The 56,664-nt window shown below is 63.9% G+C and carries 50 protein-coding genes and 3 pseudogenes (2 of these 53 only partly in view); 33 read left to right on the top strand and 20 right to left on the bottom strand.

Annotation, left to right across the window (positions count from 1 at the left end; genetic code table 11):
- Positions 1-109, top strand: the end of a protein-coding gene (gene yghU, locus ACP691_RS08075; protein ID WP_426199251.1) for a glutathione-dependent disulfide-bond oxidoreductase. 737 nt of this gene lie to the left of the window's left edge; 109 of the gene's 846 nt are visible here — the last part of the coding sequence; its start codon lies off the left edge, out of view; the stop codon is at positions 107-109.
- Positions 110-279: 170 nt separating this feature from the next.
- Here the strand turns inward: yghU and ACP691_RS08070 are convergent, their stop codons facing one another.
- The 3 genes from ACP691_RS08070 to ACP691_RS08060 form a co-directional block, all read right to left on the bottom strand.
- A complete protein-coding gene (locus ACP691_RS08070) occupies positions 280-1,053 on the bottom strand; it encodes an ABC transporter ATP-binding protein (protein WP_426199249.1) in 774 nt (257 codons plus the stop codon).
- Between the two features lie 78 nt (positions 1,054-1,131).
- Entirely contained in the window at positions 1,132-1,551 is a 420-nt protein-coding gene (locus tag ACP691_RS08065; RefSeq protein ID WP_426199247.1) for a type II toxin-antitoxin system VapC family toxin, read from the bottom strand.
- The gene (locus ACP691_RS08060; RefSeq protein WP_426199246.1) at positions 1,551-1,802 is read right to left on the bottom strand and encodes a type II toxin-antitoxin system Phd/YefM family antitoxin; all 252 of its coding nucleotides are present in this window, start codon (positions 1,800-1,802) and stop codon (positions 1,551-1,553) included. The genes ACP691_RS08065 and ACP691_RS08060 overlap by 1 nt, the downstream gene beginning before the upstream one ends.
- A gap of 256 nt (positions 1,803-2,058) precedes the next feature.
- Between ACP691_RS08060 and ACP691_RS08055 the strand changes: the two genes are divergently transcribed.
- Positions 2,059-2,472, top strand: coding sequence for a YybH family protein (locus ACP691_RS08055; protein ID WP_426199245.1), 414 nt, complete (start codon positions 2,059-2,061; stop codon positions 2,470-2,472).
- Positions 2,473-2,556: 84 nt separating this feature from the next.
- Here ACP691_RS08055 and ACP691_RS08050 read toward each other — a convergent pair whose 3' ends face one another.
- Positions 2,557-4,617, bottom strand: coding sequence for a M10 family metallopeptidase C-terminal domain-containing protein (locus tag ACP691_RS08050; RefSeq protein ID WP_426199243.1), 2,061 nt, complete (start codon positions 4,615-4,617; stop codon positions 2,557-2,559).
- Positions 4,618-4,804: 187 nt separating this feature from the next.
- Here ACP691_RS08050 and ACP691_RS08045 point away from each other — a divergent pair.
- Positions 4,805-5,572: pseudogene (locus tag ACP691_RS08045) on the top strand (MCP four helix bundle domain-containing protein); the annotation flags it as partial.
- Entirely contained in the window at positions 5,567-6,430 is an 864-nt protein-coding gene (locus tag ACP691_RS08040; RefSeq protein ID WP_426199640.1) for a methyl-accepting chemotaxis protein, read from the top strand. The pseudogene ACP691_RS08045 and the gene ACP691_RS08040, both read left to right, overlap by 6 nt.
- A gap of 12 nt (positions 6,431-6,442) precedes the next feature.
- Here ACP691_RS08040 and ACP691_RS08035 read toward each other — a convergent pair whose 3' ends face one another.
- The 4 genes from ACP691_RS08035 to ACP691_RS08020 all read right to left on the bottom strand — a co-directional run bounded on the left by ACP691_RS08035 (position 6,443) and on the right by ACP691_RS08020 (position 9,873).
- Entirely contained in the window at positions 6,443-7,168 is a 726-nt protein-coding gene (locus ACP691_RS08035) for a YetF domain-containing protein (protein ID WP_426199242.1), read from the bottom strand.
- Positions 7,165-7,833, bottom strand: a complete 669-nt coding sequence (locus ACP691_RS08030) for a DUF421 domain-containing protein (RefSeq protein WP_426199241.1) — start codon at positions 7,831-7,833, stop codon at positions 7,165-7,167. The genes ACP691_RS08035 and ACP691_RS08030 overlap by 4 nt, the downstream gene beginning before the upstream one ends.
- A 93-nt stretch (positions 7,834-7,926) precedes the next feature.
- Positions 7,927-8,544: an antibiotic biosynthesis monooxygenase gene (locus ACP691_RS08025; RefSeq protein WP_426199240.1), complete on the bottom strand. Its 618-nt coding sequence runs from the start codon at positions 8,542-8,544 to the stop codon at positions 7,927-7,929.
- A 129-nt stretch (positions 8,545-8,673) separates the two neighbouring features.
- The gene (locus ACP691_RS08020; RefSeq protein WP_426199638.1) at positions 8,674-9,873 is read right to left on the bottom strand and encodes a glycoside hydrolase family 5 protein; all 1,200 of its coding nucleotides are present in this window, start codon (positions 9,871-9,873) and stop codon (positions 8,674-8,676) included.
- 211 nt (positions 9,874-10,084) lie between these two features.
- Between ACP691_RS08020 and ACP691_RS08015 the strand changes: the two genes are divergently transcribed.
- The 6 genes from ACP691_RS08015 to ACP691_RS07990 all read left to right on the top strand — a co-directional run bounded on the left by ACP691_RS08015 (position 10,085) and on the right by ACP691_RS07990 (position 15,705).
- Entirely contained in the window at positions 10,085-11,110 is a 1,026-nt protein-coding gene (locus ACP691_RS08015; RefSeq protein WP_426199237.1) for a LacI family DNA-binding transcriptional regulator, read from the top strand.
- A gap of 73 nt (positions 11,111-11,183) precedes the next feature.
- Positions 11,184-11,957, top strand: coding sequence for a sugar phosphate isomerase/epimerase family protein (locus ACP691_RS08010; protein WP_426199236.1), 774 nt, complete (start codon positions 11,184-11,186; stop codon positions 11,955-11,957).
- Positions 11,950-12,900, top strand: coding sequence for a sugar kinase (locus ACP691_RS08005; protein WP_426199233.1), 951 nt, complete (start codon positions 11,950-11,952; stop codon positions 12,898-12,900). The genes ACP691_RS08010 and ACP691_RS08005 overlap by 8 nt, the downstream gene beginning before the upstream one ends.
- A 75-nt stretch (positions 12,901-12,975) precedes the next feature.
- Positions 12,976-14,265 carry an MFS transporter gene (locus ACP691_RS08000; protein ID WP_426199232.1) on the top strand — a complete coding sequence of 430 codons (1,290 nt, stop codon included), beginning with the start codon at positions 12,976-12,978 and terminating at the stop codon, positions 14,263-14,265.
- Positions 14,266-14,322: 57 nt separating this feature from the next.
- Complete coding sequence (locus ACP691_RS07995; protein ID WP_426199230.1) at positions 14,323-15,213, top strand: copper homeostasis membrane protein CopD; 891 nt, start codon at positions 14,323-14,325, stop codon at positions 15,211-15,213.
- 36 nt (positions 15,214-15,249) lie between these two features.
- A complete protein-coding gene (locus tag ACP691_RS07990; RefSeq protein WP_426199228.1) occupies positions 15,250-15,705 on the top strand; it encodes a metallophosphoesterase family protein in 456 nt (151 codons plus the stop codon).
- On the opposite strand, the gene ACP691_RS07985 is transcribed toward ACP691_RS07990, so the two are convergent.
- Together ACP691_RS07985 and ACP691_RS07980 are read right to left on the bottom strand one after the other, a co-directional pair.
- On the bottom strand, positions 15,629-19,309 hold the full coding sequence (locus ACP691_RS07985) for a transporter substrate-binding domain-containing protein (RefSeq protein ID WP_426199227.1): 3,681 nt from the start codon (positions 19,307-19,309) through the stop codon (positions 15,629-15,631). The genes ACP691_RS07990 and ACP691_RS07985 overlap by 77 nt on opposite strands.
- Complete coding sequence (locus ACP691_RS07980) at positions 19,303-19,929, bottom strand: response regulator transcription factor (protein ID WP_040263158.1); 627 nt, start codon at positions 19,927-19,929, stop codon at positions 19,303-19,305. Before ACP691_RS07980 ends, ACP691_RS07985 begins: the two co-directional genes overlap by 7 nt.
- Before the next feature lie 178 nt (positions 19,930-20,107).
- Between ACP691_RS07980 and ACP691_RS07975 the strand changes: the two genes are divergently transcribed.
- The 7 genes from ACP691_RS07975 (at position 20,108) to ACP691_RS07945 (ending at position 25,463) form a co-directional block, all read left to right on the top strand.
- Positions 20,108-21,163: a DNA topoisomerase IB gene (locus tag ACP691_RS07975; RefSeq protein WP_426199225.1), complete on the top strand. Its 1,056-nt coding sequence runs from the start codon at positions 20,108-20,110 to the stop codon at positions 21,161-21,163.
- A 189-nt stretch (positions 21,164-21,352) separates the two neighbouring features.
- The gene (locus ACP691_RS07970; protein WP_426199677.1) at positions 21,353-21,535 is read left to right on the top strand and encodes a hypothetical protein; all 183 of its coding nucleotides are present in this window, start codon (positions 21,353-21,355) and stop codon (positions 21,533-21,535) included.
- A gap of 26 nt (positions 21,536-21,561) precedes the next feature.
- Positions 21,562-22,362 carry a glucose 1-dehydrogenase gene (locus ACP691_RS07965; RefSeq protein WP_426199223.1) on the top strand — a complete coding sequence of 267 codons (801 nt, stop codon included), beginning with the start codon at positions 21,562-21,564 and terminating at the stop codon, positions 22,360-22,362.
- Complete coding sequence (locus tag ACP691_RS07960; RefSeq protein ID WP_426199221.1) at positions 22,355-24,178, top strand: glycoside hydrolase family 15 protein; 1,824 nt, start codon at positions 22,355-22,357, stop codon at positions 24,176-24,178. Before ACP691_RS07965 ends, ACP691_RS07960 begins: the two co-directional genes overlap by 8 nt.
- A 14-nt stretch (positions 24,179-24,192) precedes the next feature.
- Positions 24,193-24,429 (top strand): hypothetical protein, encoded by a 237-nt coding sequence (locus tag ACP691_RS07955; RefSeq protein WP_040263149.1) that lies wholly within the window; start codon positions 24,193-24,195, stop codon positions 24,427-24,429.
- A gap of 301 nt (positions 24,430-24,730) precedes the next feature.
- Positions 24,731-24,922, top strand: coding sequence for a carbon storage regulator CsrA (csrA, locus tag ACP691_RS07950; protein ID WP_426199219.1), 192 nt, complete (start codon positions 24,731-24,733; stop codon positions 24,920-24,922).
- A 67-nt stretch (positions 24,923-24,989) separates the two neighbouring features.
- On the top strand, positions 24,990-25,463 hold the full coding sequence (locus ACP691_RS07945; protein WP_426199218.1) for an FAD/FMN-containing dehydrogenase: 474 nt from the start codon (positions 24,990-24,992) through the stop codon (positions 25,461-25,463).
- A 31-nt stretch (positions 25,464-25,494) separates the two neighbouring features.
- Here the strand turns inward: ACP691_RS07945 and ACP691_RS07940 are convergent, their stop codons facing one another.
- Positions 25,495-26,397, bottom strand: coding sequence for a polyprenyl synthetase family protein (locus ACP691_RS07940; RefSeq protein ID WP_426199216.1), 903 nt, complete (start codon positions 26,395-26,397; stop codon positions 25,495-25,497).
- Positions 26,398-26,608: 211 nt separating this feature from the next.
- Here ACP691_RS07940 and fni point away from each other — a divergent pair, with 211 nt between their 5' ends.
- Genes fni through ACP691_RS07915 form a run of 5 tightly spaced genes read left to right on the top strand, consistent with a single transcriptional unit; the run spans position 26,609 to position 32,514 of the window.
- Positions 26,609-27,649 carry a type 2 isopentenyl-diphosphate Delta-isomerase gene (gene fni, locus ACP691_RS07935; protein ID WP_426199214.1) on the top strand — a complete coding sequence of 347 codons (1,041 nt, stop codon included), beginning with the start codon at positions 26,609-26,611 and terminating at the stop codon, positions 27,647-27,649.
- Positions 27,646-28,929 carry a glycosyltransferase gene (locus ACP691_RS07930; protein WP_426199212.1) on the top strand — a complete coding sequence of 428 codons (1,284 nt, stop codon included), beginning with the start codon at positions 27,646-27,648 and terminating at the stop codon, positions 28,927-28,929. The genes fni and ACP691_RS07930 overlap by 4 nt, the downstream gene beginning before the upstream one ends.
- Entirely contained in the window at positions 28,926-30,095 is a 1,170-nt protein-coding gene (crtY, locus tag ACP691_RS07925; RefSeq protein WP_426199210.1) for a lycopene beta-cyclase CrtY, read from the top strand. Before ACP691_RS07930 ends, crtY begins: the two co-directional genes overlap by 4 nt.
- A complete protein-coding gene (locus ACP691_RS07920) occupies positions 30,092-31,582 on the top strand; it encodes a phytoene desaturase (protein ID WP_426199208.1) in 1,491 nt (496 codons plus the stop codon). The genes crtY and ACP691_RS07920 overlap by 4 nt, the downstream gene beginning before the upstream one ends.
- Complete coding sequence (locus ACP691_RS07915) at positions 31,579-32,514, top strand: phytoene/squalene synthase family protein (protein ID WP_426199206.1); 936 nt, start codon at positions 31,579-31,581, stop codon at positions 32,512-32,514. Before ACP691_RS07920 ends, ACP691_RS07915 begins: the two co-directional genes overlap by 4 nt.
- Here the strand turns inward: ACP691_RS07915 and ACP691_RS07910 are convergent.
- From ACP691_RS07910 to ACP691_RS07895, 4 genes are all read right to left on the bottom strand, one after another.
- Positions 32,511-32,993: a sterol desaturase family protein gene (locus ACP691_RS07910; RefSeq protein ID WP_426199204.1), complete on the bottom strand. Its 483-nt coding sequence runs from the start codon at positions 32,991-32,993 to the stop codon at positions 32,511-32,513. The genes ACP691_RS07915 and ACP691_RS07910 overlap by 4 nt on opposite strands.
- Positions 32,994-33,203: 210 nt before the next feature.
- Positions 33,204-36,008, bottom strand: a complete 2,805-nt coding sequence (locus tag ACP691_RS07905; protein ID WP_426199203.1) for an EAL domain-containing protein — start codon at positions 36,006-36,008, stop codon at positions 33,204-33,206.
- 234 nt (positions 36,009-36,242) lie between these two features.
- Complete coding sequence (locus ACP691_RS07900; RefSeq protein ID WP_426199636.1) at positions 36,243-36,977, bottom strand: FadR/GntR family transcriptional regulator; 735 nt, start codon at positions 36,975-36,977, stop codon at positions 36,243-36,245.
- A 104-nt stretch (positions 36,978-37,081) separates the two neighbouring features.
- Entirely contained in the window at positions 37,082-38,878 is a 1,797-nt protein-coding gene (locus ACP691_RS07895) for a thiamine pyrophosphate-requiring protein (RefSeq protein ID WP_426199201.1), read from the bottom strand.
- A gap of 129 nt (positions 38,879-39,007) precedes the next feature.
- On the opposite strand from ACP691_RS07895, the gene ACP691_RS07890 reads away from it, so the two are divergent.
- The 11 genes from ACP691_RS07890 to gloA all read left to right on the top strand — a co-directional run bounded on the left by ACP691_RS07890 (position 39,008) and on the right by gloA (position 51,944).
- Positions 39,008-39,949: a class I SAM-dependent methyltransferase gene (locus ACP691_RS07890; RefSeq protein ID WP_426199199.1), complete on the top strand. Its 942-nt coding sequence runs from the start codon at positions 39,008-39,010 to the stop codon at positions 39,947-39,949.
- An 88-nt stretch (positions 39,950-40,037) separates the two neighbouring features.
- Entirely contained in the window at positions 40,038-42,299 is a 2,262-nt protein-coding gene (locus ACP691_RS07885; RefSeq protein WP_426199197.1) for a putative bifunctional diguanylate cyclase/phosphodiesterase, read from the top strand.
- A 187-nt stretch (positions 42,300-42,486) separates the two neighbouring features.
- A complete protein-coding gene (locus ACP691_RS07880) occupies positions 42,487-43,791 on the top strand; it encodes an ABC transporter substrate-binding protein (RefSeq protein WP_426199195.1) in 1,305 nt (434 codons plus the stop codon).
- Between the two features lie 65 nt (positions 43,792-43,856).
- The gene (locus ACP691_RS07875) at positions 43,857-44,786 is read left to right on the top strand and encodes a carbohydrate ABC transporter permease (RefSeq protein ID WP_426199192.1); all 930 of its coding nucleotides are present in this window, start codon (positions 43,857-43,859) and stop codon (positions 44,784-44,786) included.
- A gap of 10 nt (positions 44,787-44,796) precedes the next feature.
- Positions 44,797-45,630 carry a carbohydrate ABC transporter permease gene (locus ACP691_RS07870; RefSeq protein WP_426199191.1) on the top strand — a complete coding sequence of 278 codons (834 nt, stop codon included), beginning with the start codon at positions 44,797-44,799 and terminating at the stop codon, positions 45,628-45,630.
- A 62-nt stretch (positions 45,631-45,692) separates the two neighbouring features.
- The gene (locus ACP691_RS07865) at positions 45,693-46,796 is read left to right on the top strand and encodes an ABC transporter ATP-binding protein (protein WP_426199189.1); all 1,104 of its coding nucleotides are present in this window, start codon (positions 45,693-45,695) and stop codon (positions 46,794-46,796) included.
- 14 nt (positions 46,797-46,810) lie between these two features.
- Positions 46,811-48,313, top strand: a complete 1,503-nt coding sequence (locus tag ACP691_RS07860; protein WP_426199187.1) for a mannitol dehydrogenase family protein — start codon at positions 46,811-46,813, stop codon at positions 48,311-48,313.
- A gap of 10 nt (positions 48,314-48,323) precedes the next feature.
- The gene (gene xylB, locus ACP691_RS07855) at positions 48,324-49,805 is read left to right on the top strand and encodes a xylulokinase (protein ID WP_426199186.1); all 1,482 of its coding nucleotides are present in this window, start codon (positions 48,324-48,326) and stop codon (positions 49,803-49,805) included.
- Positions 49,806-49,817: 12 nt separating this feature from the next.
- Positions 49,818-50,759, top strand: coding sequence for a carbohydrate kinase family protein (locus ACP691_RS07850; protein ID WP_426199184.1), 942 nt, complete (start codon positions 49,818-49,820; stop codon positions 50,757-50,759).
- 99 nt (positions 50,760-50,858) lie between these two features.
- Positions 50,859-51,221: a histone-like nucleoid-structuring protein, MvaT/MvaU family gene (locus ACP691_RS07845; protein WP_426199182.1), complete on the top strand. Its 363-nt coding sequence runs from the start codon at positions 50,859-50,861 to the stop codon at positions 51,219-51,221.
- A 192-nt stretch (positions 51,222-51,413) separates the two neighbouring features.
- Positions 51,414-51,944, top strand: a complete 531-nt coding sequence (gloA, locus tag ACP691_RS07840; RefSeq protein WP_426199180.1) for a lactoylglutathione lyase — start codon at positions 51,414-51,416, stop codon at positions 51,942-51,944.
- Between the two features lie 185 nt (positions 51,945-52,129).
- Here the strand turns inward: gloA and ACP691_RS07835 are convergent, their stop codons facing one another.
- The 5 genes and pseudogenes from ACP691_RS07835 to ACP691_RS07815 form a co-directional block, all read right to left on the bottom strand.
- Positions 52,130-54,511 (bottom strand): DNA polymerase II, encoded by a 2,382-nt coding sequence (locus tag ACP691_RS07835; protein ID WP_426199178.1) that lies wholly within the window; start codon positions 54,509-54,511, stop codon positions 52,130-52,132.
- A 31-nt stretch (positions 54,512-54,542) separates the two neighbouring features.
- Complete coding sequence (locus ACP691_RS07830) at positions 54,543-54,794, bottom strand: metallothionein (RefSeq protein ID WP_426199176.1); 252 nt, start codon at positions 54,792-54,794, stop codon at positions 54,543-54,545.
- A 120-nt stretch (positions 54,795-54,914) separates the two neighbouring features.
- Complete coding sequence (locus ACP691_RS07825; RefSeq protein ID WP_426199173.1) at positions 54,915-55,124, bottom strand: hypothetical protein; 210 nt, start codon at positions 55,122-55,124, stop codon at positions 54,915-54,917.
- A 137-nt stretch (positions 55,125-55,261) separates the two neighbouring features.
- Positions 55,262-55,855: pseudogene (locus ACP691_RS07820) on the bottom strand (methyl-accepting chemotaxis protein); the annotation flags it as partial.
- Positions 55,856-56,116: 261 nt separating this feature from the next.
- Positions 56,117-56,664 (bottom strand): annotated as a pseudogene (locus ACP691_RS07815) (CHASE3 domain-containing protein) (its annotated part continues 229 nt past the right edge of the window); the annotation flags it as partial.

Below are 56,664 nucleotides of genomic sequence, written 5' to 3'. Positions count from 1 at the left end.
CGCCAGGCGCCCCGCCGTGGCACGCGGCCGGCGGGTCAATCGGGTATGGGGTGACGAAGCCGAGCAATTGGCCGAGCGACATCAGGCCAGTGATCTGGATGCGAAGTGAGCGGCCATGACGCTGGCCAATAGTTGATTCGCCAGCTGCGCTGGCTCCCACTGACTGACTGGTTGAACTGAAATCTTCGATCTCCCTTGCCCGGCAGTCCGGTAGGAGCTAGCAGCGGCTAGCGAACGGGGCATCGATGCCTTGCAGGTGTTCGCCAGCCCTACCCACTCTTACATATGCCAGCAGCGGTACCAGCCGTCCTGCTCGCTGACGCGCAGGTCGATCTGGTACAGGTCGGACAAGCGCTCGCTGGTCAGCACGTCGGCCTTGGGGCCGTCGGCAACGATACGGCCCTTGGCCAGCAGTACCACGCGTTCGATTTCCGGGATGATCTCGTCCAGGTGGTGGGTGGTAATGAGCATGGCGTGTTCCGGCCCACAGAAACGGCGCAACAGCCGGAGCATGCCCAGGCTTGCGCCCATGTCCAGGCCATTGGCGGGCTCGTCAAGGATCAGCGCGGCTGGCCGGTGCACCAGGGCGCGCGCCAGCAGCAACCGGCGCCTTTGCCCCGTGGAGAGCCGCTGGAACATGGTGTCTTCGTGTCCGGCCATTTCCACTTCGGCCAACATGGCCCTGGCCTGGGCAAGCTGCTTCGCGCTCGGCTGCAGATGCCCATGGGTGCCGATGGCGCCGAAAAAGCCCGAAGTGATCACCTCAAGGGCGGTGGTATAGGGCGTGTAGTCGTCCTGCAGGTCCTGGGATACCAGGCCCAGGCGGCTGCGCAGGTCCCAGAGGTTCACGTTCTGTCGGCCGAACAGCTTGAGATGGCTGCCCTCCCGGTCCAGTGGGTAGAGCTCCCGGGTGATCAGCTTGAGCAGGGTGCTTTTGCCGGCACCGTTGGGCCCCAGAATAGCGACCTTCTCGCCGGTTTCGATCTTTAGGGAAAAGCCGTCCAGGACACGGGTCTGCTGCTGGTAGGCGGTGACGTTGTGGAATTCGATCATCTAGAGCTCTGGCGGCCGGTACAGGGTCCTAGACCATAGGTGCGGGACGCGACACGCTCAAGTAACTTTTCATCTAAATCAGACAGACCAGGGGTTGTAGGTGGTCGCCCCGGTGTCCTGGAAGTCTCTGATATTGCGAGTGACCACGATCAGACCGTGGGCCAACGCGGTTGCCGCGATCAGCGCGTCGCGCTCGGGGCGCGGATCAGGCACATGCAAACCCGCGCATTTGAGCGCAACGCCGAGGTCGATAGGCAAGATCCGCTCGCGGAAGCCCGGCAATACCTGGGTTTCGAACCACCGACTCAAGGCTGTCGCCTGTTCGGGGTCGCGACGCGCAACCAGGCCTACGCCGATACGCAGCTCCATGAGCGACACAACGGAAATGAACAGCGTATTGACCGGCACCTTGCGTGCCCACTCCAGCACGCCGGGATCGGCTCGTCGCGATGACGCCTTGCGTAGCTCGGAAACGACATTCGTATCCAGCAGGAACATCAGTCGAAGCTTGCCGGGGTCAGAGCCAGACTCAGGGGCGATGGATCGAACTCGATGGTATCGTCTTCGGACATTGCCAAAAGCTGATCGATACTGATAGAAGGGCCGGACAGGCGCTCATAGTCCTCCATGCTGAGCAATACATGGGCCGGCCGGCCTCGGTCCGTGATGAATACCGGGCCCTGGGCCGTGGCTTTCTTGGCCCTGGTGGTGTCCTGATTGAAGGCACGACTGGAGACGGTAGTAGGCATGGCTATCTCCCAATTTAGGGTAGCAACGTTACTACATCTGAAGCCTATGCTCCAGGCATTCGCCCAGCGGCAGGACCGTTGAATCCATGCCAGCGCCCGCGCGGCTACCAGGGGTGGTGCCGCCAAAGCCAGACGACTCTGTTTGGCATCGACTGAAGTGATTATTTGCCGGGGCGTATGTGACGTTCCCAGGCCAGGCGGCAAAATCGAGCCATCATAAAAGCCAAGGCCGACCGCCATGCACCAGGACATGCTTATGCCTTTACCTACCGATACTTGCCACGACGAGGTATTACAAGCGGCCCGGCGGCTGGTGGAGGCGTTCGCCAGCAATGACACCGAGCGCTATTTTGCCGCTTTCAGCCCACAGGCGACATTCGTGTTCCATACCACCGGCCAGGTTCTGAGCGACCGGGCGGCCTATAGGGCCTTGTGGGACAGCTGGCAAGAGGACGGCCTGCGAGTGCTGGCCTGTGAGTCCCGGGAACCGCGGGTGAGCGTTCTTGGGGACGTAGCGATCTTCATTCATGAAGTGGCCACACGCGTAAGCCTGGCCGGAACCCTCAGCGACAGCCTGGAACGCGAAACCATCGTATTCCATCGCCAGCCCGGAGCCGACTGGCTGGCGGTGCATGAGCACCTTTCGCCAAGGCCGGTCGGTCAGGCATAGGTCCTGCCGCGCAATGCCCGTCACCCCATCGCTCGCCGGTAACGGGCCGCGCGACGGGGGATGGGTAAGACCGCCTGGATGAGGTCAGCCGATCGAGTGCTGCTCGTCGGCCACTGTAGTTACGCCCACCAGGGTGACGCGCTCCTGCGAGGCAAAGATCATGTTGCTGTCGTAGAGGCTTTCTCGCCAGTCGCCCTCCAGGGCGATCTGGAATTTATGGCCCTGAGTATCGGCCTCCGTGTTCTGCAGATAGGTACGCTCCAGCTGGGCGTTGTACACCATCTTGAGGGTGTCGCCGGTACCATCGCCAAACCCCGTATAGCCTAGGGCCGACACGTCGATCTTGTCCCTTACGGTCATATTGACGATCAGGTCGACCAAACTCCGGGTATCGGTCCGGTAGCTGTCCTCGACCGAGGTGTAGCGGAATATATCGGCATTTTCCGCGTTGTCGAAAAGAATGTCGATGTCCGCCCGGTCACCGCCCTCCAGCCGATCCGCCCCCCGGCCGCCGATGATCACATCCGCGCCGGCGCCAGCGTTGATGCGGTCGTTGCCGTCCAGCCCGAGGATGGTTTCCGACAGGGCCGAGCCTGTGAGCACATCCTTCGCGGAGGTGCCTTCCAAGGTAGGCGCGGTAAAGACCAGGTTGGTTTCATTCAGCCGCCCCAGCAGGTTGCCGTTCAGGGCCAATTCGAAGCGGTGCCCTGCTCCGTCGACATCGTAGCTTTTCAGGTAGGTGCGGCTGCCGTCGGCACTGGCCAGGATAGCCAGGGTGCCGTCATGGCCGTTGCCAATGCCCGAGAAACCCAGCGCGGTGAGGTCGATACGATCCTCGCTGGCGTCGAAGTCGGAGATTCGATCGCTGTTGTTCTGAGTAGCGGTGCGGTAGCTATCGCTCAGTTCGGCGAAGCGGAAGATATCCGCCCCCGCGCCACCCTGTAGCAGGTCTCGCCCACCGTTTCCTTGCAATACATCATCGCCGGCATGGCCATCGACCACCTCGGCCACGCCCGTGCCCTGGAGCACTTCGTCGCCCAGGTAGCCGTCTATGTGATGCTTGCCGTCCTGGCTGCCGAAGCCGCTATCCAGGGTGCCGTCTTCATTCAAGCGCACGAGGTTCAGATCCCGGTCGTCGGAGCCCGCCAACAGAATCTTGCCGTCCTGTTGCACGGCCAGGGACATGGCCTGCTCGAATTCAAGTACAACCTGCCCGTCCCCTCCACCGAAGCTGGTGTCGAAGGTGCCGTCCGCGTTCAGGCGGAACACGCTCGTCAGCGCATCATCCGCTGTCTGGCCCGCAACGATGATCTTGCCATCAGTCTGGACGGCCATTTGGACTTCGCCTTCCAGGCCCAGGGCAACGTCGAAGGACACAACGCCGTCATTGCCAAAACCGGTATCGAGCTTGCCCTCCGAGGTGAAGCGCTGCAGCACGTAAAGCGGGGCATTGGAGGCTTCATGGTTCCATGAGCCGATGACGACACTGCCGTCGTCTGCCACGCCTACCGTGCCGACGCGATAGTACGGGTCATCCACGGTGTTCAATAGCAGCTTGCCCTGATCGCCGAAGCTGTCCAAGAGGCTGCCATCATTGTTCAGTCGGTAGACGGAAGTCGTTTCCGGCCCTCGCGCGCTGAAGACCAGGGTACCGTCTGAAAGCACCTTGAGGTCCGGATCCTTGAAGTCATGAGAAATCTGGAAGGTGGCGACGCCCTCGTCACCGAAGCCGGTATCGATACTGCCGTCGCTGTTGAAGCGCTTGAGCTGGACACTGTCGTCCAGGGTCAGGGCCAACAGCACCTTGCCATCAGCCTGCACCAGCGTTCTCTCGCCGAGCACCTCCGGTGCGTAGGCCGCCGGTACGATGTTCACCCCACCGTCGCCGAAACCGCTGTCCACACTGCCGTCGGTATTGAGCCGCACCGCTGAGTAATTCTGCTCGTAGCCGTAGCTTTCCTCTCCAGGGGCGCCGGGATATCCCCAGGCCAGGTACTGAGTAAGGCCGCCGACTATTATTTTGCCATCTTGGTCGATAGCGATGCTGCGATTGGCATCGGCGTAGCCGCTCACGTCGATCCGGATGCTGCCAGGCGCGGTCGTGACGGTATGGGTGGCTAGCGCAGTACTATCCTTGATGTTCATGAAGAATCCTTCAGGCAAAGGTATGGATCCCTTACTCTAGCCTTCTTCTCGAACTGTGCATCCGAAGCAGGCGGCATCCTGACTTCAGCGCGGCAACTGATTGCTTTATGCAGGTTGCCTACGCCCGGACTTCAGATTTCGTTTCGCTCGGCCGACAACCTTCCATACCTCTTCTGGAGTGCGTCGCATGTCGCTTCGAAACATCGGGATCGCCGCCCGGGCAACCTTCGGGTTCGCGATCATTGCCCTGTTCATGGCGGTATTGGGCATGAACAGCCTACGGCAAATGTCCCAGCTCAATGACAACACCCGCGAGTTGGCTGAAAATTCACTGACGTCCACACGACTGCTTGGCGAGCTCACCGACATTGTGGGTCGGTATCGAACCATGTCGTATTTTGTATTGGTCAACCGCGAGAAAGCGGATGTGGACAAGTCCAGCGCTCGGCTGCAAGAGCTCACCAGTGCCGGGCAAAAGCGCATCGACGCCTACGCGCCCCTGGTCGGCGATGGTGAGGAAGCCCAGGCCTTCAACCAGCTCAAAGCCCTTCATGGCCAGTACCTGGAGGCACTGGATCGCCTGCGTCAGGCCTCGCTCGCCAACCGTGAAGAAGCCCTGGCGCCGCTGATCAGTGGCGACCTGAAACGGATTTCCGATGCTATCGCGCCTGTACTCAAGCAACTCACCGACATCAATCAGCGTAACGGCGATGACAGTGCGGCCTTGGCCCAGGCCAAATATGAAGATGCCCGTCTGCTGGTATCTGTGATGCTTTGCGCGGCGTTCGTGCTGACGGTCGTCCTGGCCTGGCTGTTGACGCGCAGTATCGTGCGCCCCTTGCATAGCGCCGTAGCCCTGGCCGAGAAGGTCGCCAGCGGTGATTTGACTCAACGCATCGAGCCCCAGGGACGCGATGAGGTGACTCGCTTACAGGTAGCCCTGGCCGGTATGCAGGAGCACTTGCGCACTACGCTGTCGCGCATCAGCGGTTCGGCGACGCAGTTGGCGTCGGCCGCCGAAGAGCTCAATGCGGTGACAGAGGAAGGCGCACGTGGCCTCCATCAGCAGAACGACGAAATCGAGCAGGCCGCCACCGCGGTCAATGAGATGACCGCCGCTGTGGAAGAAGTGGCCGGCAACGCTGTATCCACTTCCACCGCCTCGCAAGCGTCCAGCACTGCCGCGATGGACGGACAGCAACGGGTCAGACAGACGGTATTGGCCATCGAACACATGAACGAAGAAGTGGAAGCCACTTCCGAGCAAGTTCGCGGGCTCGCCGAGCGTACTCGTGAAATCGGCAAGGTGCTGGATGTGATCCGCGCCATTGCCGAGCAGACCAACCTGTTGGCGCTCAATGCGGCCATCGAAGCGGCCCGTGCCGGTGAAGCGGGCCGTGGTTTCGCCGTAGTGGCTGACGAGGTACGAGCGTTGGCCCATCGCACTCAGGAATCGACCCGCGAGATCGAGGCGATGGTCAGCGGTATACAGCAAGGCAGTGGCCAGGCCGTAGCTTCCATGCAGACCAGCAGCGAACGCGCCCGTACGACGCTGGAAGCCGCGCGCCGGGCGGGTGCTGCCCTGGAGGACATCACTCGGGGTATCAGCGAAATCTCCGAGCGCAACCTGGTCATCGCCAGCGCGGCCGAAGAACAGGCCCAGGTGGCCCGGGAAGTGGACCGCAACCTGGTCAATATTCGCGACCTGTCCTTGCAATCCGCCGCCGGCGCCAACCAGACCACCGCCGCCAGTCACGAACTTACCCGTCTAGCGGCGGAGCTGAACGAGCTGGTAGGTCATTTCAAGGTCTGATCCGCACTCTGATCAGGCGCTGCGGGCCGGGGCGGTCGACTTCTCGGCTTCAGGTCTGCCCAGGGGGGTGGCGGGTTGCCAGTGGTCGTGTTCGCAGTACGGACAGCGTGGCCAACCTTCGGCATCAGCGGTAGCTGTGTAGCCACAGCAGGCACAGCTCAAGGCCCCGTCACCCAACGGCTGCTCACTGCCTGGCGCGGCAGGGATCAGGGACAGGCCCGGGCGAGGCTGCCGGTAGGTCAGCAGGGTGAAACGGCCAGTGGACTCCAAGTACACCCGGCGCAGCTGACCCAGCTGAACGATGCCCTGCCCGCGCAGTTCGGAGTGGACACGGTCCAGGGTGAGCCCGGCGCCGCGCACATCGTCCATCAGCAGCCTGCCGTCCTTGAGCAGCAGGGTGACATCCCCTTGCACTGCCACTTCGACCCGGCGCCAACGAAAGGACAAGGCGGACAGCCCCCGCTGGAACACCAGGGCGCAACCCAGCAGTACCACGGCCGGCAGCACTCCCTGGCTCGGGGTTTGCAGGGGCGCGCCTATGGCCGCGCCCAGGGTGAGCATCACTGCCATCTCCGAAATGCTCAACTGGGCTGCCATGCGTTTGCCCAGCAAACGCATCACAATGAACAGGGCCGCATAGACCACCAGCGCGCGGCAGCCCACCTCCAGCAGAAACACCCAAGGCGCCTCGCCCACAAGCAAGCGATGCAGCGTCGTCACGCCACCCTGCCCGCTCATTCGTCCAGCTCCCGAGCCGCTGGTTGCCAACGATCGGCGCCACAGCCAGGGCAAGGTTTGGTGGCGGATCCGGGCTCGACATGCCCGCATGAGGCACAGCAGCAAGCGCCGTCGATACAGGCCGCGCGGCGCAGCTCTTCGTCGATTTCCGGAAGAATGCACAGCCCAGGCCGCGGGCGCTCGGCGCGCACCAGGGTAAGCTGGCCGGAAGGCTCCAACCAGGCACGGCCCACCTGCCCGAGATGTTGGATGCGCATGCCGCGCAACAGGCCGTAGAGTTTTTCCCGCGACAAGCCGGCATGCTTGAGGGCGGCCAGCTCCAGCGTGCCTTCGTTGACCACCAGTTCCGGAGCGCCAGCTACCGCGACCGCGAACCGTGGATTCCGGCTGCTCAACGCCACCACCACACGCTGGATCGAAATGAGCACCACAAGAATGATCAACGGTGGCAGCAAGCCCCGTTCCTGAGCCTGAAGCGGAATGCCCACCGCGCCGGCCAGGGTGACGACAATGGATAACTCGAACAAGGTGTACTGGGAAACCACGCGGCGGCCCAGCAGGCGCATGCCATACATCAGCATCCAGTACAGCAAGGCCGCCCGGCCGCAGATTTCCAACAACATCCAGGGGCTGGCTTCGCCCAGCAGAAATCGATGCCACTCCACGGTACATCCCCTTTCGCTACAACAACTCACTTACGAGCGAGGCGCCCGCGACGGGGTTCGGTTTTTCAGTCCGGTCTTCCGGCGAACGGCAGTCTAGAGCGGGGCCAGCCATCGGGCGAACAGTCGGGTGACCCTTGGCATGATCACGAATACAACACTGATGACGATGCACGCCGTGATCAGCATATTGCTCGGAATCAAACCGCCCAGCGCCGGATAGCGAGCGAAAACCGGCTGCCAGAGCAGAGGAATCACAATGGACAGCGGCAAGATGACTGCATAGCTGAGCACCGCCTGTTTCCATTTGGGCGGCTGGGCCGCGCCCTGGTCGTTGGGAGTGAACCAGAACTCAGGGCCGGCATGGATCTGCGGATGATCCCCATCCTCCAGCAGAGGCAGCACTTCGTCGACCAAGGCCCGGCGTTCGCTGGACTCTATCCAGCCTTGCAGAAGTCGCGCGCTGGAAAAGCGCAGCACCGAGGTGAAGACCTGGCCATCTTCGCCTGGCCGTATCACGTTCACCCCCAGATGTCCGGGATGCCGCCGGGCGGCCGTCACGGTGCGCTTGAGCCAGGCCTCATAGCGCTGGCACTGCCCACGACGGACCTTGTGCTGGATGACCAGGGTCACCACGCTGTTGGGCGCTGCCTGCCCAGGGCCCGAAGCGTTGTTCGGCAGGGCCGAGTGAACGACGGTGGTGGGCTTCTCCATGGCTGCGCTTGCTCCGGTAAAAGCATAGCTTGCCTACGCTCAATGGAAGCGAATTGGACGGGTGTGCTGGTTTGCGTCAATGCCAGGCACAAGCGCTTCGGTCGAGCCCGAACCGGGACGAAGGAATGGTCAGGGGGGTGACTGCGCCGGCTTGAACGAGCCCTGGAGGTAGCGGCCAATGACATCGAATAGCGCACTGCCATCGCGCTGGACAGGATCGGGCCTTCCGGCTTCCGCGGCTTGCCAGTATTTCCAAGGCACCGGCGCGCTGCCCAGTTCGTAGTCCATGCCATCCCAGGCGTCTTCCCGAAACGCATAGAAGGCCCAGTGCACGCCGCTGCGCTCGGCGACGTCCAGGACGTCTTCCAGGTAGCTCGCGCACCCGGGCCAGCGGCGCAGGCAGCCGAACTCGCCGAAGACCAGGCGCGACGCCGGCAGCCCGGCCTGCTCCGCCCAGCGGGTGAAGTTGCCCAGGTAAGCGGCTACGCGCTCTCGATTCCAGTACTCCTGGCTTGCGCCGAACGGTGCCATGCCGGGGTACGCGAGGGCGGGCCTTTTCAATGAGGCTGGGTCGCTGGTCATCTGGTAGGGCTCGTACATGTGCACGCTGTACAGGATTCGCCCATCCCCGAGCGCACCCGGCCAATAGGCGAAGCCATCGGCTGCCGCGTACCAGCCCGCGTCCAGCATGATCGGCATCCGAACATCCTGGCTGCGCACCGCGCTGATCAACGTCTGATAGAAAGCCCTGAGATCCCGCCCGCTACCCTGCTGCTCTTGATACCAGGCCCTCATTTCGGCTGCCGACGCGTGTTCGGCCAGGCCACCGTCACGCTCGGGCGCCGGTTCGTTGATCAGGTTATAGGCCGCCACCGCGGGATGACCTTTCAAAGCCCTGGCCAGGTCCCGCCAGAAACGCGTGGCCGCTTCCCAGTTGGCGGGGGCCTGCCACAGGCGATCATCGAATCGGCCATCATTGTTCTGTGCCCAGCGCATCAGTGGCAGCGACAAGGGCGTCAGCACTACCTTCAATCCTGCCTTGTGTGCCCGGTCGAGCACCGCCCTGAGGCGGGCCAGGTCAGCCTGGACCAGCCCCTGGTAATGATCGGCATTGCCTATGAGAAAATCGCGACCACGACTGGGCCACTTGTCGTAGGCCAGGCGAACCCAGGTCGCGCCGGTGGCGGCCAGGGCGTCGAAGTAAGCCTGGCTGGGAGGCAGCCTGTTGAAACTGTTCGCCCCTCGCTGCGGATCGGCCCAAAAACCCAGCGGATCTGTCGCGGTGGCCGGGCTCGCCAGGCCAAGCAGGGCCAGCCATAACACGAGCATCTTGGACATGGGGTCGCCTCTTTGCAGAAAGGCGACAGGCTAAAGAGACCATGAGACCAAAGCTGCCAGTGATTTCCGTAACTTCTGTAGGAAAGAGAGAAATTCGAGGCGTGATCGGGCTGACCAATGGCAGCTTGACCCCGGACGGGAAGTAGGGTTTCCTGAAACCGGTTTCAACCTGTCCAGACAACTACCACAAGGACGACAGGCCATGAGTCGATTCTCCCTCGGCCACCGGGTCACCATGCAGGATGTCGCGCGCCAGGCAGGAGTGTCCAAGGCCAGCGTGTCGCGTTTCATCGGTGAAGACCGTGGTCTGCTATCCGAAGCCATCGCCGGGCGAATCGAACAGGCGATCACGACCCTCGGCTATCGCCCCAATCAAATGGCACGAGGCCTCAAGCGCGGGCGCACCCGGCTGATCGGGATGCTGGTGGCCGATATTCGAAACCCCTACTCCGTCGCCGTGATGCATGGTGTCGAGACGGCATGCCGACAACACGGGTACACGCTGGTGCTATGCAACACCGACCGCGATCCAGGGCGCGAGGTCGAACAGCTGGATGCACTTCGCGCCTATAACATCGAGGGGCTGATACTCATCACGCTTGGCGGGCATGCCGAGCAATTGAAGGCGCTGCGCGGTGAGCTGCCCGTGGTGCTCATCGACCGCAAGCTTGAAAGCTTCGGCACTGATCTGGTAGGCCTGGACAACGGCGCGGCCGTGACGCTAGCCCTGGATCACCTCCTTGAGCGAGGTTACCGAGACATAGCGCTGGTCATGGAACCGGTGGAGGGCGCCAGTTCCCGCGCGGAACGGCGCGCGGCTTTCGAGACGGGCATTTCCGCCAGGCCCGGCATCAAGGGCCGCGTGCTCTACACCGGGGAGGCGCTGGCCGACGATCTCACAGATTTTCGCGGGCGCCTCGATAACGGCCCCAAAGCGCTTTTCTGCGCCAATGGCGTGGCCACCCTGGCCGCTACCCTGGTCTTGGCCGAGGCGGGTGTGCAGGCGTTCGATACCCTGGGCTTGATCGCACTCGACGACTTGGACTGGTACCCCTTGGTCGGCGGCGGAATTACCGCGTTGGCCCAGCCCACCGACGCCATTGGCCGGGTCGCGTTCGAATGCCTGTTGCGACGGCTGCAGGGCGATACCGGGCCGAGCCGACAGATAGACGTACCGGCTCGCCTGATTGTGCGCGGTTCCACCCCGCGCAGAACGCACTACGCTTAACTAGCTGGGGCCAGCGATGGCAAAGAGTGCCGAGCTCGACTGGGCCTGTAACCGGTTTCAGAGGACAACCACAATGCGAATACCCGTTTCCATCAGCCTTTCCAGCTTCGGTGCGCAGCTTGTGCGTGCCCAAGGTCAAGCCTGCTTCCTGCCGCTAGTCGCCCAAGCGGGCGCCAGCCACGTGGAGTTGCGTGAAGAGTTGCTTGAGCCAGGCGCAGACCTCGCCGCCTACCGCCGCCAGGCCTCAGCCCTGGGACTGACCCTGGTATACAGTGCTCCGCTGGAGCTGTGGCACCTCGACGGCAACCGTCCGCAACCCCAGTTGGCAACGGCCCTGGCGGCAGCCTCCGAGGCAGGTGCCTGCTGGCTCAAGGTCTCTCTCGGCCATTTCACGCCTAACGCTGATTTCAAGGCCCTCGCCGATCAACTGAAGGGCTCGCCTGTAAGGCTGCTGGTGGAAAACGACCAGACCGTCCAGGGTGGTCGTATCGAGCCCCTTGTACAGTTCTTCGCGGGCGCGCGGGCCCGCCAGGTTCCAGTGGGCATGACCTTCGACATAGGCAACTGGCAGTGGCAAGGCCAGTCTGCCCTGGGCGCTGCCGGCCAGCTGGGGCAATACGTGGACTATCTCCACTGCAAGGCCGTACGGATGAACCCGGAAAGCAAGCTGGTGGCGGTGCCCCCCGAACGTCATGACCTGGCAGACTGGGCGCGTCTGCTTCGCCGCTTCCCTGAAGGCATTGTACGGGCCATCGAGTACCCTCTCGAGGGCGCGGATACTGGCAAGGTAGCGGCTGAGCGCGTGGCAGAACTGGCCACCCTGGGGCAGGAGGTCGCTCATGCCTGAGTTCGATATTCTCAGCTTCGGTGAAACCATGGCGATGTTCGTGGCCGACGAATACGGCGAACTGGCCAGGGTGAAACGCTTTCACAAACGCATCGCCGGGGCTGACAGCAACGTAGCCATCGGCCTGGCCCGCCTGGGGTTGAACGTGGCCTGGCTGAGCCGGGTCGGCAAGGATTCACTGGGCCGCTTCGTCACCGATACCCTGGTGGATGAAGGCCTGGATTGCCGCTTCGTGCGCACCGATCCCACCCGGCCCACGGGTTTCCAGCTTAAAAGCAGCGAGGCGGACGGGCGCGACCCGGCGGTAGAATACTTCCGCCAGGGCTCGGCCGCCAGCGTGCTGAGCGTCGCCGACCTGGACCCCAGCCTCCTGCGCGCGCGCCATCTGCATGCCACTGGTATTCCCCCGGCGTTGTCCCCTCAAGCACTGGAGCTCTCGACCAGCCTCATCCGGCAGATGCGCGAAGCCGGACACAGCATCTCCTTCGACCCCAACCTACGCCCTGCCCTCTGGGCTGATCAGCGCACCATGGTCGATACCGTCAATCGGCTCGCCTGCCAGGCCCACTGGGTGCTGCCCGGGCTGGCCGAAGGCCAGATGCTCACGGGGCTGGAAGCGCCTCGTGACATTGCCGGCTGGTACCTGGAACGAGGGGTGGAAGCCGTAGCCATCAAGCTTGGTCCGCAAGGTGCCTACTACCGGACCGCTCAGGATGAAGGCGTGGTGGAAGGCTTCGCGGTGGCTCGGGTGATCGACACCGTTGGCGCCGGCGACGGTTTCGCGGTGGGGGTCATTAGCGCGCTGCTCGAGGGCCAGGGCTTCGCCCAGGCGGTCCGGCGTGGCAACTGGATCGGTAGCCTGGCGGTACAGAGCCAGGGCGATATGGAAGGTCTGCCAAGGCGTGAGCAACTGGAAGCGGCGAGGCTGGCGCTGAGCTTGTAGCACCGGGCCGCAAGGCCACCGACGCCTGGCCGGCTTGCAGCCGGGCCCACCTACAACAATACGCGGAGAGCGATCATGAGTACGTTGAAACTGGCCAGCCGTCGCTGGTGGTATCTGATGCCGGTGGTATTCATCACCTACAGCCTGGCCTACCTTGACCGCGCCAACTACGGCTTCGCTGCGGCTTCGGGCATGGCTGAGGATCTGCACATCACGCCCCAGCTGTCTTCATTGCTGGGCGCCCTCTTCTTCCTTGGCTATTTCTTTTTCCAGGTGCCTGGCGCCCTCTACGCAGAAAAGCGCAGCGTCAAGAAGCTCATCTTCGCCAGCCTTATCCTCTGGGGCGGTCTGGCCAGCCTGACCGGTGTAGTCACCAATGCCTATTGGCTCATCGCCATACGCTTTTTCCTCGGTGTGGTCGAGGCGGTCGTGATGCCCGCCATGCTGGTGTACCTGTGTCACTGGTTCACCCGCGCGGAGCGCTCAAGGGCCAATACCTTCCTCATCCTGGGAAACCCGGTGACCATGCTGTGGATGTCAGTGGTCAGTGGCTATCTGGTGCAGCATTACTCGTGGCGCTGGATGTTCATCATCGAGGGCCTGCCTGCGGTACTCTGGGCCTTTGTCTGGTGGCGCCTGGCCGATGAGCGCCCTGCCCAGGCCAAATGGTTGAGCGCGCAGCAACGCCAGGCCCTGGAGAGCGCCCTGGACGCCGAGCAGCAGGGTTTCAAACCGGTCAAGAACTATGCCCAGGCCTTCCGCTCACCCAAGGTCATCCTGCTATCAGCGCAGTATTTCTGCTGGAGCATCGGGGTCTATGGGTTCGTTATCTGGCTGCCCTCGATCCTGAAGAAAGGGCAGGACATGGACATGGTGCAGGCCGGCTGGTTGTCGGCGCTGCCCTACCTGGCCGCGGTAGTGGCGATGATACTGTGCTCCTGGAGCTCGGACAGACTGCAACGCCGCAAGGCGTTCGTCTGGCCACCGCTATTGCTGGCCGCGCTGGCTTTCTACGGCTCCTATGCGCTGGGAAGCACGCATTTCTGGTGGTCCTATGCATTGCTGACCTTCGCCGGAGCCTGCATGTATGCACCCTACGGCCCGTTCTTCGCCATCGTCCCTGAAATCCTTCCGGTCAATGTAGCCGGCGGCGCCATGGCGCTGATCAACAGCATGGGCGCGCTGGGATCCTTCGCTGGCGCCTGGGTGGTCGGCTACCTCAATGGCAGCACGGGCGGGCCAGGCGCTTCCTACCTGCTCATGAGCGCGGCCCTGGCGATGTCGGCGGTGCTCACGCTTTGCCTGACGAAGCGGGATGCGGCGGCCCCAGTCACGCCAGTCGCGCCCCGTACCGCCCATGTCTGACACGTCCGGCAGGGCGACATCGGTGCGCCCGCGGGACCTGATTTGGCCGGTGGGATCATGGCTGCTAAAGTAGCCCGCCCCACTGGCCAGACCACCCTACCCATGACTGCCCTGGTTGTATTCCGCTTCGTTCACTACGCCGCCATTCTGAGCCTGTTCGGGATCAGCCTGTTTCGCCCGCTGTTGCTCAAGGGCGCGCCTCAACTGCCTGCCCTGCGCCAGCGTATGGACCCGATCCTTTGTGTCGTGGCCCTGCTGGGTTTTCTGAGCGCAATCGGCTGGCTCCTGGCAACCAGTGCCGAAATGACCGGAAGCTGGCGTACCGGCATCGCGGCACCAACCCTGCGTACGCTTTTGTCTGATACCAGCTTCGGTCGGGTATGGGCCGCTCACGTGGCCATCTGCCTGGTCCAGCTGGTCTGGTGGCGCCTGCCCGGCCAACGCTCGCCGGTGCCGGCGCTGGCGCTGAGCGCACTGGCCGTGGCGACCTTGGCGCCGGTTGGCCATACCGGTGTCAGCCAAGGGCTGCTAGGCACCTTGGTGGCCTTGAACCAAATGGTGCACCTGGCCGCCGTCGGTGGCTGGTTCGGCGCCCTGGGGCTGCTCGCCTGGATAGCGGCCCAACCACGGGGGCTACAGCCGGCACGCCTGGCCCTTGCCTTCGGCCGCTACTGGATCGGCCTGGTATGGGCGATGGCCCTCAGCGGGCTGATCAACCTCTGGCTGGTGACAGGCGTCTTGATCCCGAGCCCCGGTGCCTACACCGGGGTACTGGCGCTCAAGCTGTTGGCCGTGGCGGGCATGCTGGCGCTGGCCCTGTGGCACCGCAGGCATGCCGCGACGGCAGCGTCGGCGAACTTGCGACTGACCCTGGGGCTCGAATGGGGCTGCGGCTTGCTGGCGCTGATGGCGGTGGCGTTCCTGGGCACGCTGTCACCCGTGGCTTGAGCCTCGAGCCATTGTCTACAGGAGAGGATCTCGATCATGAGAATCGGGCTTATCGCCGACACCCATGGCCTGCTTCGCCCCGAGGCTATCGTAGCCCTGCGGGAGTGCGAGCAGTTGATCCACGCCGGGGACATCGGCAAACCCGAGATTCTCTACGACCTCCGCAAACTGGCCCCGCTGCACGTAGTGCGGGGGAACAATGACCGTGGCTTGCCCTGGGCCGATGACCTGCCTGACCACCTGCTGATACCCTTCGGCGACTGGGCGGTCTATCTCACCCATGAAATGGCCCATGTGCCCAAGGAACTGCCCGATTCGGTTCGGGTTGTGGTAACCGGGCATTCTCATAAGCCATTGGTCCAGGCCAAGGACGGCGTGCTTTTCGTCAACCCCGGTAGCGCCGGGCCTCGACGTTTCAAGCTGCCGGTTTCGGTTGCGTTGTTGGAGGCAAGCCCGGCTGGGCCTGAGGTTCGCTTGCTGACGCTTGGCTGAAGCGCATCTGGCGCAGCTCCCGCTGCAAGGCCTCCATCTCCATCAACAGCGCCTCCACCGGGCGCTCGTCTCGCTCCACCGCTTCGCAGCACTTCACCAAGGCCACCGCCCCCACGATGCGCGCGCCCCCCTTGATCCGATGCACCACATCGTCGATCTCCGGGCAGGCGGCGGGAAGGGTGCGCAAGCGTTGCTCGTCCTGTTGCAGAGCCTTGAGCAGGCTTTCCCGCAGGCGGCGGGCCGAAGCCGCGCAACCACCCGCCAGGGCCAGCAAGGCCTCGGCCCCCCGGGCCGCTGCCGGAGCCTGAGGATCGGCCCTGGAATCATCGGAGCGAGGCGCCAGGGCCGCCGCCAGGCTGTCCAGGCCCAGGGGCTTGGTCAGGCAGTCATCGAAGCCGACTTCGCGGCAACGGGCGCGCGGGGCGCCGCCCACGTCAGCGGTGTACGCCAGCAGGCGGCACCTGGTCAGGCCCTTGCGGTGCTCCTCGAGGCGGATCGCGCGAGCCAGATCGTAGCCGTCCAGCCCTGGCATTTCACAATCGCAGATGACCGCGTCGAAGCCGCCTCGCCCGCACCATTCTCGCAAGCCCTGCGCGCCGTCCCCGGCGACCACCACCCGGTGCCCAAGGTAACTGAGCTGCTGTGCCAGCAAAAGCCGGTTGGGCTCATGGTCGTCCACCACCAGTATGCTCAGGCTGGCCTGTGCAACGCTGGGTGAGGCCATTGCCGGCTCCGGGGCGATCACCCCGCAGATCGGCAGGCGCATCAGGGCCTCCACCCGGGTGCCCTCGCCTTCGCGGCTGTGCAGCGATAACTGGCCACCCATGATGCGACACAGGTGATGGGTGATGGACAGGCCCAGCCCGGCGCCCGCCCGCCCGGAGAGCTGATGATTGCCCGCCTGTTGATAGGGCTGACAGAGACGCTGCAGATCGCCTTGTGGTATGCCTATGCCGGTGTCCTCGACCACTAGCCGAACCATCAGCTCGCTCGCGGTCGCCTCGCCGACCAGGCGAACCCGAACGCCTCCTTCCCGGGTGAACTTGATGGCGTTGCTGAGCAGGTTGCCAAGCACCTGCTGAAACCGCAGCGGATCGAGCAGCACGCCCCAGGCGATGTCGCTCTGCGCCTCCAGCCGCAAGGCCAGTTTCTTCTCGCGCGCACGCACCTGGTAGAGCTGGACTACCTGCCGCGCCAAGGCATCCACCTGTACCGGACGTGGGTTCAGGGTCAGGTGGCCCGCTTCGATACGGCTGATGTCGAGGATATCGCTGAGCAGTTCGAGCAGGCTGCTCGCCGATTCCGACGCCACTCGCAGCGCCAGGGTATCCAGCTCGCCGGTCTCGGCCTTGCGCAAGGCCAGCTCCAGCATGCCCAGCACGGCGTTCATGGGCGTGCGGATTTCGTGGCTGGCGGCAGCGAGGAAGCGGGACTTGGCGCGGTTGGCGCTGTCGGCTTCCTCCTTGGCTGCTTCCAGGGCGTCGTACAGGCGCTGCCGCTCCGTGATGTCGATCCAGCCGCCGATAAGCCCGACGATGCTGCCATTGCTGGCCCGGTAGGGGAGCATCCAGTGCAGCACCGTCATCCGCCTGCCGCTTTGCAGATGAAGATGACGATCCTCCACGATCGGCTCGCCGTCGCGGATCACCTTCTGGTACAGGGTCTCGTATTCCCGGGCTTGCGCCTCGGTCAAGGGAATGCGCGTGACCGCCTGGCCGACCACCTCCTCGTAACTCACGCCAAGGGCTTGCAGGTAGCTGGCATTGCAATTGAGCAAGCGACCCTCCCGGTCACGTACATAGACCGGATGCGGGGTGCCATCGATCATGACCCGCATGAATTCCAGTTGATCCTTCAAGGCTTGCTCGGCCCGCCGTCGTCGATGGACCTGGCGCTTGAGCAGACGGATCCAGATCACTGCCAGGCCGAGCATGATGGCGGCGATTCCGAAGGCCGGCGTCACCCACCGGGCTTCGCTGGACCCCAACCAGGCCGGATGGACCTCACTACGCCACCTTCGGCTCATATCCGCGAGGCTGGTCGGCCCGATATCGGACAGCGCATCATCGAGAATGGCCAGCAAGGGTGCGCGCCCGCCCGATACCGCGAAACCATAACGGCGGGGAGGCAATGCCAGAGGCGAACCTATTTTCAATGACTCGCCGGCTACACCGGCAAGGGCCGCCCGGGCGTGCAGGTAAGGCACCACCGCGCCGCTGACGTCGCCAGACATGACGCGACCCAGGGCCTGCCCGGCCGTGTCGCTTTCCTCCCATCGCACCCCAGGCCAGCGCTGCGCCAACGCCGTGGCCAGGCCGAGGGAGGCCGGCACGGCGACTCTTCGCCCAACCAGGGCATCAAGCTGGGCTTGCGGGGCATCCGCGGCGACGATCAGCACCGGCACTGTGGTCAGCCAGCTTTGACTCGACTGCAGCCCCGCCTGTTCGGCGGCGTCCCGGGCCATGCTGGCGGCCAGATCCACCTGGCCGCCTTCCAGGCCGGCCAGGAGTGCCACATGGCTGTCATAGCCGATCGGACGTAGGCGCAGGCCGGTGCGCTGCGCGATCCGAGCGAGCAGATCGGCCGCCAGCCCCTGGAATTCCCCCTTGTCGGTCTCGAAACTCAGCGGCGCGAAGTCACGCAGGTAGCCCACCCGGATTTCGGGATGCGCCCTCACCCAGGCTTGCTGCGTGGGCTCGAGCGGCACGGTCGCGGCTTCGCCAAGCCGCGCCGCGCCCTGGGCCCAGTTCGCTCGTACCTGGGCCAGCCAGGACGGGGGAGCCGCGGCGAGTGCACCGTTGATCAGGGCGAGCAGGCGCGGTTCCTGTTCGCGCAGGAGAAAGCCCAGGCCTTCCGGCCGCGGGGCCAGGAAGCCGACCTGTTCATGACCCTCGAGTGGGCTCTGACCAAGCTGGGCGGCCACGGCATCGCCATTGGCCAGGACGGCGTCGACCTCACCCAGGGCAAGTGCCGCCATGGCGGTGAGCAGCGAGGGTTGGGTAGCCAAGCGGTAATGGCCAGCGGCCCCCAGGTCGCTGGCTTCAGGGGCATATCCATCCGGTATGGCCAGGGTCATGGCCGATTCAACACCCGCCGTTGCCGGCCCCGCTCGCCGGACCAGCACCGGTTGGTCCTGGGCATAGGGCCGGCTACGGGTCAGCCCTGGCAGACGTCCTTCCTGCCCCGTGGCGCTGGTGAGCAGATCCACCTCGCCCTGGCGCAATGCCTTCAGGGCACTGGCGCGATCCGGATACGAGAACACGCGGATGTCCAGGCGTAGCCAATCGGCCAGCAGTGCAAGGTATTCCGCGCTCACGCCCTCGAAGCGCCGCGCGTTGACGAGGAAGTCGAAAGGCGGATTATCCGGGCCAGCCACGCCTACGCGCAGATTCCGGTGGCGCCAGAGCCAGCGACGGTCCTCATCGGGCATTTCCAATCTCGCGGAATGGTTTCGGGAACCGTTTGCCGAGGAAACGTCCAGGGGGACCCGAGCGTACACCATCGCTGCCTGGCCGGAGGCGCTTGGCGTGGCGCCCAGCCCCGCGAACAGGATGAGTAGCAGCAGAAGGATGCGCCAGCCTTGACGCCCCGGGGGTTTCAACACAATTGGTGCCTCCTCGCGATTTCCGCCAGGCCTACCACCGAGGGCACGCCCAGCTTTTCCATCAAGCGGTACTTGTAGCTGCTCACCGTCTTGGCGCTGAGGGCCAGGTGCTCGCCAATCAGTCGATTGGTGTAGCCCTTGGCGAGGTGATGCAGCACCAGAATCTCCCGGTCGCTGAGTTCAGCCAGGCATTCGCGCTCCGATCGTCGGCCATCGGCCTTGCGCACGCTGCTGAGGGTGACGCTGGGGAAATAGCTGTAGCCCGAACGCACCGCGCGCACGGCCTTGCGCAGTTCGCCCAGTTCGTTGTTCTTGGCCACGAAACCGCAGGCGCCCGCCTTCATGCAGCGCAGCGAATAGAATTCGGCCGGAAGCGAGCTGAGCACCAGCACCTTGGTGGGTAGCGCCAGGCTACGCAGGCGCTGCATCACCGTGAGGCCGTCCAGCAAGGGCATGGAGATATCGACGATGGCCAGGTCCGGCTGCAGATCACGGGCCAGCTGCAATGCCTGGCGGCCGTTGTCGGCCTCGCCGGCGATCTCGATGTCGTCCTGGGCCAGAAGCAGGGCGACACTGGCGCGAATGAAGGGGTGATCGTCCACGATCAAAGCCCGGTACATGATGACCTCCTTGGCAATGCCGCCTATCACCTGACGGTGCGGTGATTATTCGGTTTGCGCCTGGCGGAGTCTGTAGGACCGGTCCCAGCTGCTTGTAGGAAAGGTGGAAGAGTTCTATCAGGGAGCAATAACGACACCGTTGCGGTCCATAGCACAGCCCTGGAAGGACATGACAACCATGCCGGATACCGCCGCACCCGCCATTCCCGATCTGCCCCCCGACCTGCATTACGTCGACGACAGCCAGCCTGGCATCCGCCGACGCAAGCTGCGCGGAAAGTTCGCCTACTTCACCCCGGACGGCGAGCGGATCAAGGACGCGGACCAGATCCAGCGCATCAACGCCCTGGCCATTCCGCCGGCCTACCAGGATGTATGGATATGCCCGGACCCTCGTGGCCACCTCCAGGCCACAGGCCGTGACGCCAGGGGCCGTAAGCAGTATCGCTACCACGCGCGCTGGCGGGAGGTGCGCGACGAAAACAAATATGCGCGAATGCTGGCCTTCGGACGCTCGCTGCCCAAGGTGCGGCGCCAGCTCGAGGAGCACCTTGCCACCCCGGGGCTGTCTCGGAACAAGGTCATGGCGGTGGTGATCTCGCTCCTGGACGCGACCCTCATTCGCGTCGGCAATAGCCAGTACGCCCGGGATAATCAGTCCTACGGCCTGACTACCCTTCTCAATGAGCATGTGGAGGTAAAGGGCAGCGCTATCGCCTTCCAGTTCCGTGGCAAGAGCGGCGTCGAACACCAGGTCAGCCTGAAGGACAAGCGCCTGGCTCGGATCATCAAGCGCTGCATGGACTTGCCAGGCCAGCATCTGTTCCAGTATCTGGACGAAGATGGCGAGCGTCACCATGTAAGCTCCCACGACGTGAATGAATACCTGCGCGGCCTGCATGGCAGCGATTTCACCGCCAAGGACTACCGCACCTGGGCGGGCTCGGCACTGGCACTGTCGATGCTGCGCGAGTTGCACTGGCAGCCGGAGCCGGAAGCCAAGCGCCATATCGTGGAAATGGTCAAGCAGGTAGCCAGGCAGTTGGGCAATACGCCAGCAGTCTGTCGGCGATGCTATATACACCCGGCGGTGCTCGAGCGTTTCGCCCTGGGAGAGCTCGCCAAGCTACCCAAGCCCCGGCAACGCAAGGGCTTGCGACTGGAAGAAGTCGCCCTGGCCACCTTCCTGGAACGCCTGTTGGAAGTCGCGGAGGACACTAAGGCCGGAGCATGAACGTGAAGGCCGATGGCGGCTCACGGCGCCGCCATGCTTTCCATCCCGCCAGTGGTCAAGCCCCTGGGCTCCCGCGAGCGCAGGCCCACGGGGCTGGAGTAAACCACATCAGCCGCCGGTGGGCGGTCATTGGTCAGGCCTGGCCCCCCTGCCATTTTCCTTTTCGGTCCTGGGCCGAGGGGCTTCCCCTTGCTGATTCAACTGCTTATGGGTTTCTCCCACCTTGCCGGCATTGCCTGGCGAGTGGTCAAGGTCTTCGCGTTGAGATTGCTTGGTCATGGTCGTGCCTCCGGACGGTTCACGACGTTAGGCAACGGCAAGGCGCTGAATGTTTCCGCTGAACTCATCACCCTGTGGGCCAGTCCCCTTTAGGAGTACTGGCGATGAGGCTCAACCCGATGCACATTTCACTTGAGAAACAAGTTGCGCTGGTCACCGGCGCCAGCTCCGGCCTTGGATACGCTTCGGCCAAAGCGCTGGCCGCCGCAGGGGCAGCGGTGGTGGTGAACTACCGGAGCCAGGCCGAACCCGCCGAAGCGCTGGTCAATGAGATTCGTGAAGCGGGCGGGCAAGCCGTGGCGATCGAGGCTGACGTCAGCCAGGAAGACGCGGTCGAAGCCATGTTCGCCGAGGCCATCGACACCTTCGGCGCCCTGGACATCCTGGTCGCCAACTCTGGGCTGCAAAAGGATGCCGCCATCGCTGACATGACCCTGGACGACTGGCGCACCGTGCTGGATGTCAATCTTACGGGTCAGTTTCTGTGCGCCCGCGCCGCGCTGCGGCAATTCGCTCGCCAGGGCCCGCGGCCTTGGGTTTCCCGGGCCAATGGCAAGATCATCCATATGAGCTCGGTCCATCAGTTGATTCCCTGGGCCGGGCACGTCAATTACGCTGCCTCCAAGGGGGGCGTGGACCTGCTCATGCGCAGCATTGCCCAGGAAGTCGGTGAGCAGCGCATACGGGTCAATGGCATCGCCCCAGGTGCCATCCGTACGGCCATCAACGAACAGGCGACCCAGGGCGAGGCCGCGCGAGACTTGCTTCGGCTGATCCCCTACGGCCGTATCGGGGACCCGCAGGACGTGGCCAACGCGGTTGTATGGCTGGCCTCCGACCTGTCCGATTACGTGCATGGCACTACGCTGTTCATTGATGGGGGCATGAGCCTGTATCCGGAGTTCCGGGACAATGGCTGAAGACCAGAAGATCGCCCAGGTACCGATCCAGCGCCATGGGGTGATAGGCAATATGCGCGCCCTGGCCCTGGTCGCAGACACCGGCAGCATCGACTACATGTGCTGGCCCGAGTTCGACAGCCCTTCGCTCTTCGCGGCCTTGCTGGACACTCCCGCGGCCGGCATGTTCGAGGTCGCGCCACGCCTGCCCGACGCCCGTCGCTTACAGATCTACCTACCCGGCAGCAATGTACTGCAAACGCGCTGGCTGAGCCGCGATGCCGTGGTGGAGGTCACCGACTTCATGCCTGTGGTCGCTGATGCCGGCCTGCCACCGCTTCTGATTCGTCAGGTCACTGTGGTCCAGGGGCATGCCCGGATCCGTATGCGTTGCAGGGTTCGTCACGATTACAGCCGCGCCGATACCCAAGCCCGGCTGGCGGACGGATGCGTGCTGTTCAGCGCGCCGGATCAGACCGAAGTCAGTCTGTCGGCCTCGGTGCCCCTGTCGTTGCAGGAGCACACCGCCACCGCTGACTTCGACCTTGACGCCGGCGAGCATGCGCAGTTCGTCTTTGGCGATGCGCGCGATGCACGGGTCAACCCAGGCCGGGTCGAGGAACTGCTCAAGCAGACCCTGGCTTTCTGGCGCCAGTGGTTGCGCAAGAGCGACTACCGTGGGCGCTGGCGCGAGTCGGTAGAGCGTTCGGCCCTGGTGTTGAAGCTGCTCACGTCCCGCCAGCACGGCGGAATACTGGCCGCCGGTACGTTCGGCCTGCCCGAGCTGGCCGGCGGGGAGCGGAACTGGGATTACCGCTATTGCTGGATCCGCGACGCCTCCTTCACGGTTTATGCGTTCATGCGCCTAGGCTTCAGCGACGAGGCCAATGCCTTCATGCGTTGGGTTCGCGCACGGGTGAGCGCCTGCAGTGAGGACCCTTCCCCGCTACGCATCGTCTACAGTATCGCCGGGCAGAAGCACCTGCCGGAAGCGCAGCTGGATCACCTCGCCGGCCACCTGGCCTCCCGTCCGGTACGTATCGGCAATCAGGCATATGAACAGAAGCAGCTCGACATCTACGGCGAGCTGCTCGACGCCGTGTACCTGGCCAACAAATACGGAGAGGCGATTTCCCATGAAGGCTGGGAAAACTGCCAGCGTGTCGTTGACCGATTGTGCGAGCAGTGGCACGAAAGCGATGTAGGCATCTGGGAAATGCGCGGCGCCCCGCAACATTTCCTGCATTCGCGCCTGATGTGCTGGGTCGCCCTGGATCGAGCCATTCGCCTGGCCTACAAACGCTCACTGCCGGCCCCGTTCGAACGGTGGGACCGTGCTCGTCAAGCCATTCACCACGATATATGGACCCACTTCTGGGACGACGAAGCTGGCCATTTCGTGCAACGACTCGGCAGCCGGGAGGTAGATGCCGCCATGCTGCTCATGCCCTTGTTCCGCTTCGTAGGCGCCACGGATCCCCGCTGGATCGCGACCCTGAGAGTCATCGAGCGGGACCTGGTACGCGACGGCATGGTGTATCGCTATCGCACCCGCGAGGGGACCGATGGATTGGTGGGTGATGAGGGTGCGTTCACCGCCTGCTCGTTCTGGTACATCGAATGTCTGGCACGCGCGGGTGAACTGGACAAGGCTCATCTTGAATTCGAACAACTGCTGCGCTACGCCAATCCCCTGGGCCTGTACGCCGAAGAGTTCGACCGTAACGGCCGACACCTTGGCAATACGCCCCAGGCCCTCAGCCATCTGGCGTTGATCAGCGCGGCGACCTTTCTGGACCGCAAGCTCAGCGGTGACAGCAGTTTCTGGCAACCCTGAAAGAGGAAGCAACCATGCAAAGCGAATTGGAAAAAGAAGTGCTCACCCGCCTGCTCAATGCCCATCCCAAGGGCCTGGGTTCGGAGATCCTCCAGGACTTCCACGGCGCAGAGCAAGTGGAACTGTGCATCAAGGACCTGCGTAGCCGTGGGCTCATTCATAGCCCCGAAGAAGGTAGCGGCAAGCTGGTGTTTCCAGTGAAGCTCAGTGCCGCCGGCGTGGAAGCCGCCAACGCCAGGACAGACGCCTGAAGCCGCCGACACGCCGGACAGCCATGCCTGGCCGGCGTGTCGGATCCCATGAATCACGGGCCGTCAGGAGGTACCGTCATGCGATTTTATCGACTTTTTCATGCTTTCAAGCCCTTGACACGCTAGGCGCAGCGGTCGTTACAGGCGATACTTCGCTTCCCGATTTCTCAATCACTTGTAGTCCATTTCTTATACAGGCGAAGGATAGAACGGAATTAATAGGGCCAAACCGCGTCTCTAGTGTAGGACGTCCGTTGTGCATTTTCAGACCGGATATTTTGCAAGAATCAAGGAGCATTAAATGCTGATACTCACCCGCAAGGTCGGCGAAAGCATCGTTATCAATGACGATATCAAGATCACCATCCTTGGCGTGAAGGGAATGCAGGTCCGCATCGGCATCGACGCGCCCAAGGATGTGCAGGTTCATCGCGAGGAAATCTTCAAGCGCATCCAGGAAGGCACCCCTGCCCCCAAGAAACCTGAAATCTGATAAAGGCGCGCTTGCTTCCATGTGCCGGGTTGCGCCCGGCCGGTTTTTCCCCCGCATCGGCTTGCCCATGTTCAACCCTCGCTACCTGCTCGCCTTGCTGCTTTCATCCAGCAGCCTGCCTGCCCTGGCCATGCAACCGGGCGACGCCGTACACCCCTGGACCCTGCTCGATCAGTTCGACCAGCCCTTCACCCTTGGCCCGGATACCCGGGTTCTAGTGGTAGCGCGCAGCGTGGGTTCGGCACGATTGTTCAACCAAGCCCTGGAGGACGCACCCAAAGGGTTTCTCGAGGCTCGGCACGCGGCTTATATCGCCGATGTGGAAAGGATGCCCTCGGTAGCCCGGGCCTTGGCCATTCCCGCCATGCGCTCGGCGTCTTACCGGATCCTTCTGGATATTGAAGGACGAGTGGCGCCGCGCTACGAGGGAGCGCGCGAAGGCATCCAGTGGCTGGAGGTCGACAACGGCCGCTTGAAGGCAGAGCGCCGTTTCGACGACGCGGTCCAGCTCCGGCAGGCACTTGACCGTCTTGGGCCTTGAGCCCGCCTCCTGGATCCCGGGGCGCCCATGGCTAGCCGAATCGGGAAAAGAGTTCATCCACGAAGACACGGATCGGCTGCTCCGGTGGATAGACCCGAGCCAGGTGGTACTCGGCGCTTCGCAAGTGCTGGCGCAACCGGTGCCTGACGCCTGAACTGCCCAGGACGGCCACCAGGGTCGCCTTGCCTTCATCCTTGCCCACATCCTTGCCCGTGGCCGTGGTGGAAGGACTGCGGTCATGAAGGTCGTCCATCAGCTGGAAGGCCTGGCCCAGATCCAGCCCAAAGCCGGCAAGGGATTGCCGCACCTCAGGTGTCGCACCCGCGGCAATGGCGGCCATCTGCAGGGCGGCGTCGAACAGCACACCGGTCTTCAGCTCATTGGTTTTGGCAATGGCTTCGACGCTGCGGGCTTTGCGCCCTTCTCTCAGGTCTTCATACTGGCCCTTGACCAAACCCTGACTGCCGACGGCCCGAGACAGCTCGGCGACCAGGGCGGCACGCCGGCTGGGCTCGATATCGGCGCTGGCCAGAAGGCCGAACGCCTGGCTCAGCAGGCCAATGGCCGCGAGGATGGCCACGTCATCTCCGTAGCTCAGGTGCAGCGTGGGTCGTCCTCGCCGCAGGCGAGCATCGTCCATGCAGGGCAGGTCATCCAGCACCAGTGAGGCGGCATGCACCATCTCCACGGCGCAAGCCAGGTCCAGCATGGCCGGTCGGGTTTCCCCCAGGCCTTCGGCCGCCAGTAACAGTAGCAGTGGCCGCACCCGCTTGCCGGGCGCCACGGCGCTTTCGCGCATGGCCAGGCTGAGCAGTTCCTGCTGCTGGTTCGGTAGCGGCAACAAGGCATCGAGGCGAGCATCCACGGCGCGGCGCCTTGATTCCCAGGCGCAAGTGGGGCTGGCTTGAACGAGTGCAAGAGGCTTGGCGGTCATCCGTGGCGATCCTTCTGGCTATCAACGGCTGTATTTACACGGCAAAGGCTTCGCCCACGCCGAGATCAATTTCAAGGTCATTGCAGGTTCCGGGGAACGCCTCGCTCGCTACGCTGCCTTAACACCGCACGGACGCTGTACCAACCCTCTACAAGGTAGCCGACCCTGCATAACAGACAGTGAATCTGCTCGAATACTCCCCGGAGCCTCGATGAATCCTGTGGAACTGCTCAACCGCAAGAATGACCATCTGGAAATCGTGCTGGACCCGGCTCGTGCCCTTAGCAATGGCCGCACGGGTTTCGACCGCTGGCGCTTCGTTCACTGCGCACTGCCTGAGCTGGCCCTGGACAGCATCGACCTGGGCATCGGCTTCCTCGGCAGGCGCCTGGCCGCGCCCCTGTTGATCAGCTCGATGACCGGCGGTGCGCAGCGCGCCGGGGAAATCAATCTGCACCTGGCCGAAGCCGCACAAGCCCTGGGCCTGGCCATGGCGGTGGGTTCCCAGCGGGTAGCGCTGGAAACCGGCGTCGATCACGGCCTGACCCGTGACCTTCGTCGACAGGCTCCGGATGTGCTGTTGCTGGCCAACCTTGGCGCCGCGCAGCTGCGTACCGCCAACGGTCTGGACATGGCTCGCCGGGCCGTGGACATGATCGATGCCGATGCGCTGATCGTACACCTCAACCCATTGCAGGAAGCCGTGCAGCCCGGCGGGGATTGGGACTGGCGCGGGGTTCTCGCGGCCATCACCGAAGCCGTGCGTCGGCTCGACGTGCCCGTGGTGGTCAAGGAGGTCGGCTGCGGCCTTAGCCCCGAGGTCGGCCAGCGCCTGGCGCAGGTCGGCGTCGCTGCCCTGGACGTCGCTGGCCTGGGAGGCACTCATTGGGCCGCGGTGGAAGCCGAGCGCGCGGCTACGCTAGCGCAGCGGCGCATTGCCGAGGCCTTCAGTGCCTGGGGCATCCCTACCGCCGAGGCGCTGCGGGGGCTGCGCGAGCGGCTTCCCGACACGCCCTTGATCGCCTCGGGCGGAATCCGCGATGGGATCGACATGGCCAAGGCCGTGGCGCTGGGTGCTGACCTGGTGGGCCAGGCGGCGGCGGTGCTGGCCAGCGCCACACTCTCGTCCGAGGCGGTCATCGAGCACTTCCAAGTCATGTTGCAACAACTGCGCATCGCCTGTTTCTGCACCGGTTCGGCCAATCTCCGACAACTGCGCCAGGCGCGGCTCGCCCAGGTAGCCGCTACGTGAGCCATTTCGGGGTCGTGGCACCGCCTCTTTTCAGCCATTTCCAGGCCTTGCAGGCCCTGGCAGGCCGTCTCGTGGACCTGGGCCACCGGGTAACCTTCTTCCAGCAACTGGAAGCGGGCGCCCTGATGCGGGACAACCGCCTGGCCTTCCACCCCCTGGGCCTGGCCAGTCACCCGCCCGGCAGCCTGGGTGAAGTGCTGCGCCACGCGGCGCGCCCGAGCGGACTTTCAGTACGCCGGGTGATCAAGGACATGGCTGCCAGCACCGACATGCTTTGCGCCGAGCTGCCCGAAGCGGTCACGGCGTTGCATGTGGATGCCTTGATCTGCGACCAGATGGAAGCCGCTGGTGGCCTGGTGGCCGAAGCCTTGGGCATCCCTTTCGTATCCGTGGCGTGCGCCCTGCCCATCAACCGTGAGCCGGGAGTGCCCTTGCCCGTGATGTCCTTCCCTTGGGAGGATGATCCGCGCATGCGCAAGGTCTACGCCAGCTCTACGCAAGTCTACGACGCCTTGATGGCGCCTCACGGCCGTGTAGTGGCCAGGCATGCCAGGGCATTCGGCTTGCCACCACGGCGCGGGCTTCACGAATGTCTGTCCAATCTGGCGCAGATAAGCCAGACCCTCCCCGGTCTGGAATTTCCCCGCCAGGCCCTGCCTGGATGTTTTCATCATGTGGGCCCCCTGCGTGTGCCAGGGCGCAGCCTGGCGGACACCTCACCCTGGCCGGTCGAGCGTGGACGGCCGTTCATTTTCGCCTCCCTGGGCACCTTGCAGGGACATCGCTACGGGTTGTTCAAGCGCATAGCCAAGGCGTGCCGGTCGATAGACGCACAATTGCTCATCGCCCACTGTGGCGGCCTTGATGATAGCCAGGCGGCCACGCTGCGCGGCCTCGGCGCCAACTGGGTGACCGATTTCGCCGCCCAGCCCCAGGTACTGCGCCAGGCCGATGCGGTGATCACCCATGGCGGCCTCAATACCGTCATGGATGCCTTGGTAGCGGCCACGCCGATCCTGGCGCTGCCTATCGCCTTCGATCAGCCTGGGGTGGCGGCTCGGGTCGCCCACGCCGGGATCGGCCGGCACTGCTGGCACCGTAGCCGCTGGCGTACGCTGGCCGGGCGCCTGGAGTCGCTGCTCGACGATACCGGCGTTGCGGCCAGGCTCGCGGCCCTGGATGCGCAGTTGCAGGCCGCCGGTGGGGCGCAACGGGCCGCGGCTATCGTCGAGCGGGCCGTACGTGGCGGCCGGCCTGTCAACGCCGAGGGGGCTGCATGAAAGAAACCTGGGACCTCATCCTCGTCGGTGCCGGCCTTGCCAACGGCCTGCTGGCGTGGCGCCTACAGCGTGCCAGGCCCGAGCTTTCAGTGCTGGTAGTGGAACAGGCGCCTGTACTGGGCACGGCCCATACCTGGTCGTTCCACCGCAGTGACCTGACGTCCGCACAGAACCAATGGCTGGCCCCGCTGGTCAGCCATCGCTGGCCTGGCTACCGCGTACGCTTTCCTCATCTGGAGCGACAACTCGATGGGGAATATTGCAGTATCAGTGGCGCTCATTTCGCCCAGGCACTGAGCTCCGGCCTGGGGCGGCAATTGATGCTGGGCGCGCCGGTACAGCGGCTGACGCCAGATCGGGTGCAGTTGGCCAATGGCGAGACGCTGCGCGCCCGCGTGGTGATCGATGGCCGTGGGCTCGCACCAAGCCCCAACCTTCGTCTGGGCTATCAGAATTTCCTCGGGCAGGAACTGCAGCTTACCGCTGCGCATGGGCTGGACGTGCCCCTGGTGATGGACGCTACGGTGCCACAGCTGGATGGCTACCGGTTCGTCTACGTGTTGCCTCTGGGGCCGGATCGTCTTCTGGTCGAGGACACCTATTACAGCGAAACCCCTCACTTCGAACAGACACGCCTGCGAGAGCGCATCGATGCCTACGTGCGCGACAAGGGCTGGGTCGTACGCGACCGGCTTCGGGAAGAACAGGGCTCGCTGCCCATCGTGCTGGCGGGGCGTTTCGAGGCCTTCCATGCTGAAGGGCACGGGGTGGTGCGCAGCGGCTTGAGGGCAGGCCTGTTCCACCCGGTGACGGGGTATTCCCTGCCAGAGGCTGTGCGCCTGGCTGATCTGCTGGCGGCGACACCCGAGTTGAGCGCAGAGGCCTTGCAGGGACAATTGCAAGCCTACAGGCGCGACCTGTGGCAACGGCAGCGCTTCTTTCGCTTGCTCAACCGGATGCTCTTCCTGGCCGGCCGACCCGAGGAACGTTGGCGTATTCTCGAACGCTTCCACCGCCTGGCGCCAGGCCTGATCCAGCGCTTCTACGCCGGCGCGCCGACGGCCACGGACAAGGTTCGGCTATTGATGGGCAAGCCCCCGGTGCCGGTAATGGCAGCCTTGCACGCCATGCTCGATTTCGCTCCACCCAGACAGGAGTCACCATGACAGACGCTCCATTGACCGTGATCACCGGCGCCGGCTTCGGTGGGCTGGCTCTGGCCATCCGCTTGCAGGCCGCCGGTCACCGCACCCTCTTGCTGGAAGCTCGCGACAAGCCCGGCGGGCGCGCCTATGTGTACGAAGACCAAGGCTTCACCTTCGACGCCGGTCCCACGGTGATCACCGATCCCAGCGCCATCGAAGAGCTGTTCAGCCTCAGCGGCCGACGCATGGCCGACTATGTGGAAATGCTGCCGGTCACACCCTTCTACCGACTGTGCTGGGAGGACGGCAGCCGCTTCGACTATGCCAACGACCAGGCCGCGCTGGAGCGGCAGATCCATGCCTTCAATCCCGCCGATGTGGCCGGCTATCGCCGTTTTTTGACGTATTCGAAGGCGGTGTTCGAGGAGGGTTACCTGAAGCTGGGCAGCGTGCCCTTCCTGTCTTTCCGAGACATGCTTCGGGTCGGGCCGAGCCTGGCGCGGCTGCAAGCCTGGCGAAGCGTGTACGCCATGGTCGCCAGGTTCATCCAGGACGAGCGCCTGCGCCAGGCCTTTTCTTTTCACGCCCTGCTGGTAGGTGGCAACCCCTTTGCCGCGTCCTCCATCTATACCCTTATCCATGCTCTGGAGCGCGAATGGGGCGTCTGGTTCCCACGCGGCGGAACCGGCGCGTTGGTACAGGCACTGGTCAAGCTTTACCAGGACCTTGGCGGCCAACTTGAACTCAATGCCCGCGTCGAAGGCATCGAAACCCGTGAGGGTCGGGTCAACGCGGTGCGCCTGGCCGATGGCCGAGTGATTCCGGCAGCCGCCGTGGCCTCCAATGCCGATGTAGTCAATACCTACAAGGAACTGCTCGCCGGCCATCCGCGGGGGGTAAGCCAAGGCAGGATCCTGGCGGGCAAGCGCGCCAGCAACTCCCTGTTCGTGCTCTATTTCGGGCTGGATCGGCTGCTTCCGGGCCAGGCGCACCATACCGTTTGCTTTGGGCCTCGCTATCAGGGGCTGATCGAGGACATCTTCAACGGCAAGGGCCTGGCCGAAGACTTTTCGCTTTACCTGCACACGCCTTGCGTCACCGACCCTTCCCTGGCACCGCCGGGATGCAGTGCGCACTATGTGCTGGCACCGGTGCCGCACCTGGGTAACGCCCCTCTGAATTGGGCCGAGGAAGGCCCGCGGCTGCGCGAGCGGATCTTCGACTACCTGGAGCGACGCTACCTTCCCGGCCTGCGCCAGCACCTGGTCACCAGCCGCATGTTCACGCCAGTCGATTTTCGCGATCAGCTGGGCGCTCACCTGGGCTCAGCCTTCTCCCTGGAGCCCTTGCTGCGCCAGAGCGCCTGGTTCCGCCCCCACAATAGGGACGATAAGATCGCCAATCTTTACCTGGTAGGCGCGGGTACCCATCCTGGTGCCGGTGTGCCTGGCGTCATTGGCTCGGCCAAGGCCACCGCTCGGCTGATGCTGGAGGATTCCCAGCCATGAACCAGCCCCTGCTCGACCATGCCACCGAAACCATGCGCCAGGGCTCCAAAAGCTTTGCCGCCGCGGCGCGTCTGTTCGACGCCCCTACCCGGCGCAATGCCCTGCTGCTGTATACCTGGTGTCGCCACTGCGATGACGTGATCGACGGCCAGGCGCTGGGGCATGGCAACACCCCTCCTTCACCCACCCAGGCCCTGGCCCGTCTTCAGGGCCTGAGAGAGACCACCGCGGCGGCCTATCGAGGCGAGCCCATGAACGATCCGGCATTTGCAGCCTTCCAGTCGGTGGCCATGGCATGTGGCATCGAAGCCAGGCATGCGTTCGCGCACCTGGATGGCTTCGCCATGGATGCTCATGGACGGTGTTACGAGGACCTGGCCGATACCCTGGACTACTGCTATCACGTGGCCGGGGTAGTAGGCCTGATGATGGCTCAGGTGATGGGGGTACGAGACCGGGCCACCCTCCTGCGGGCCTGCGACCTGGGCCTGGCCTTTCAGTTGACGAATATCGCCAGGGATATTGTGGATGACGCCACCGTGGGGCGTTGCTATCTGCCAAGGGCCTGGTTGCGCGAGTTCGATATCCCGGTGGAAAGCATCGTCGAAACGCGCCATCGCCCGGCCCTGGCGACACTCGCCGGACGGCTGGTGGAGGCTGCCGAGCCCTATTATGCCTCGGCCACCGCGGGTATCGGCGCCCTGCCCCCACGCTGCGCCTGGGCGGTGGCGACTGCCTTGCACGTGTACCGTGCCATTGGGCTGAAAGTTCGCGCCAAGGGCGCCCAGGCCTGGGACGAGCGCCAAGGCACCAGTAAAGCGGAAAAGCTCTGGTTGCTGGGCCGCGGCCTTGGCTCGGCAGGCCGGGCGCGCCTGACCAGGCATCCACCGCGCCCGGCAGGATTGTGGCGGGCGCCCGAACAGGCGCTCTAGGGTCGGGGAGCGCGGCCTTTTCCCGCCTCCCCCTGGCGCAGTTGGCGCTTGAGCTTGGCGACCGGCGGCGCATACAGGAAGCCGAAGGACACACACCCTTCCCGTCCGCCAACGGCATGATGGAGCCGGTGGGCCTGGTAAAGCCGCTTGAGATAACCGCGACGAGGCAGGTAATTGAAGGGCCAGCGCCGGTGCACCAGACCGTCGTGGGCAATGAAATACAAGGCCCCGTAGACGGTCATGCCAGCGCCTATCCATTGCAAGGGATAGTAGCCCTGGCTGCCCGCGGCTATCAGAGCGATGGCCAGGCCCGCGAAGAACACCGCATACAGATCGTTAAGCTCGAACCAGCCCGTGCGCGGCTCATGATGGGAGCGATGCCAGCCCCAGCCCCAGCCGTGCATCACGTATTTATGGGCGAGGATGGACACCAGCTCCATCGCTGCCACGGTCAGCAACACAATCAGCGCTTCAAGCATGCCATTCCCCTTCGCTTGCTGTTGGGCAATGCCTCGCAGGGAGGGTTCCCCGCGCCTGCTTTCGAAGTGCTTCCACAGCTGAACTGAGCCCCAGTCGTGGAGCTGCTCGGTGGGACCCCGCGCCAGTTGGAGAATCGGCGCTGCGAACCGTTGGTCATTCGGCAGCTTCGCTACCTTGAGCGTCCACGAAGGCATGGGCCGCGCCCCTGCCTAGGTGGCCAGCCAGGTTCGCTGCAGCGCCTCGACGGCCATGGGCCGGGCGAAATGGTAACCCTGGGCCTGGCCGGTGCCCATTTCTCTTAGCAGTTCCAGGGAAGCGGCGTCTTCAACGCCTTCGGCCACTACCGAAAGGCCCAGCGATTCGGCCATGCGCACGATGGCACGGACGATTGCCCGGCTACGTCCGCTGGCGGTCAGCTCGAAGATGAATGATTTGTCGATTTTCAGCCCGGTGAAGCGGAATTGATGCACATAGCTCAGGGAGGAGAACCCGGCGCCGAAGTCGTCCAGCACCACGGACATGCCCCGGTCCGCCAGCTTCTGCATGGTCTGGCGAGCCAGTTCAGGCTCGGCGACCAGCGCGCCTTCGGTGAGTTCCAGGCAGATCCTCGCGGGCTCCACCCCGTGGCTTGTCAGTAGTTCGAGGACCTCATCGGCGAACTCCGGGCGGGTGATGCTGTAGCTGGAGCAGTTCACATGCACAGGCGGCCAGTTGCTGTTTTCCGGGCGGGACAGGATCAACGCCACGCAGCGAAGCATGTAGAGGTCCAGGCGGCCGATCAAGCGCAAGCCTTCCAGCGCGGGCAGGAACGCACCGGGGGCCAGCACGTTGCCGTCCGGCTGGCGCCAGCGGATCAAGGCCTCCAGGGCCATCAGGCGCCCGCTGGCCACGTCCACGATAGGCTGGAAATAAGGCACCAGCTCATCACTGCCCTTCAAGGCGTTCCTCAGGGCCCCTTCACGCTCCACCTGGTCTGAAAATTCCCGACGCAGTTCCTGGTTGAATACCGCATAGCTGTCCCGCCCCGCATTCTTGACCCGGTACATTGCCGTGTCCGCATCGCGCAGCAGGTCGGCCGGTTCCTCATGGAACTGTTCATCGGCGCTGACGATGCCGATGCTGCACGACGAAAACACTTCATGGCCGTCGATGTGGAACGGAAGGTCGAAGGCAGCCAGGATGCGCTCGGCGATGCCCACCGCCACGTCCACCGGAGCTTCGGGGGCCAGCACCGCGAGCTCGTCACCGCCCAGGCGCGCCAGCAGGTCGGCGTCGCGCAGGCAACTGCGCAAGCGTGCCGCGGCGGCCATCAGCAAAAGGTCGCCGAAATGGTGCCCGCGGCTGTCGTTGATCAGCTTGAAGCGGTCAAGGTCCAGAAACATGACCACCAATTCGCGGCCTTGCCCACGGTAGGCCTGCCAGGCCTGTTCCAGGCGCAATTGCAGGTGGCTGCGGTTGGGCAGTCCTGTGAGCGCGTCGTGGGCGTTTTCATGCTGTAGCTTGGCGTTGGCCAGGTCCAGTTCACGGGTGCGATCCTGCACGCGCGCCTCGAGTTTCAGGTTGGCCGCATGTACCGCTTCGGCTGCGCTGCGCCGGCTCAATGCGGTATCGATATGCCGAGAGACGAAGGTCAGCAGTTCCTGGTCGCGCAGGGTGTAGCGGATATGCGGTGCGTAGCTCTGGACCACCAGCACGCCGCGCACCTGGTCGTCGTCGAACAGGGGAATGCCCAGCCAGGACTGGGAGCGGACCGGCTCGTTGGTATGCTGGATCTCGCCGGTTTCCATCAGCCGGGTCGCGTCATCGAAGTCGATCAGGCAAGGTCGCCTCTGGCGGATCACATATTCGGTCAGGCCGCGGCGCCCCCGGCGTGGCCGTGGGCGCACGGCCTGCACTTCATCGATGTAGTAGGGAAAAGTCACTTCACCTTGGCCAGGGTCGTACAGAGCGATATAGAAGTTACGGGCATACAGTAGCTCGCCGACGATGGCATGGAGCCTGGAAAACAGCTCAGCCATGTCGCCCCGCTGGCTGGACAACTCGGCGATCTGGAACAGGGCGCTTTGCAAGTGTTCGGCGCGTTCGCGCTCGCTTACCTGCTGGCGAAGCGCATCGTTGAGCTGGGACAGTTCTCGGGTGCGCTCGGCCACCGTACGCTCCAGGTGGGCGCGATGGAGGATGCGGTCCAGGGCCATGGCGACGTGCCTGGCGACCACCAGGAACAGGGCGCGGTCTTCCTGGCCGTAGACCCTGTTCACGTCATAGACCTGCATGGCGATCATGCCGAATACCTGGTCCGAGGCGTTCTTCAGCGGAGCGCCCATCCAGAATTCCGGACGATGACCAACGCAATGGAAACGGTCCTCAGCTGCCGCCTGGGCGATACCCGCGGCGTCGATCAGCATGGGCTGGCCTGTGGTCAGCACATAGCCGGTCAGGGAAAGCCGCCGAGGGTTAAGGTATTCGTTGGCGTCCGCCTCGACCGCTTCGACGTCCGTGGTATCGACGTAGTAGGGATAGGTGACCTGCCCGGAGCGCTGGTCGTAGAGCGCCAGGTAGAAATTTTCCGCGTCGATCAGGTCGGCCAGCTGGCGGTGCACGCCGACCATGAAGGTGGCGCGATCATGGGTAGAGCTGGCCAGATTGGTGATGCCATAGAGCACACGCTGGGTATGCTGGGCACGGATCAGCGCGTCGCTTTGCAGTCGCAGGCCCAGGCGCATGGCCAGATCCATGAAGGTCGGGTTGTCGCGGTCGCTGTCATGGGCCAGCAGCCAGCCCAGGGTGCTTTCACCCTGGCCGGTAGGCCAACGATGCAGGCCCTGGGCCTGGCAGAACGATGCCAGGCCGCCGTCCTCGAGTATGGCGGGCCACTCGGCCCGGGCCTCGCCCCTGCCGGTCAGCTCCAGACGTTCCCCGGCCCGATAGAACGCCCAGGGGCGTTCCCGGTTATGGGCGCGGGCCTCGGTCAATAAATGCGCGAGACTTGGCAACTTCGAATCCTGCGAACCCATGCACGCTCCAAGCTATCCCGTCGATATCCATCATCTGCGCCTGGCCAACCCTATGGCCATGTGACATCACTGCGTCGCCAACGCATAGTACATGCATGAAACGGGCAACCGCCAGCCTCGTTATCCGATCACGCTTCAGGCCGGACCTGGCATATTGGCGGGCCCTTGCGTTGCGTTCAAGCGCTGCCGCTTGCCTGCCGTGCCGCTCATCCCCAAGGCCAGTGCGGCACCGTGCTAGATATCCTCCCCTCTCGGCTGGTGCGAACGGATCACACGGGCCCGGCTGTTGGCCAGGTGCACTCGCATGGCCGCCCGGGCGGCGTCGTAGTCCTGGCGAGCGATCGCGTTGTAGATATGTTCATGCTCTCCAACCAGCCGGCCATGGGCCTGCTGCCGATCCAGTCGGGCGATCGCCAGGGTATTGAGCCGCGCGCGCGGGAACATGCTGGTGCCAAAATGGGTGACGATTTCGGTGTAGTAACGATTGTTGGTGGCATGGGCTATTTGCAGGTGAAACTGAAAATCCGACACCAGCGAACCGCCCGTATCGCTGGCCCGTTCGAAACGCGCCAGCGCCTCTGCCAGGGCGGCCAGCTGCGTCTCGGTCCGGCGCAGCGCCGCAAGGCCCGCGGCCTCGACCTCGAAACTCATGCGGACGTCCAGAATGGCGACCACGTCCTGCAAGGTGACGATCGTGGAGGGGTCCAACCGGGGGCTCGCACTGCCACGGGCGTTGAGCACGAAGGTGCCGATGCCCCGGCGAGTTTCCACCAGGCCGGCCACCTGCAAGCGAGACAGGGCTTCGCGGACCACTGACCGGCTGACACCGCCGCTTTCCATCAGCTCCACTTCACTGGGCAACCTGTCGCCCGGTTTCAATTCGCCCGCGCCGATGCGCCGAGAAAACTCTTCCACCAGGGCCTGGGCCAGGTTGCGTGGGCGGCGCGGCGCGCCAGTGGGGGCACTGATGTCAATGGCCAAGGAAGTCTGTCTTTACCAAAGGAAGTTAGGGCAATCATATAGGAATGCGCAGCACCATGGCCAAGGCCTCCCTTCCATGCAGGCCATTCATTTCATTCCTTGCGTTGCCCGGGCAACACCGCGCCAAGCACCTGGCGCGCGGTCTGCAGGAGGATGCCGGCTTCGTCGGGATCGCCCTTGAGCAAGGCCGAGGCGAATTTCTTCGCTTGCTCGAGCTTGATATGCGGAGGCAGCGGCGGAACGTTCGGATCGGTCTTGAATTCGATCACCACTGGCCGGTCGCTGGCCAGGGCCTGCTCCCAGGCGCCGGCGACCTGATCATCATTATCGACAAAAATGCCTTTCAGACCGATGGATTCAGCGAAGCGGTGATAGGGAACGTCCGGGATGTTCTGGGAGGCCTCGAACTTGGGGTCGCCCTCCATCACCCGCTGCTCCCAGGTTACCTGGTTCAGGTCTTCGTTATTGAACACCGCACAGATCCATCGGCTGTCCCTCCACTCTCGCCAGTACTTGGCCACAGTGATCAGCTCGGCCAAGTTGTTCATCTGCATGGCGCCATCGCCCACCAGGGCGATCACCGGGCGGTCAGGCCAAGCGAACTTGGCGGCGATGGCGTAGGGAACCGCCGCGCCCATGGAGGCCAGGCCGCCCGACAGCGAACACTGCATGCCACGGCGGATCTTCAGGTCGCGGGCGAACCAGTTGGCGCAGGAGCCCGAGTCGCTGGTGATGATCGCCTGGTCCGGCAGGCGCGGCGACAATTCATACACTACGCGTTGAGGGTTGATCGGGTCGGCCGTGACCAGGGCGCGATCGCTCAGCGTCTTGTCCCAGTCCGCATGCCAGCCCTCGACTCGCTCGCGCCAGGCGCCGCGGTCTTTATCCAGCAGCAGCGGCATCAGCGCGGCAAGGGTCTCGGCCGCGTCGCCGGTGAGGTTGACTTCCATGGGATAGCGCAGGCTCAGCATGTCGGGCGTCAGGTCGATCTGCACGCCCCTGGCCTGCCCTTCCTTGGGCAGGAACTCCGAGTAAGGGAAGCCCGAGCCGATCATCAGCAAGGTATCGCACTCGCTCATCAGCTTATAGCTGGGCTCGGTGCCCAGCAGGCCGATGGAGCCTGTTACCCAGGGCAGATCGTCGGGCAGTACCGCCTTGCCGAGCAGGGCCTTGGCCACGCCCGCGCCGAGCACATGCGCGACCTGGGCGACTTCATCCGCTGCCCCAAGGGCGCCCGCCCCTACCAGTATGGCGATGCGCTCACCACTGTTGAGCACGTCGGCGGCCCGTTGCAGGTCATGTTCGTAGGGCACCACCCGGGGGCGACTGAAGCCTACCCCTGAATGCACGGTGCCATGAGCCCGGACGGGCTCGCTGTAGGCTTCCTCCTGAAGGTCATTGGGCAGCACCAGCGCAGTCACGCGCCGCTCGCCTACAGCCGTGCGCACGGCGCGGTCCAGCAAATGTCGCACCTGCGACGGGGCACTGGCCTGTTGCACGAACGCGCCGGCCACGTCCTTGAACATGGACACCAGGTCCAGCTCCTGCTGGTAATGTCCGCCCAAGGCGGTACGGGCTTGCTGCCCGGCGATGGCCAGGACCGGCATGTGGTCCATGCGCGCGTCGTACAGCCCGGTGATCAAGTGGCTGGCGCCTGGGCCGGAAGTGGCGATGCATACGCCAAGCTCGCCGGTGAACTTGGCGTGGGCACAAGCCATGAAAGCGGCCATTTCCTCGTGTCGGGCTTGAACGAACTCGATCTTGCCCTTGGCCCGGGCAAGCGCCCCGAACACACCGTTGATGCCATCGCCAGGGTAGCCGAAGATGCGCCTTACCCCCCACTGGTAAAGCCGCTCAACCAGAAAATCGCCGACGGTCATGCTCGCCATGGCTTATCTCTCCTTGCCGGTACGTTTGCTGTCTAGACCGCCCCCGGCCCGGCGCCGGTTCCATTTATTTCCTCGAAACCCTGGAGTTGGCTACACTCGCCGCCCTTTTTTCAGCAGTGCCGCCTGACCATGGACTCCGTCGCCCTCGCCTCCTTGTCTCTTTGCCTGCGCCAGGCGCTGGCCGCTCCGCCGACCGAGGCGCGGCGGCTGCTGCATGGCCGGGGCCGCCGTTGGCCGGGGTTGGAACAGCTCACGGTGGACTGGCTTGAAGGGCTTGTGCAAGTAACGCTCTTCAAGGCGCCGCCGGCCGAAGCGCTGGAAGCACTCATGGAATGTTTGCGCGGCGTGCTGGCCGAACCGGGCTGGGCAACCTCCGATGCTCAGGCTCTGCTGCTGCAGCAGCGCTATCTGGACGGCAGCCCCTCCCTCTGGCTTGCTGGCCAGGCCCAGGGCCCGCGTCGGATCCATGAACAAGGCCTGGCCTACTGGATAGAACCCGGACGCGCCCAGAACAGCGGTTTCTTCCTGGACATGCGTGCGGGCCGGCAGTGGGTACGCCAGCAGGCGGCCGGCAAGCGAATACTGAACCTGTTCGCCTACACCTGCGCCTTTTCGGTGGCCGCCATGGCTGGCGGCGCTCGCGGCGTGGTCAATCTGGACATGTCCAGTGCCGCGTTGGCGCGGGGGCGGGAGAATCATCGCGCCAATGGGCATGATCTGACGCCCGTGAGCTTTTTGGCCCATGATCTGTTCAAATCCTGGGGCAAGCTGGCCCGCCTGGGCCCCTATGACCTGATCATCGTCGATCCGCCGTCCTTTCAGCAGGGCAGCTTCGTATTGGCCCGGGACTATCCGAAGGTGTTGCGTCGTCTGGAAGGGCTGCTTGCCCCCTCAGGGCAAGTAATGGCTTGCCTCAATGACCCCGCCCTGTCGACAGACTTTCTGCAGGAAGCCATGGCCAAGCACGCCCCGACATTGACTTTCGTCGAGCGGCTGGCCAACCCCGCCGAGTTCGAGGACATGGACCCGGACGCAAGCCTGAAGGTGGCGATCTTTCGCCGGGACGCCTAGAACGCTGACGGGGCTTCATTTTTTCGCTGGGTCGCCGATACAGCAGACACCACAGCTTCGCTGACTTCATCCAGGCCATCCAGCGTCCATGATCCCGCGCATTCTTACCCGCTTATTGCCTTACCGCCGCGACCAGCGGGGTATCGTCCTGCTTCCGTTGGCGATATTGCTGATCGCGGTGGTACTGGCTCTCTGCGTAGGTCATCTGGAGCTGCGCAACCAGCGAGCCGAAGAACGCGGGGACGTTCGTCTGGAGCTGACCGCCCTCAGCGCCCAGGTGCAAAGCCAGGTACGTAGCGCTTTCACCGAAAGCGAGGGGCTGGCACAGCTTATCGCCGTGGACGGCGATATCAGCCAGGCCCGGTTCGCCGGCATGGTAGGCCAGATGATGGACAAGCTGCCTTACCTGAGCCATATCGCCGTCGCGCCCAACGATGTGGTGCGCGATGTGTACCCTCGTGAAGGCAACGAGCGACTGCTGGGGCTGGACTTCCGCTCCGTCAGCGGACAATTCCAGCAACTGGAAGCGGCACGCCAGGCCCGGCAGAGCATCCTGGTAGGGCCGTTGCGCCTGTACCAGGGCGGCCTTGCCCTCGTCTATCGTCGTCCTGTGTTCGTCACTGGCCCGCTGGGGCGGCCCAAATACTGGGGCGCGCTGTCGGTGGTGGCCAAGGTGGACGGATTATTGGTCGCTTGCGGCATCACGGCGCATCCGGACCTTGAGCTTGCCCTGCGCGGGGCCAACGGCCTTGGCGCCAGGGGCGACCTTATCTGGGGGGACCCCGCGCTGTTCAACAAAGCCAACGTCCTGGCGGACATAGACATCCCCGGTGGCCGTTGGCAACTGGCCGCCCGCCCCAAGGGCGGCTGGCCCAAGCCAGACTTGCTGGACTCGCGCCTGTTCCTGCTATGCCTGGGTGCTGGCGCCTTGCTTGCGCTGCTTTGCGCGCAGCTCACTCGCAGCCATCTATTGTTGAGCCGGCGCAACCACGACCTGAAGCGCGAAGTGGCTGAACGCCAGCAAGCCGAGGCGGAGTTGGCGCACATCGCCCACTTCGACAGTGTGACCAACCTGCCGAACCGGGTGCTGTTCCGCCAGCAGCTCGACCGCTGCGTCACCGATGGCCTGACATCGACTGGCTTTGCGGTCCTGCTGCTGGACATCGACGGCTTCAAGGTCATCAATGACACCCTGGGTCATGCCCTGGGTGACCAGTTGTTGCAACAGGCCACTGAACGCCTGGCGCGACAGATCCGACCTGGCGATACCCTGGCCCGGCTAGGCGGCGATGAATTCGGCTTCATACTCGAAGGCGCGGGTGATCCCGGCGAGGCCGCGCCTCGGATCGAAGGTCTGGTCCGGGCCATGCAGCAACCCTTTGACCTGGACGGGCATACCGCGCTGGTTTCCGCCAGCGTGGGCGCCGCCCTGTTTCCGCTGGACGGCCAGTGCGCGGCCGATCTTATCCGCCACGCGGACACGGCCATGTACAGCGCCAAGGAAGCTGGCCGCAACGACTACCATTTCTATCAGCCAGCCATGACTTCGGTGATCCATGAACGGGTAATGCTCGAACATGCCCTGCGCCGTGCCTTGCAATTCGACGAGTTCGAGCTGTGGTACCAGCCCAAGGTCTGCCTGCGCACCGGCGCCATCGCCGGCGCCGAGGCCTTGCTACGCTGGCGTGACCCGGTTCAGGGGCTGATGCTGCCTGACTTGTTCATTCCTGTTGCCGAGCGCAGCGGCTTGATCGTGCCCATGGGGCAGTGGGTGCTGGAGGAAGTGTGTCGACAGCAGCGGGTATGGCGCGAGCAGGGCCTGTTCGAAGGCCGGATCGCCATCAATGTCGCGGCGCCGCAGATCGACCGCAGCGATTTCGTCGCCAGCGTAACCGCCGCCCTGGAGCGCAACGGGCTGCCCGCGGCTGCCCTGGAGGTGGAGGTCACCGAAAGCCTGCTGATGGAAAGCCAGGAGCGTGCCCGAGACGTGCTGGCGCACCTGCAGGCCATCGGCGTACGCACCGCCATCGATGACTTCGGCACTGGACAATCCTCGCTGGCCTATCTCAAGTGGCTGCCCGTGGACCACTTGAAGATCGATCGCGCGTTCATCCGCGATCTGCCCGATGACCGTACCTACGGCGCCATCACCGAAGCCATTATCGCCCTAGGCGCGGCGGTGCGCTTCTGTGTCACGGCCGAAGGGGTGGAAACCGCGGACCAGGCCCGCTTCCTTCGCGATGCCGGCTGCACCTACGGCCAGGGCTACTACTTTGGCAGGCCCATGCCAGCTCCCGCGTTCGAAGCCTGGGTGCTGCAACGGCAGGCTGCCCTGGCCCTGCCGGGCTGAACCCGGCCGGGCGTACCGGCCACGCCCATGGCGTACTGCAAAAAAGTATCAGTGCCGGTGCGCCCGCGGCGTTGTTTCACGTGCTCGCCCAGCGTGTAATCCCTCCCAGGCACATGCCCCGCTTCCTTGCGGATCAAAAAGAACAATAACCAGGCCCGGGCGTCGCCCGGGCCATGAGGAGAGCACGATGCGCACGTCGGCACCCGCCATTTTCGCCACCTGCTGCCTTGCCCTGGTCGGGCCAGCCGTGGCCGCAGACACCCTGACCATTGCCACGGTCAACAATAGCGACATGATCCGCATGCAGCGGTTGTCCAAGACCTTCGAAGAACAGCACCCGGATATCAAGCTCAACTGGGTGGTGCTCGAAGAAAATGTCCTGCGTCAGCGCCTGACGACCGACATCGCTACCCAGGGCGGGCAGTTCGATGTGCTGACCATTGGCATGTACGAAGCCTCACTCTGGGGCGCCAAGAACTGGCTGGCGCCGATGCAGAACCTGCCGGCGGACTACAAGCTCGACGATGTCTTCCCTTCCGTCCGTGAAGGGCTTTCCGTTGGCGGCACCCTTTATGCCCTGCCCTTCTACGCCGAAAGCTCCATTACCTATTACCGCACCGACCTGTTCAAGGCAGCCGGGCTGACCATGCCAGACAAGCCTACCTGGACCCAGATCGGTGAATTCGCCAGCAAGCTCACCGACAAGAGCAAGGATCAGTACGGGCTCTGCCTGCGAGGCAAACCGGGCTGGGGCGAGAACATGGCATTGATCACCACCTTGGCCAATGGCTATGGCGGCACCTGGTTCAACGCCCAATGGGCGCCGCAATTCAACGGCAAGGCCTGGAAGGACGCCTTGAACTTCTATGTGAACAACCTCAAGCAGTTCGGTCCGCCGGGGGCTTCGAGCAACGGGTTCAACGAGAACCTGGCATTGTTCAACAGCGGCAAGTGCGCCATCTGGGTGGACGCCAGCGTCGCCGGTTCCTTCGTCACAGACCCCAGACAGAGCAAGGTGGCCGACAGTGTCGGCTTTACCTTCGCCCCCCATGAAACCACCGAGAAAGGCACCTCCTGGCTGTACTCCTGGGCGCTGGCCATTCCGACGACATCCAAGAAACAGGAGGCCGCGCGCAGCTTCACCACCTGGGCGACCTCCGAAGCCTACGCCAGGCTGGTGGCCGAGCAGGATGGCATTGCCAATGTGCCGCCGGGCACCCGGGCCTCCACCTATAGCGAGGCCTATCTGCAAGCCGCGCCCTTCGCACTGGTGACCTTGGAATCGCTGAAGGTGGCCGACCCCGCCGCCTCGGCAGACAAGCCCTATGTGGGCATCCAACTGGTGACCATCCCCGAGTTCCAGGCCGTGGGCACAGCGGTGGGCAAGGTCTTCTCCGGCGCGCTCACTGGCCAGGCCAGCGTGGACCAGGCCCTGGCCGCGGCGCAGACCGCCACCGAGCGGGAGATGAAACGGGCCGGTTATCCGAAATAAAGCCCAGCCCTTGACCGCCCTCCAGCTCCAGGAGGGCCCTGGTCACTCTTGCCAAGGTAACCATCATGACTGCTTCGACCCTCAAGGCCGGGCTCGCGAACGACCCTCGCCAGCCCGGCCGGCGCCTGTTCCGCAACCCCGGCTGGTTCCTGGTCAGCCCCTCGGTCATTCTGCTGCTGCTGTGGATGATCGTGCCCCTGGCGATGACCCTGTATTTTTCCCTGATTCGCTACAACCTGCTCTACCCAGGGGAAAACGCCTTCGTGGGGCTGGAAAACTTCAGCTTCTTCCTTACCGATAGCGGCTTTCTGCCCGGAGCGTGGAACACCGCGGTGCTGGTGGTCAGCGTGCTGCTGATCAGCGTGATGGGCGGCGTGCTCATCGCCGCGCTGCTGGAAGCCAGCGAATTCTTCGGCCGGGGCGTAGTACGGGTGATGCTGATCTCGCCTTTCTTCATCATGCCGACCGTAGGCGCATTGGTGTTCAAGAACCTGATCTTCCATCCGGTATCCGGCGTGCTGGCAGCGCTCTGGCGATTCTTCGGCGCCGAGCCGGTGGATTGGCTGGCCAACTATCCCTTGCTGTCGATCATCCTCATCGTGGCCTGGCAATGGCTGCCCTTCGCGATTCTGATCCTCATGACCGCGATGCAGTCCCTGGACCAGGAGCAAAAGGAAGCGGCGCGGCTGGACGGTGCCGGCCCGCTGGCGATCTTCTGGCACCTGACCCTGCCGCACCTGGCCCGGCCGGTGGCGGTGGTGGTGATGATCGAAACCATCTTCCTGCTGTCGGTGTTCGCCGAAATCTTCACCACTACCAATGGCGGGCCAGGCTTCGCCTCCACCAACCTGGCCTACCTGATCTACAACCAGGCCCTGGTGCAGTTCGACGTCGGCATGGCCTCGGCGGGCGGGCTGATCGCCGTGGTGATCGCCAACATCGCTGCCATCGTGCTGGTACGCATGATCGGCAGGAACCTGACCGACAAGGGCTGAGGGCAAACCCATGATGACGCTCAAACAATCCAGACGGCTGCAAAGCCTGGCCCTGGGTACGCTGTCCTGGCTGGTCGCGCTGGTCATTTTCTTCCCCATCTTCTGGATGGTACTGACCAGCTTCAAGACCGAGATCGACGCCTTCGCCACGCCGCCGCAGTTCATCTTCAGCCCTACCCTGGAGAACTACCTGCATATCCAGGAACGCAGCGATTACTTCCACTACGCCTGGAACTCGGTGCTCATCTCCTTTGTGGCGACCCTGTTGTGCCTGCTGATCGCTGTGCCGGCCGCCTACTCCATGGCTTTCTACGAGACCCAGCGCACCCGCAAGACCCTGCTGTGGATGCTCTCCACCAAGATGCTGCCACCGGTGGGTGTGCTGATGCCCATCTACCTACTGGCCAAGGGGGCCGGGCTACTGGATACCCGACTGGGCCTGATCATCATCTACACCCTGATCAATCTGCCGATCGTTGTGTGGATGGTGTACACCTATTTCAAGGACATCCCCCGCGACATTCTTGAAGCGGCTCGGCTCGACGGGGCCACCCTGCTGCAGGAAATGCTGCGGGTACTGCTTCCGATCAGCAAGGGGGGGCCGGCCTCGACCGTCCTGCTGTCGCTGATCCTGTGCTGGAACGAGGCATTCTGGTCGCTGAACCTGACCAGTTCCCAGGCGGCGCCGCTTACCGCGCTGATCGCTTCCTATTCCAGCCCGGAGGGCCTGTTCTGGGCCAAGCTGTCCGCGGTTTCCACACTGGCCTGCGCGCCCATCCTGATCTTTGGCTGGATCAGCCAGAAGCAACTGGTGCGCGGCCTGTCCTTTGGCGCAGTGAAATGAACGCCGGCGCGCCTCGGTCGCGCCCGGCCACCACCTGTCTGGCTTGAACAAGGAGCCAACCCATGGCGACGTTGAAAGTCCGAAACCTGAAGAAAGGCTTCGAAGACCTGCAAATCATCAAAGGCATCGACCTGGAAGTGCGCGACCGCGAATTCGTGGTGTTCGTCGGCCCTTCCGGTTGCGGCAAATCCACCCTGCTGCGCCTGATCGCCGGGCTAGAGGATGTCAGCAGCGGGCAGATCGAGCTCGACGGCCGGGACATCACCGAGGTCCCCCCGGCCAAGCGTGACCTGGCCATGGTGTTCCAGACCTACGCGCTCTATCCACACATGACGGTACGCAAGAACCTCTCCTTCGCACTTGATCTGGCCGGGCGCGACAAGCAGGAGATCGAGCGCAAGGTGAGCGAGGCTGCCCGCATCCTGGAGCTGCAGCCATTGCTGGAGCGCAAGCCCAAGCAGCTGTCCGGTGGCCAGCGTCAGCGCGTAGCCATCGGCCGTGCCATTGTGCGCAACCCGAGGATTTTCCTGTTCGACGAGCCCCTGTCGAACCTTGACGCCGCCCTTCGGGTGCAGATGCGCCTGGAATTGTCACGCCTGCACCAAGAGTTGCAGGCCACCATGATCTACGTCACCCACGACCAGGTGGAGGCCATGACCCTGGCCGACAAGGTAGTGGTGCTCAATGCCGGACGGGTCGAGCAGGTAGGTTCTCCCCTCGAGCTCTATCACTACCCGGCCAATCTTTTCGTGGCCGGGTTCCTGGGCACGCCCAGGATGGGCTTTCTCAAGGGGCAGATAAGCCAGGTCTTCGATAACGGTTGCGAACTGCTGCTCGACGCGGGCACCCGCATCAGCCTCCCCAGGGTAGGCCCGCAACTGAGCGAAGGCAGTGCCGTGACCCTTGGCATCCGGCCGGAGCATCTGGAGCTGGCCCAGCCTGGGCAGGCCAGGCTGAGCGTGACCGCCGACGTGAGCGAGCGACTGGGCAGCGACACCTATTGCCATGTACGCACCGACGCCGGCGAAGCCCTGACCCTGCGCATCAGGGGGGACCTGGCCAGCCAGTACGGCCAACGCCTCGACCTGTACCTGGACCCTGCCTGCTGCCACCTGTTCGATGCCAATGGCCTGGCCGTACCCAGCGCCTTGCGCGCCGCCGCCTGATGCCTGGAGCCTTCATGACCATCGCACCGCCAAGACTTAGCCTGGAGCATCTGGACGATCTGCCAGACGTGGTGAAACGACCTTCCTACCCGCCCGAGCTGTTGACCCAAGGCATCGTACACATTGGGGTCGGCGGGTTTCATCGCGCCCATCAGGCCTATTACACCGACGCCCTCATGAACCAGGGCAAGGCTCTGGACTGGGCCATCTGTGGCGCCGGGCTGCGACCCGAGGACCGCCGCGCCCGCGACCATCTGGCCAGCCAGGATCATCTGTTCACTCTCTACGAGCTGGGTGACCATGAGGATACCGAGGTTCGGGTGATCGGCGCACTGCGCGACATGCTGCTGGCCGAGGACGATCCCGAAGCGCTGATCAGCCGCCTGGCCAGCCCGGGCATTCGCATCCTGTCCCTGACCATCACCGAAGGCGGCTACTGCATCGATGACAGCACCGGTGAGTTCATGGCGCACTTGCCCGCTATCGAGCATGACCTGGTCAATCCAGGCGCGCCATGCACAGTATTCGGCTTCGCCTGCGCCGCGCTGCAACGCCGTCGGGCGGCAGGTCTCCCACCGTTCACGGTGATGTCCTGCGACAACCTTCCTCACAACGGTGAGGTGGCGCGCAAGGCCTTGCTGGCCTTCGCGCGCCTGGCCGGCGATACCTATGGCACAGGCCTGGCCGACTGGATCGAGCGACAGGTCGCGTTCCCCAACGCCATGGTGGACCGGATCACTCCCATGACCAGCGCCGCGCACCGGCAACAGCTGCTGGAGCGACACGGCATCGATGACGCCTGGCCGGTAGTGTGCGAGCCCTTCGTGCAATGGGTGCTCGAAGACAATTTCTGCAACGGACGCCCGGCCTGGGAAGACGTCGGCGTTCAGTTCACCGCCGACGTTACGCCCTATGAACAAATGAAGATCAAGCTGCTCAACGGCAGCCACCTGGCGCTCACGTACCTGGGCTTCCTGCGCGGCTACCGCTTCGTCCATGAGACCATGCAGGACCCGTTGTTCGTGCAGTACATCCGCGACTACATGAAACTGGACGTACTGCCCCAGCTTGCGCCTGTCCCGGGTATCGACCTGGCCGGCTACCAGGACACGCTGATCCAGCGGTTCTCCAACAGAGCCATCGCCGATCAGCTCGAACGTGTATGTTCCGACGGCTCTTCGAAATTCCCCAAGTTCACCGTACCTACCATCAACGAGCTTATACGCAGCGGTGGTGACCTGCGCCGCGCTGCGCTGGTGGTCGCGGCCTGGGCGCTCTATCTGCGCGGCGTGGATGAGAACGGCGTCGCTTATTCCATCCCGGATCCCCGCGCCGATTTCTGCCAGGGCCTGGTCACTGAAGATGATGGCCTTACCCAGCGTCTGTTGGGCGTGGTGGAAATTTTCGGCCAGCAGATGCCCGCTTCGCCTGATTTCATTTCCGCGTTCGAGGAACAATTGAACCACCTGCGCGCCTATGGCGTGGAAAGCGCGCTCCGCGCTTTGGTGAGCCTTTGAGGAGGCGCTCATGTACTTAGGTATCGACTGCGGCACCCAGGGCACCAAGGCGGTGGTCCTGGATAGCCAGAGCGGCCGCGTGCTGGGCCGCGGGGCTGCGGGACATCACTTGCTAAGCGGTGCGAATGGCCGCCGTGAGCAGGACCCGGCCGAATGGATACAGGCGCTGGTGAGCGCCAGCCGCCAGGCGCTCGCCGATGCGGGCATCGCCGGGCAGGCCATCGTCGGGGTCGGTGTGTCTGGTCAACAGCATGGCCTGGTATTGCTCGATGCCACGGGCCGGGTGTTGCGCCCGGCCAAACTCTGGTGCGATACGCAAACCACTGTGGAAAACGCGCGTCTGCTCGCCGACCTGGGCGGCACCCAGGGATCGCTCGAACGCCTGGGCCTGGCCCTGGCGCCGGGATATACCCTCTCCAAATTGCTCTGGAGCAAGGAGCGGTTCCCTGAACTCTTCGACCAGGTAGCACATGTCCTGTTACCTCATGACTACCTGAACTTCTGGTTGACCGGCCGCTTCTGCAGCGAATACGGGGATGCTTCCGGCACCGGTTACTTCAATGTTCGAACCCGCTGCTGGGACCTGGATCTTCTGGATGTCGTCGATCCCAGTGGGCGTCTGCGCCGGGCCCTTCCCACCCTGGTGAGCGCGGACGAGGCTATAGGCCGGGTCCGTCCAGAAGCGGCGGCCGAGCTGGGCATCAGCCCGGATGCGCTCGTCTCCAGCGGCGGCGGCGACAACATGATGGCCGCCATCGGCACGGGAAATATCAGCCCCGGCCTGTTCACCATGAGTCTGGGCTCCTCGGGCACCGTGTACGGCTATACCGATTCGCCAGTCGTGTGTCCCGAGCCCTCGGTAGCCACCTTCTGTTCGTCAACCGGGGGCTGGCTGCCGTTGATCTGCACTATGAACCTGACCAACGTGACCAGTCAGGTGCGCGATTTGCTGCGCCTGGACCTGGGCGCGTTCAACGAAGCCGTGGCAGGCGCGCCCATTGGCGCCGAGGGTGTGCTGATGCTGCCCTTCCTCAACGGCGAGCGAGTGCCTGCCCTGCCCCAGGCCACTGGCTCGATCCTCGGGCTGACGACGGCCAATATGAACGCCGCGAATCTATGCCGGGCCGCGGTAGAGGGCACTACCTTCGGCCTGCGTTATGGGCTTGACCTCCTGCGCGCGGCCGGCATGCAAAGCAGCGCCATACGGCTGGTGGGCGGCGGCGCCAAGAGCCCGGTGTGGCGGCAACTGGTGGCCGACGTCATGAACACCCCAGTGATCTGCACCGTCGAGCCGGAAGCCGCCGCGCTGGGCGCTGCATTGCAAGCCGCCTGGTGCGACCAGGGCGGCGATGACACCCTGGGTGGCCTCGAGGCGCTCTGCGCCCGTTGCGTGATGCTCGACGAAACGACACAGTGCCTGCCGAAACCGGAGAACGTGGCGGCCTACCAGCCGATCTACGCGCGTTACCGGACCCTGCTTTCCAACCTATGATCTGGAGCCCCCATGTTTCTGGTATGCGGCGAAGCCCTCTACGACTTCTTTTGCGACACCCGCCTCGGTGAACCTCAGCCGCGGCTGGCCTACACGGCCGTGGCCGGGGGGTCGCCTTTCAACGTCGCGGTCGGCCTGGCGCGCCTGCAGGCGCCAGTAGGTCTGCTGGCCGGCCTGTCCACCGACGCGCTTGGGGAAAACCTCGTCGCGCTGCTGGCCCGGGAAGGCGTGGCGGGTGACTACCTGCAACGCTTCGAGGCGCCCACCACCCTGGCCATGGTCAGCCTGTCCGGCGCGGGCATACCGAGCTATGCCTTCCGGGGCGCCGGCTGCGCTGACCGAGCCCTGGAGGCGCGGCATCTGCCTGAACTGGACGCCAGGGTAACGGCCCTGCATTTCGGCTCCTTTTCACTGGTGGTCGAACCGGTGGGCAGCGCGCTGAGGTCCCTGGCCCGCCGCGAGCGAGGCCAGCGCCTGATCAGCTACGACCCGAATGTCAGGCTCAATCCAGCGCCGGATATTCATCAATGGCGCGCCAGTGTCACCGAGATGGTGAGCATGGCGCACTTGGTGAAGGTCAGTGATGAAGACTTGGCGCTGCTTTATCCCGAGGTGCCCATCGAACAGGTAGCCAACGGCTGGCTGGAGCAAGGTTGTGAACTGGTGTTCGTGACCCGGGGCGGGGAAGGCGCCGAGGCCTACAGCCGCGGCCAGGATTGCGTCAGGGTAGCGGCCCCGGTGGTCCAGGTGCGCGATACGGTAGGCGCCGGAGATACCTTCCAGGCCGCGCTCCTGACATGGCTGCACGAGCGAAGCAAGGCACTGCCGGACCAGTTGCGGTCATTGAACCCGCAAGATCTCGAAGCGATGCTTCACTTCGCCTGCAAGGCAGCCGCCGTGACCTGTTCGCGGGTCGGGCCGGATCTGCCCCGCCGCTCGGAACTTCAGGCTTAGTTGCTCTGGCAATCAAGAAGCCGGTGCGCCTCAAGGTTTACTTGACGCGACCGGCGTTCTATCCTGCCGCGCACTCGTTCACAAAGCCGGAGCTGTCCCATGTCACGACTCGCTGAATTCCGTGCCGCTGAGAAGGCCCTTCAAGAGCAACTCGCCTTGTTGGAGCGAATGAAAAGCGACGCGGCGCTGAAGCGCGAACTGGCCTTCGAGGAAAAGCTTGTGGCTTTGATGCAGCAGTATGGAAAGAGTCTGCGGGATGTCATCGCTCTTCTCGACCCCTCGCGGTCTCCGAGCGGCGCTTCAACGCCAGCGCCCAGAACCCGCCGTCCGCGCGTGGTGAAGGTGTACGAAAACCCTCATACCGGGGAGTTGATCGAAACCAAGGGCGGTAACCACCGCGGCCTGCGCGCCTGGAAGGACCAGTATGGCGTGGATGCCGTCGAGGGCTGGGTACGCCGCTGAGCGGTCGCATGCTTCACGCTTTTTTCACGTCCGAGCGCGCAGGATCAAGATCGCTGAAGGAACAGCGCCCCATATGCCCGCTTCGGCGGGCTTCTTCTTTCCTGCCTGTTTCGGCAGTCGTCCCTAGGGACATCGCGGATACCGCGCCTCGATCCAATCTTCCTCTCGTTTTCCCATCAAGGAGTGCTTGCCATGAGCCGCAGCCAACTGGACGCCGTCGCCGGCGTCACCGCTTCTCCCGATTCCGCTACCCAGGGCTTCGTTTTCAACCACACGATGTTACGGGTCAAGGACATTACGCGCTCGCTGGACTTCTACACCCGCGTGCTGGGTTTCAGCCTGATCGAAAAACGTGATTTTCCCGAAGCTCAGTTCAGTCTTTATTTCCTTGCGCTGGTGGATCGGGCCAATATTCCGGACGACGATGCCGAGCGTCACCGCTGGATGAAATCCATTCCAGGCGTGTTGGAACTTACCCATAACCACGGCACGGAAAGCGATGCCGATTTCGCTTACCACAATGGCAACAGTGACCCGCGTGGGTTTGGGCATATTTGCGTGTCCGTGCCGGATATTCATTCGGCCTGCGAGCGCTTCGAAGCACTGGGTGTCGACTTCCAGAAGCGCCTGACCGATGGACGCATGAAAAGCCTGGCGTTCATCAAGGACCCGGACGGCTACTGGGTAGAAATCATCCAGCCCGAGCCGGTGGTGGGTGAGTAAGGTTCACCGGAGAGCCCGGCAGGACGCCGTTCGCGGGTTCGCCTGACCCCTGCATGAGGTGCATGGCGCTGTAGGTAGCGGGCGCAGCCGCAGGCAAAGACCGCGAATGGGCATCGAGTTGCAGTCGGCAGCTTCGCTACCTCCCACAGCCACGGCCCCCTCCTGCGCTACGCTACGGGCTACCGCTAGAAAAGCCCCATCTGCCCGCCGATCACGTGCTCGAAATCCGCATTGACAAAGGGCAGTATGGCATCGGCCACCGGTCGCAGCTGGCGACTGATGTAATGGTCGTAATCCGGAGCGGCCTTGCGCGCTTCCAGTGGCTCCGGGCCGTTCAGGGTCATGACATAACTGATCCAGCCGCCGCGCTGGTATTGGGCGGGCCGGCCATGGGCCTGGTTGTACTCATCGGCCAGGCGAGCGGCCCGCACCTGGGGCGGCACGTTCCGCTCGTACTCGGCCAGCGAACGGCCCAGCCGCTTGCGGTACACCAGCAAGTGGTCCAACTCGCCGTCGCGGGTTTGCCGTACATATTCGCGCAGCCAGCTCTCCCATGGCTGACCCGTGAAGATGCGCTCATAGAGCGCCTGCTGGAATTCCCGAGCCAGCGGCGACCAATCGGTGCGTACGCTTTCCAGCCCCTTGAACACCAGCCGATAGCCACCGTCCGGGTTTTCGACCAGTCCGGCATAGCGCTTCTTGCTGCCCTCCTCGGCGCCCCGGATGGTCGGCATGAGGAAGCGCTTGAAATGACTTTCGAACTGCAGCTCCAAGGCACTTTCAAGCCCCAGGGTCCGGCTCAATTGCTCGCGCCACCATTGGTTGACTGTCACCACCAGGTGCCGGCCTATGGCGGTCGCTTCATCATGATCGCACGCGCGGTCGAGCCAGACGAAGGTCGAGTCAGTGTCGCCATAGATCACCGAATACCCCTCGGCTTCGATCAGCGCGCGCGTCTGCTGCATGATCTGCTGGCCCCTGAGAGTGATGGACGAGGCCAGGCGGTGGTCGTAGAAACGGCAGCTCGGCGAACCCAGTACGCCGTAGAAGGCGTTCATGATGATCTTCAGGGCCTGGACCAAAGGGGCATTACCGTCTTGCTTGGCCTGCTCACGGGCTTTCCAGACACGCTCTACGATGCCCGGCAGGCCGTGCCGGATGCGCGAGAACCGCGCGCCACAATAGCCGTCAAGCGCCTGGCCGGGCTCGGCCAGGCCTTCGACCAGGCCAACCGGGTCGATCAGGAACGTGCGAATGATGGAGGGGTAAAGGCTTTTGTAGTCCAGCACCAATACCGAGTCGTATAGCCCAGGCCGCGAGTCCATCACGAACCCCCCGGGACTGGCCTGGGGCATGCGCTCGCCACGGTTGGGCGCTACCAGGCCCAGGCGGTGCATCACCGGCAAGTAAAGATGGTCGAACGCGGCAACCGATCCACCGTTGCGGTCGGCGGGCAAACCGGTGACCGTGGCTCGCTCGAGCAGAAAGTCCATGATCCGGGTGTGCTCGAAGATGCGGGTGACCAATTCACAGTCGCGCAGGTTGTAGTGCGCTAGGGCAGGCTTGTCCTCCCGAAACATGCGCTCGATGGCGGTCAGGCGCTGGTACACATTGTCGATGGCTTTTCCCTCGCCCAACAGCGTTCGTGCCACGTGCTCCAGGCTGAACGACTTAAAACGCCAGAACGCCGAGCGCAGCGCCTCGATGCCATCGATGACCAGCCGTCCCGGCACTGACGCGAAGCAATGGGCATGCTCGGAGTGCTCACGCCAGCCCATGGGCTCGCCGCCCCGGCCCAGCCGCAAGGGCACCTGGCAACGCTGGCTGTGCTCATGGAGCACCCTTAGATCGAACTGCACCAGGTTCCAGCCGATGATGGCGTCCGGATCGTGCTCGGCGAACCAGGCATTGAGGGCTTCAAGCAGGGCCGGCCGATCCGGCAGGTAACGCAGGCTATAGTCCAGGGCCAGGGGCACCGCTGGTGGTTCACCAAGCATCAACACGGTGCGGCTTGCGCAGCCCTCGAGCCCGATACAGAACAGATTGCCGTGACGATCGGTTTCAATATCCAAGGACACCAGGCGCAACTTGGGACGGTAGCCAGGGGCGGGCCGGATATCCCCTTCCCAGCCCGCTTGCGCGCTTGGCTGCGCCGTAAAGGCGACCGGCGCGGTAATGAAGCGCTCCATGAGGTAGCGGTCCGGGGGCCGCACGTCGGCCTCGTAGACATCCACCCCGCCCTGGCGCAGCCGTTGCGCGAGGTCGAGGAGCTGGCGGTACTGACTACAGTAAAGCGCGGCAACCGGTCGCTGCCGGAAATCCTTGAGGTCCAGGTCACGCAGTCGCGCTCCAGGCTCCCCATCCAGCAAGCGCTCGGCCCGCGCGCGCTGCGCCTGGGGCAGGAAGGCGACGGCTTCCTGCACCGGGAGGCGCAGGCGCAAGGGGCCTTCATCCGTGGCCAGCCATACGGCCAGCGCGATGCCCCGTTCGGTATCGACCCAATGACGGGTGAGAATAAAGCCGTGACGATGAGACAACCCCGGTTCCTCGGTTGAGCGGGTCGTCATTCTATTGCGTCAGGGCATTGGTCGCCCAAGGTTATGGGGAAATGGGATCGCTGGCGGGGAAAGTTTCCTCCACGGCGTTATCCACCTTGTCGTGGCCTTGGCCATGGTCACGGGTTTTCACGGCCGTGCTGCCGCAGCCGCAGCCGCGCATCGTACAGGGCTGACCATCGAGATGATCGAGGGAGCAGGCAACGCAGCAGAACCACTTGCCCTGCACCTCCACGCCCTCGGTGGAGCCGGGACCGCAGTCGCAGCCGGAACAGTTGCAGGTTTTCTCAGCCATATCGATCTCCAGGCAGTAGCTGTACTGCATAGGAATGGCTGGCTGGGCGGGAAGTTTCGTTGGCGGGGCAAGCCAGGCCCATCAGCGGGCCTGGTCGAAGATTGCCTGTTACGGATGCGCTCAATACCGCTGGTACTGGGAACCGAACTCCTTGCGGTTCTCAGCCACGAGCACGGCGGCTGGCTGACGCTGCGTTGCGGCCTGGGCCGGCTGGGCGGCAGCAGCGGCCTGACGCGGGGCTACCGCTATGGCCTGAGCCTTGGGCAGCGCGAAGGCGCTGCTGGAGGCGATGGCGGATACACTGAGGGCAAGCGCGATGAGGCGTTTCATGGTGAGTCTCCTGAGAGGTGGTTAACTGTGTCGCTACAGTAGCCACCTGTCCGGCTCAGGGGAAAATCAACTCAGGCATAGTAACCATCAACGCCAGTGATCATTGCATCGGCCTGTTTCGCTCATGGCTTGCAGCCTTACAGCTTGAACTCTCGCACCTTGGCCTCCAGCGTCCGTGCCAGCTGCTCGATCCGGCCGGCGCTTTGGGACGCTCCGGCAATACCCTGGTTGGCGGCTTGAGCCATCTGGGCGATGCGCTCGACATTGCGGGCGACGTCCTGGCTGGCCACCGATTGCTCCTGCAGCGCCATCGAAATCTGATCCACCGCCGAGATGATCCGGCCCGAGCCACCGCGGATATGCTCGATGGCCTGGTTGGCCGTCTGGGCCAGGCGCAGGCCGCCGTTTACCTGTTCCACCCCGACCTGCATCTTGCTCACTGCCTCGTGAGCGCTACTCTGAATCTTCTGGATCATGTCGCCGATTTCCTGGGTCGATTTGCCGGTGCGCTGGGCCAGCAAACGTACTTCATCGGCCACTACCGCGAAGCCCCGGCCCTGCTCTCCCGCGCGCGCCGCTTCGATGGCCGCATTGAGGGCCAGCAGGTTGGTTTGCTCGGAAATCGCCGTGATGACATTGACGATGGAAGTAATCTGCTCAATCTGCCGGCCCAGTTCAGCAACCTGGTCTGAGGAAGTCTGCACGGTCCCGGCGATCTGCCCCATGCTCTCCAGGGTCTGCTGAATCACCGCGCCGCCTTCCTGTGACTGTCGGCCTGAGTCAGAAGAGATCTCCCGCGCCTCGCTGGCACTGCTCGCCACATGGCTAATGCTGACAGTCAGTTCCTCCACGGTCGCCGCCATGCTGGAAGCCGAGTTGGACTGTTCCTGTGCGGCGTTGGAAAGGTCGTTGGAAGTTGCTGCGATATCGCGGGCCGCGGCCACCAGCCCTTCGCTGCTGGCCAGAATTTCCTGGATCATGTCCCGTAACTTTTCCTGCATGGCGGCGAAAGCAGTGTTCAGCTGGCCGATCTCGTCGCCGGAACGATCCGTGATCGGCAGGTCCAAACGTCCTCCGGCTATGCCTCGGGCAACATCGATAGCCCCCTGGATACGCCGCCGTATTGAAGCCGACAAACCGATGGCGACGGCTAAGGCCAGAAGGGCTGCGGCAATCCCACCAATCACCAGGCTGCTCAAGGCAAAGGATTCAGCGGCCTTGAGCGCGTCACTGCGGGTTCCCAACAGCTTTTCTTCATCCCCGCGTATATCGGCCAACAACTTGCGCATGCTGTCCATGCGAGTCTTGTCCTGTCTGGCGGTGATGCGATCGGTCAGGGCAGCGGCCGGTTGTGTGCCTGCGTTCACCGCGCGGCGCAGTGCAAGTGTTCCTTCCAGATCCTGGCTGAGCCAGCTCTGCTGGGTGGCGCGCAGGTCTTCGAGGCGCTTCTGCTGGACCGGATTGTCCGAGGTCAGCTGTTTCATTCTGGCCCAGGCCCGCTCAAAGCGCTCTCGCCCTTCGTTATACGGGCCCAGGAAGT

This window comes from Pseudomonas sp. DC3200b2, from assembly GCF_049895785.1.
GTDB classification, from domain to species: Bacteria; Pseudomonadota; Gammaproteobacteria; order Pseudomonadales; family Pseudomonadaceae; genus Aquipseudomonas; species Aquipseudomonas massiliensis.
This window is presented reverse-complemented; position numbering and strand designations above follow the sequence as displayed.

Bases quoted from the DNA above. Each gene is read 5' to 3' on its own strand.
- ACP691_RS08060 (WP_426199246.1), bottom strand. From the start codon at position 1,802: ATGCCTACTACCGTCTCCAGTCGTGCCTTCAATCAGGACACCACCAGG.
- ACP691_RS07975 (WP_426199225.1), top strand. From the start codon at position 20,108: ATGCCGGATACCGCCGCACCCGCCATTCCCGATCTGCCCCCCGACCTG.
- csrA (WP_426199219.1), top strand. From the start codon at position 24,731: ATGCTGATACTCACCCGCAAGGTCGGCGAAAGCATCGTTATCAATGAC.
- ACP691_RS07960 (WP_426199221.1), top strand. From the start codon at position 22,355: ATGGCTGAAGACCAGAAGATCGCCCAGGTACCGATCCAGCGCCATGGG.
- ACP691_RS07885 (WP_426199197.1), top strand. From the start codon at position 40,038: ATGATCCCGCGCATTCTTACCCGCTTATTGCCTTACCGCCGCGACCAG.
- ACP691_RS07965 (WP_426199223.1), top strand. From the start codon at position 21,562: ATGCACATTTCACTTGAGAAACAAGTTGCGCTGGTCACCGGCGCCAGC.
- ACP691_RS08065 (WP_426199247.1), bottom strand. From the start codon at position 1,551: ATGTTCCTGCTGGATACGAATGTCGTTTCCGAGCTACGCAAGGCGTCA.
- ACP691_RS07910 (WP_426199204.1), bottom strand. From the start codon at position 32,993: ATGCTTGAAGCGCTGATTGTGTTGCTGACCGTGGCAGCGATGGAGCTG.
- ACP691_RS08000 (WP_426199232.1), top strand. From the start codon at position 12,976: ATGAGTACGTTGAAACTGGCCAGCCGTCGCTGGTGGTATCTGATGCCG.
- ACP691_RS07895 (WP_426199201.1), bottom strand. From the start codon at position 38,878: ATGGCGAGCATGACCGTCGGCGATTTTCTGGTTGAGCGGCTTTACCAG.
- ACP691_RS07870 (WP_426199191.1), top strand. From the start codon at position 44,797: ATGATGACGCTCAAACAATCCAGACGGCTGCAAAGCCTGGCCCTGGGT.
- ACP691_RS07850 (WP_426199184.1), top strand. From the start codon at position 49,818: ATGTTTCTGGTATGCGGCGAAGCCCTCTACGACTTCTTTTGCGACACC.
- ACP691_RS07995 (WP_426199230.1), top strand. From the start codon at position 14,323: ATGGCTGCTAAAGTAGCCCGCCCCACTGGCCAGACCACCCTACCCATG.
- ACP691_RS07825 (WP_426199173.1), bottom strand. From the start codon at position 55,124: ATGAAACGCCTCATCGCGCTTGCCCTCAGTGTATCCGCCATCGCCTCC.
- ACP691_RS07945 (WP_426199218.1), top strand. From the start codon at position 24,990: ATGTTCAACCCTCGCTACCTGCTCGCCTTGCTGCTTTCATCCAGCAGC.
- ACP691_RS07890 (WP_426199199.1), top strand. From the start codon at position 39,008: ATGGACTCCGTCGCCCTCGCCTCCTTGTCTCTTTGCCTGCGCCAGGCG.
- ACP691_RS07830 (WP_426199176.1), bottom strand. From the start codon at position 54,794: ATGGCTGAGAAAACCTGCAACTGTTCCGGCTGCGACTGCGGTCCCGGC.
- ACP691_RS07875 (WP_426199192.1), top strand. From the start codon at position 43,857: ATGACTGCTTCGACCCTCAAGGCCGGGCTCGCGAACGACCCTCGCCAG.
- ACP691_RS07920 (WP_426199208.1), top strand. From the start codon at position 30,092: ATGACAGACGCTCCATTGACCGTGATCACCGGCGCCGGCTTCGGTGGG.
- fni (WP_426199214.1), top strand. From the start codon at position 26,609: ATGAATCCTGTGGAACTGCTCAACCGCAAGAATGACCATCTGGAAATC.
- gloA (WP_426199180.1), top strand. From the start codon at position 51,414: ATGAGCCGCAGCCAACTGGACGCCGTCGCCGGCGTCACCGCTTCTCCC.
- ACP691_RS08010 (WP_426199236.1), top strand. From the start codon at position 11,184: ATGCGAATACCCGTTTCCATCAGCCTTTCCAGCTTCGGTGCGCAGCTT.
- ACP691_RS07865 (WP_426199189.1), top strand. From the start codon at position 45,693: ATGGCGACGTTGAAAGTCCGAAACCTGAAGAAAGGCTTCGAAGACCTG.
- ACP691_RS07905 (WP_426199203.1), bottom strand. From the start codon at position 36,008: ATGGGTTCGCAGGATTCGAAGTTGCCAAGTCTCGCGCATTTATTGACC.
- ACP691_RS08050 (WP_426199243.1), bottom strand. From the start codon at position 4,617: ATGAACATCAAGGATAGTACTGCGCTAGCCACCCATACCGTCACGACC.
- ACP691_RS07990 (WP_426199228.1), top strand. From the start codon at position 15,250: ATGAGAATCGGGCTTATCGCCGACACCCATGGCCTGCTTCGCCCCGAG.
- ACP691_RS08015 (WP_426199237.1), top strand. From the start codon at position 10,085: ATGAGTCGATTCTCCCTCGGCCACCGGGTCACCATGCAGGATGTCGCG.
- ACP691_RS07915 (WP_426199206.1), top strand. From the start codon at position 31,579: ATGAACCAGCCCCTGCTCGACCATGCCACCGAAACCATGCGCCAGGGC.
- ACP691_RS08005 (WP_426199233.1), top strand. From the start codon at position 11,950: ATGCCTGAGTTCGATATTCTCAGCTTCGGTGAAACCATGGCGATGTTC.
- ACP691_RS08040 (WP_426199640.1), top strand. From the start codon at position 5,567: ATGCAGGAGCACTTGCGCACTACGCTGTCGCGCATCAGCGGTTCGGCG.
- crtY (WP_426199210.1), top strand. From the start codon at position 28,926: ATGAAAGAAACCTGGGACCTCATCCTCGTCGGTGCCGGCCTTGCCAAC.
- xylB (WP_426199186.1), top strand. From the start codon at position 48,324: ATGTACTTAGGTATCGACTGCGGCACCCAGGGCACCAAGGCGGTGGTC.
- ACP691_RS08025 (WP_426199240.1), bottom strand. From the start codon at position 8,544: ATGGAGAAGCCCACCACCGTCGTTCACTCGGCCCTGCCGAACAACGCT.
- ACP691_RS07955 (WP_040263149.1), top strand. From the start codon at position 24,193: ATGCAAAGCGAATTGGAAAAAGAAGTGCTCACCCGCCTGCTCAATGCC.
- ACP691_RS07980 (WP_040263158.1), bottom strand. From the start codon at position 19,929: ATGTACCGGGCTTTGATCGTGGACGATCACCCCTTCATTCGCGCCAGT.
- ACP691_RS08020 (WP_426199638.1), bottom strand. From the start codon at position 9,873: ATGCTCGTGTTATGGCTGGCCCTGCTTGGCCTGGCGAGCCCGGCCACC.
- ACP691_RS07845 (WP_426199182.1), top strand. From the start codon at position 50,859: ATGTCACGACTCGCTGAATTCCGTGCCGCTGAGAAGGCCCTTCAAGAG.
- ACP691_RS07835 (WP_426199178.1), bottom strand. From the start codon at position 54,511: ATGACGACCCGCTCAACCGAGGAACCGGGGTTGTCTCATCGTCACGGC.
- ACP691_RS08070 (WP_426199249.1), bottom strand. From the start codon at position 1,053: ATGATCGAATTCCACAACGTCACCGCCTACCAGCAGCAGACCCGTGTC.
- ACP691_RS08055 (WP_426199245.1), top strand. From the start codon at position 2,059: ATGCCTTTACCTACCGATACTTGCCACGACGAGGTATTACAAGCGGCC.
- ACP691_RS07880 (WP_426199195.1), top strand. From the start codon at position 42,487: ATGCGCACGTCGGCACCCGCCATTTTCGCCACCTGCTGCCTTGCCCTG.
- ACP691_RS07860 (WP_426199187.1), top strand. From the start codon at position 46,811: ATGACCATCGCACCGCCAAGACTTAGCCTGGAGCATCTGGACGATCTG.
- ACP691_RS08035 (WP_426199242.1), bottom strand. From the start codon at position 7,168: ATGAGCGGGCAGGGTGGCGTGACGACGCTGCATCGCTTGCTTGTGGGC.
- ACP691_RS07940 (WP_426199216.1), bottom strand. From the start codon at position 26,397: ATGACCGCCAAGCCTCTTGCACTCGTTCAAGCCAGCCCCACTTGCGCC.